This window comes from Paenibacillus sp. LS-5, from assembly GCF_056121505.1.
The window spans coordinates 230687-288357 of record NZ_JBWAVA010000004.1; the positions used below are offsets into that span (position 1 = coordinate 230687).

The following is a 57671-nucleotide window of genomic DNA, read 5'->3' on the forward strand; positions in this document are numbered from 1 at the left end:
TGAACAGTACCTGCTCCAGACGTAGCTCCGGCCAGTAATCTGCGATATGTCGGTTCGCCACATTGCCTGTAATCCCTGCCGTCCCCAGAAGCCGTTCCGCTTCTACATTGATCATGGTGATCCGGGCCTGATCGTCGACCGCAATAATTCCTTCACGTGTGGATTGGAGCATGGCACTACGCTCCTGCAGAAGCTTGGAGATATCGGATGGCTCCATACCGAACATCATCTGTTTGATTTTGCGGGCCAGCACCATAGCTCCTCCGGCTCCCAGCACAGCGCCTGACAACAGGATGGCTATAATGGTCCATTCATTCTGCCGGATCAGCCGGTGCACCCGTTCCATGGAAAGACCTACTACCACCACTCCCACCTGGGAACCTCTGTTGTCATAGACGGGGACGAAGGCTCGCAGCGACTTGCCCAGCAGTCCTTCCCCTTCTGAGATGCCTTCTTCACCGCGCAGCGCAATCTCCTGCCCTCCCCCGACGAAAGTCTTGCCAATCTTCGAAGGATCGGGATGCGAATAACGGATGCTGTTCATATCGATGACGACAACAAACATAATATCATTGCGTCGGGTGATTTTGGAGGTGTAGGCCTGAATCTCCTTGCTTCGGCCCTCACTGAGCCCCTCTGATACCAGCGGCATCAAAGCAATGGTCCGCGCTATAGTTATTGCCTTATCCTCCAGGGCATGTCTGGTCTGAGGAATAATCTGATTTCTGAAAATAATGTATAGCACTATCATGACCAGCATCACCACAGCGGAGACCATGACCGTAACCTTTGTCCTCAGACCGTAATCCTTTTTTTTGGCCAATGCCGTATTCCCCCTGTTCTAACCTTCAATTGACTATTAGAGGGATTCCTCCGCTTTGCGCTTCAGCAGACGATGAAGTGTAAGCCAGCTTCCTAGCGGGGCAGCGCCCAGGAGAAGCATCAACAAGGTGATCACGCGGGGCGAATCGTTAATGGATAGCATAGCTATAAATACAAAAACACCCAGAATCTTACCTGTCATCAAACAAAGCTCCCTCAGAACCACCAGTTCTACACGTTTACCCACACTCTCCTCCGACTCTCCCATCAGGTCAAAGCTGCTTGAGGTCATCGGCAACATATATAATGGAATAAAAAGTGAGGTGCCAATACCCATGATTAGCAGAGTTCCGTAGCTGACCCTCCAGAGGAGGGGGGTAATGACGGCAATCAGCAAAATACCTCCGAATAACATTCCCCCCGATCGGAGTCTTGGCTTGAACCACTTGCCGGCAGCATAGTAGCTGACCAGTGAAACTGCTGAAGTGATCAGTGCAAATTGTCCAAGCTTGCTTTCCTCTTTAGCCGCTATGTACACAAGAAGACCGATCAAAAAAGAAAACACGCCCTCCCGTAAACCCTGGAATACCAGCGCGGCAGCTTCCGGCCGCCAGGCACTGCCCTTTCGGTGCAGCTCTCTCCATGGCTCCTTCCACAAATATGCCCCTTCACTCTTGCGTTTCTTCAGAAAAAAGCTTAAAACCACGGCAGCTCCATAAATAGAGAGGGATAAGATAAACACGATGCGATACCCTCGTTCTCCATGCAGTGAAGAAATGATCCAGCCTGACACCCAAGGCCCCAGGATACCGGTGAATGAACCTAACAATCCCATCCAGCCATTGAAAAAATCCCGGTTGCCTGCATCCGTAATCTCAAAATAAACAATGTTATAGGCCAGCCAGAACAAACCCATGGCTACACCCAGAACTAATCCAAGCGGCCATATATAATAAATCGCCCGATTTCCCAGCCACAGTACAAGCAAATAAAAAAGGCCCGAAACGGCCAGACCCAGCCGCAGGGCATTCATCTTGTTGTGTTCCTTTACCCATTTCCCGGCCACCCAGAAGCTTAGACCTACGGCCAATTGCTGAGCAACCGTAAACCAGCCAATCATGGAGAAATCTTGCCTATTCTTCCATAAATATACGTTCAAAAATGTACCTGCCAGCACGCTCGCTAATGAACATAATCCGTTGACTGCGAGCAGCAGTATCTCTTGCTTATGAGATGAATCCTTCATTCCGTTCCTCCTTGCCAGCTGGGCGTGTCTGCTTAACATGCCCAGCTCATGGAGAAACCATAACCTGTATTACTTGTTGCCGGTGCTCAGATTACGCACAAGCTGAATTCGGTCTTCCTGCGCCAGACTATGCTGTACATGGAAGCACGATGGGCAGACGAAAAGATTCAATGAGAAAGGCGGTTGCAGAACAGGTCCTCCCAGCGCCTCCGGGGATGATGGCTCGAAGCCTTCCACTTTCTGCGTTCCGGAGAGCAGCATCAGCTCATGACACTGAGGACACTCCGGTGCCTCCAGCTGCGCCGCCAGAATAGCGGACACGCTCGACTCATAGAGCTTCAGATCATAATCATCGCCGAACTGTACGAGGGTATTGAATATCGGCACTACACTTTCTTTGTCGCTGTCATCCCAAAGATCTTCATCGCTTATTTCCTCTTGCTCCGGTTCCGCGGCTTCATCCGCCTCGTCTTCATCCTCCAGGTCATCTACACCAAGAGTTACCGTGCGGTAACCGCTAAGTTCATTGTTGCAATGAGGGCAGGTATCCTCCGGCCCGAACTCCTCGTCCCACACAATTTCCGTATGACACCAAGGACACACTGTTGTTTCCATCTGAAATATCTCCTTCTTACCTCACATTTGAATTCAGTTGATCATTAAATATATTATACCGGCCGCAATAAATGCGAGGGCAGAAAAGAATAGAACCCGCACCAAAATCTTCATGTTATTCTACACCCCGCTTTAAAAAATAGCAGCACCAATCACATAAGACAGGGACACGGAAATCATCATGGCAGTCAGACCCACGGCACGGTTATCTGCGGCTATTTCATCATCAATGGAAAAGACCGGGGTCAGGAACTCGAAAAGAAAATAGGCAAGCAGAAGCAGCAGGAATCCCACCACCGACCATTTCATCGTTTCGTAGATCGAGGCTCCCGCTGAAATGCTGAAGCGCAGAATATTGCATATGCCGAAGATTTTTCCGCCGGTCGCCATGGCTACTGCCACATTTCCTTTGCGGATTTCTTCCCAGCAGTTATATTTGGTCACCATTTCGAAGAAGGACAGGAATACCACCAGGCCCAGAATGGCCACAGTAAAATAGCCCAGCAGTGCTCCCAGCGGATGATCCAGCAAAAGATCAATATTTTCTTGCATGCTTCTCCCTCTTTCCGCTGGACTCCAGCCGCTATTCCAGTTCGGCTACGGTTACACCCGCGCCGCCTTCATTATAATTCCCGAGCCGGTAGCTCTTCACATGCTTATGCTTACGCAGATATTCCTGAATGCCTGTGCGAAGCACCCCGGTGCCCTTGCCGTGTATTATGGAGATTTGCCCCAGGTTGCCAAGAAACGCCTCATCAATGAAGCGGTCTGTCTCCATAATGGCCTCCTCCAGATTCGCACCGCGAAGATCAAGCTCACTGCGGATATTCTCATCACGGGTACGTTTGACCGTAGTGGCACGACGAAGTGCAGGAGGCGGTGAATCGGGTGCAGAGGCCAGGAATTCCAGATCCTCCAGATTGACCTTCATCTTCATAATGCCAAACTGCACAATGGCTTCCTTGGGACCGCTCAGTTCAACCACATAGCCTTTCTGGTTGACATTCTGCACCTTTACTTCATCACCAGGCTGGATCTTTCTTGGTGCCTTGACGTTGCTTCTGGCCACTGTCTTCTTGCGGGGCGCAGGCTCCGCTTCATCCAGGCGGCGTCGGGCTTCAATGAGCTTATGCTCCTTAACGGAAGCCCCTTCCTCCAAAGCGAGGCGGCGCAGATCACCAATGATCTGCTCGGCTTCCTTGCGGGCCTTATCGAGGATCGCACTGGCGTCTTTCTCCGCCTTCTCCAGCCGCTTGTCACGCTGGCTCTCGAGCTTCTCGAGCTCCTGCTGCTGCCGGCTGCGGAATTCCTCCGCTTCACGGCGGATCACTTCGGCGCGTTCACGCTCGTTCTCCGCTCCGAGTCGGTTCTCTTCCAGCGAAGCAATCATATGCTCGACACGCAGATCCTCTTCCTTCACCTCACCGCGCGCATGCTCCAGTATGGCGTTAGGCATACCGAGGCGTTCGGCAATGGCGAACGCATTGCTTCGTCCTGGCACACCGATCAGCAGCCGGTAGGTAGGACTGAGACTTTGTACATCAAATTCCATGCTGGCATTAATCAGACCTTTGCGTTCATAAGCATAGGCTTTCAGCTCGCTGTAATGCGTAGTGGCCACCATCCGGCATTCGGTCCGGTGAATATGCTCCAGAATCGCAATAGCCAGGGCTGAACCTTCGGCCGGGTCGGTACCCGCCCCTACTTCATCCAGGAGAATCAGACTTTTTGGAGTCATTCTGCGCAGAATGGAAATAATATTGGTCATATGGCTGGAGAAGGTACTGAGGCTCTGCTCAATACTCTGCTCATCGCCAATATCGGCATAAATCGCATCAAATACACACATCTGGCTGCCTTCCTCTGCCGGGATAAACAATCCCGACATCGACATCAGGCTGAGCAGACCAATCGTCTTCAGCGTGACCGTCTTACCGCCTGTATTAGGTCCGGTCACGATGATCGAGCTATATTGGTTGCCAAGCTCGACATCCAGCGGAACCACCTGCTCTGCGGGGATCAACGGATGCCGTCCCTTGCGGAGCTTGAGGTAGCCCCGGTCATTCATGCGGGGCTGTATCGCCTTCATGTCACGGGCCAGACGCGCCTTGGCAAATATAAAGTCCAGCTCGCCCAGAATATCTACATCGTAAGCCATTTCTTCGGCAATATCGCCAACGAGTGCGGTCAAGCGGTGCAGGATGATCTCAATCTCCCGCTCCTCGCGCAGACGGGTTTCACGCAGCTTGTTGTTCATTGCCACAATGGATTCCGGTTCGATAAAAAGCGTAGCACCCGAGCCCGACTGGTCATGCACGATTCCGCCGAAATGGGCACGGTATTCCGCTTTGACCGGAATGACGAAACGGTCACCTCGAATCGTAACAAGCTGGTCCTGCAGCATTTTGGCTACGGAGGAAGAGCGGATCATCGAATCCAGTTTCTCGCGGATCCGGGTCTCCCCTCCGCGCAGCTCACGGCGGATGGTAGCCAGTTCAGGGCTTGCCGTGTCAAGCACATCGGCATTCTCGTCAATACAGCTGCGGATGGCATCCTCTACATGCTTCTGTTCGGACAGCAGATCGCTTTGCGCGAACAAAAGGGAGATATTCTCATCTTCATGCATGGCTGCCAGAAACCGTTTCACTCTGCGCGCACCGCCAATAGTGTTCCCGACAGAGAGGAGCTCACTGGTTCCCAGCAACCCTCCAATAGAGGCACGTTTGAGGGCCATCTTGATGTCTGTGATGCCTCCGAAGGAAGGTATGCCTTTCAGCCGGTCGACATTCGCAGCTTCGTCCGTAGCCTGCAGCAGCTTTTTCACACCTTCAAAATCACCGGAAGGCTTGAGACTTTCTGCCAGCAACCGCCCCATCGGGGTTTGCGTATATTGCGCTAATTTATTTAAAATCTTGCGATATTCAAGCGTATGCAAAATTTTGTCGTCCAATTACAGTCACAGCTCCCTTCATAGATGGTTACATTATACCTAATTCAACCGGGTTTCGCTATTTGGGTAAGTTTTAAGGGAATAGAAAATCAGATGCAGGCAACAATAACAAATGCACATATCCTTATGCGAAGGCCAAAGGAGGTTAGTTCAGTGAGATTTTTAGGTCATGTGGTCCGATTTATCGTGGCAGCGATCGTGCTGTTGGTGGTTGGCTGGATCGTTCCGCAATTCACCATTGGCGGCTTCTGGAGTGCGCTTGTTCTTGCGCTTGTCATTGCACTCCTCGGTTGGGTCATTGAGGGCATTTTCGGCAAAAAAACAACGCCCTTCGGCCGCGGTATCGTCGGTTTTCTCGTCAGCGCACTGGTCATCTGGATCGCCCAATTCATCGTGAGCGGTGTCAGTGTCACCGTCCTGGGAGCGCTTATGGCGGCACTCGTCATAGGAATCATCGACTTGTTCCTGCCGGTCTCCACACCGTATGAAGCTGCAAAATAAAGAATCAATCTGCTGGTCTTCTTGCAGACAGGAAACCCCCTATTCCGAATTATAGCGGAATCAGGGGGTTTGTTGTATACACTTAGGCGTAAGCCAAGATATTATCATTCACAGAAGCGGTGACTACTGCATTTTTACCGTTGCGCTTGGCCGAATACAGGGCTTGGTCCGTTTTGCGGAACAGCATTTCTTTTCCATCCCCATGCTGGTAATCGCACAATCCAATACTGACTGTAATCGGCTTCCCGCCGGCATAGGTATGCTCCATGGCCGCAATGTTCATTCGCAGCTCTTCAGCTGCGGCATAAGCCTCTTGAAAGCTTTTATCCGTAAAAATAACCGCAAACTCTTCCCCGCCATACCGTGCTGCAAAATCATTTAAACCAATCATGCCGCCTACCTTCGCTGCTACCTCTTTGAGTACAAGGTCCCCAACCCAATGGCCATAGGTATCGTTGACCCGCTTGAAATTGTCAATGTCAAACAGCGCCAGCTGCAGCCTTAGGCCATTACTTTCACACTGTTCCAGCAGTGAATCCAGATACTCATGAAAGGTCTTATGGTTGTATAGTCCGGTCAGAGCGTCAATCTTCAGCAGCTTATCCGAGATCGCCCGTTCTACCATAAGTCCTTGTTCAGACTTGGTTAACTGCTCCAGATGCTCACTCACCTCACGGGCGCGGATAATGACAGCCTGGGTCATGGCAACAAACACGATGAACACACTTTCCACCATCAAAAACTCCGTCAGCGGCTTTCCCAGCATGCTCCGCTCCAGCCCGAAGTAAATTCCGCCATAGAACAGCAAGCTGAACGCGCCCAGTATACCAAGCAGCCTCTGGTCAAAATATATAAGGGCAATCATTATAGGCAGCATAAGCGCCATCTGCGCTCCATGTACAAAGGGTTCAAAGACAAAATACATAAGATAAGACACCATAAACCCGCATACGACCACAGCCTGCTTGTGATATAGCAAGGTGGACCGGAGCCACATCTCGGCTGAGATCATCGCTATCAGAATCATCAGATTGCATACGATGAACAAATGTCCTTTGGCAGGCATGAGGACTGTGCGGACTTCAACTCCAGAATTCGACAAAACAAATACAAGCTGGGAAGCCAGCATGCAAAAAACAATGATCCAGTAGCCAGACAATATTTTACGGTGCCACTTCTCCGTATTCAGCGATATTTGGGCTAAATTAATGGTAATCCCCTACTTCTCGAACTATAATAGAATAGCTTTAAGTATAATAAATTTTAAACGATTTCGCATCATTTATTTGCAAATTTCGACAAAGTCAGGCAAAACCAACCGTATCCTGAAGGAGGATGAAGATGAACCGAAGATTAGCCTTTTTGCTGTCCATCGCTTTCCTGCTAATCCTATCCGCCTGCGGAGGTACCAGCAGTAACAACAGCACCGCAGCTTCTCAGAAGGAAACAGCTGATGCCGGTATTACAGCAGACGAAGAACTCATCATTACAGCTACGAACTACAGTTTTGATCAAAAGACGTACCATTTGAAAAAAGGGGTTCCTGTAAAAATTGTTTTTGAAAATGAAAGCGGGAATCATGGCATTCTGATCCCGGAGCTGAATCTGCGCCTGGACGGCAAAGACTCCTCCCGGATTATTGTCCCGGACGAAGCCGGAACCTTCGAAATGACCTGTGCGATCATGTGCGGCTCGGGCCATAGCGGGATGTCTGCTCAGGTGATCGTAGAATAGAAGATATAAAAAAGCAGCAGCCGGCCTAAAGGGACTTCCCCTAGGCCGGCTGCTGCTGTTCCTATCCGGTTGCCTATAACTCTACTTCACACCTTTGCTCCGGTTGGAAATGTCCAACCAGACGGCTATTACCAGAATAGAGCCTTTCACTACATACTGCCAAAACGATTCCAGCCCCATAAGTGACATTCCGTTATCAAGCGAGGTCATCACTAGTGCCCCGATGAGTGCGCCGATCACTGTCCCCGCTCCACCCATCAGTGAGGTTCCCCCAATCACGCAAGCGGCAATGGCATCCATCTCCGCCATATTCCCTGCAGTGATCGTGGCAGAAGCAAGACGTGAAGTTAACACGACAGCAGCGATAGAGCCCAGCAGTCCGCTAAGCAGAAAGATCAGCATGGTCTTTCGTCTGATATTGATTCCGGAGAGACGAGCAGCCTCAATATTACCGCCAATAGCATAGATATGGCGTCCAAATGTTGTTTTGGTTGAAATAAAATAAAAAATCGCTGCCAGTACGATTACAAAAATAATAGGAAAAGGAATCCCTTTATAGTTGTTCATCACAGCTACGAAGACTACTACTAGCAATGCCAGCGCTGCAACCTTCGCAATATCCATACTCAGCGGAGCAATTTCGAAGCCGTATTTTTTACGGGAACGCCGTTTATTGAATGCGCTCCAGAGCAGAAATCCTACCGCCAGAACGCCAAGCGAAATGCCAAAGCCCCGAGCAAAATAAGCATTTCCAAGCATGGCGAGCACAGGGTCGGATACCGGAATCGTCATGGATTCCGTCACCCCCATCAGCACCCCGCGGAACACCATCATCCCGCCCAGGGTGACAATGAAGGCGGGAATCATTTTGTACGCCACCAGCCAGCCTTGAAGCAGTCCCAGCACCGCCCCGGCGGCAAGGGTGCCGAGAATGACGACGATAGCTGGCAGCTCCAGCCAATTGCTCAGTATGGCTGCTATTCCGCCAGTCAATCCGACAATGGAGCCGACCGACAGATCGATGTGCCCTGCCACAATGACCAGCACCATTCCAATGGCCAGAATGGATGTCACTGACATTTGCGTAAATAGATTCGACAGATTCCGCGAAGTCAAGAAGGTGGGATTAAGGACTCCAAACAGCACCCATATCAAGATTAATGCCCCTACCATCGTGTATGCGCGGATATCCATTTTGCCGAACAGGCCACGCAACTGCGATCTTCCCGCAACTTGTACTTTCTCCGGGTCCTGAATTTCATTTTGCAGCTGCATCTCTATTTACCTCCCGTAGCGGCCAGCATGATGTTCTCCTGCGTGGCCTCACGCCAATGATATTCCCGCACAAATTGCCCTTCACACATAACCAGAATCCGGTCACTCATTCCCAGCACCTCCGGAAGCTCTGAGGAAATCATAATAATCGCCACTCCCTGTTCAACCAGATGGTTCATCAAGTTATATATTTCATATTTCGCTCCAACATCGATTCCGCGGGTAGGTTCATCCATAATCAGTATTTTCGGGTCGGACATCAACCATTTCCCTACAACCACCTTTTGCTGGTTCCCTCCGGAAAGTGTACCCACGGGCGTCTCCAGCGAGGCCGTCTTCGTCTTCAGGTCCTGCACATAACGGCGTCCCCATTTAATTTCCTCATTCTCGTTAATGACACCCCACCTGGATACTTTGCCAAGCGTCGCCAGGGTTGTATTCCTTTTCACATCCATTCCCATCACCAATCCCTGACGTTTGCGGTCTTCGCTGACCAGGGCGATTCCTGCTTTAATGGCTTCAGCAATGGAACGGATCTTCACAGCCTTCCCTTCAATGTGCACACTTCCTTCAGACTTGCCCGCATAAGCTCCGAACAAACTGCTTACCAGCTCTGTCCGCCCCGCTCCCATAAGTCCGGAGATCCCGAGAATCTCACCCTTGCGGAGTGTAAAATGAATATCATGCAGCACCTTTTGATGACGCTTCTCCGGATGCCAGACGTTGTAATCCCTTACCTCCAGCACGACTTCTCCCGGCGAATGCTCCATGCGTGGATAGCGTTCCGTCAATTCTCTCCCAACCATTAGAGACACAACCTTGTCGTCATCGGTTTCTCTGCGGTCAAGCGTAGTAACGGTCCGGCCGTCCCGAAGAACCGTAATGGAATCTGCCAAGGCAAAGACCTCCGGCATTTTGTGTGAGATATATACACAGGAAACACCCTCGCTCCGAAGCTGGTTCAAGATGCCCATCAGGATGGACACTTCACTTTCGGTCAAGGCTGCTGTAGGCTCATCCAGAATCAGAATCCTGGTGTGCTTGGAGAGGGCTTTGGCGATTTCCACCAACTGCTGCTGGCCTATTCCGAGATTGCCGATTTTGGTATCCGGTGACAGGTTCAGGCCTACTTTTTTAAGCCAAAGCGAAGCCTGATGATACAGCTCATCCCATTGTATTGCGCCTCTCCTGCAGGGCTCTGCACCCAGAAAAATATTCTCGCCGACAGTCATCTCTTTGACGAGGGCCAGCTCCTGATGAATGATGGCGATACCCGCCTTTTCTGCGTCTGTGATTTTATGAAACTCCTTTTTCTCTCCGCTGATTATGATTTCACCGCTGTAAGAGCCTGCGGGATACAGGCCGCTTAGCACCTTCATCAGCGTAGATTTCCCAGCACCATTCTCTCCGCACAAAGCGTGGATTTCTCCTTGCTTGACCTTGAAGTTCACATGATCCAGCGCCTTGACTCCAGGGAACTCCTTGGTGATGTCCATCATTTCCAACACATACATTCCTTCTGTCCCCTTTCCGACCTCTAACCGGCAGAGGACGGAACATTCCGTTCCGCCTCTCTTGCCGCAAAGGCTGACTTATTGCTTCGGCCACTGATCCTTGGGAACGTTTTTGTACACATCCTCAAGCTTGTGAAAACCATCTTTAATCAGGACGTCCAGATTCTCCTTGTTGACCGCAATGGGATCAAGCAGCACAGAAGGAACATCAATTTTTCCATTATTCACTGTTTTATCAGTAGAAATGGATTCCCCTTTAGCAGCCGCTACCGCCATTTCAGCAGCTTTGGTCGCAATTGCATTGATAGGTTTGTAGACTGTCATCAATTGTGTGCCTTCGGCGATGCGCTGGACGGCAGCCAAATCGGCATCCTGCCCGGATACCGGGATTTTACCAGCCATTCCCTGTGCCGTCAGCGCCTGTATGGACCCGCCAGCAGTTCCGTCATTGGCAGCAACCACGCCCTGAACGTCATTGTTATTCGCTGTCAGAGCATTCTCCATATTCTTCAGTGCTTCTTCAGGCTTCCAGTCCTTGGAGAACTGATCATAGACAATTTTGATATCGCCCTTTTCTTCAAGCGGCTTCAAAATATTCATGGCCCCTTCTTTAAACATATGGGCATTGTTGTCGGTATCCGCTCCGCCAATATAGACGATGTTGCCTTTAGGCGCCTTATCAATCACGGCCTGGGCCTGGAACTCCCCGACCCGTACATTATCAAAGGAGATATAATAATCGACCTCTGCGTTGTTGATCAGACGGTCATAAGCAATTACTTTAATGCCTTCCTTATGGGCTTTTTCTACGATTGGAGCTGTAGCTTCAGCGTTGTGGGCAATCACTACGAGCACATCTACTCCCTGGGAGATCAGCTGTTCCGCCTGGCTCAATTGCGTTGCATCATCCCCATTAGCCGCGAGCACCTTCACTTCGCCTCCCAGTTCTTCCACTTTGGAAGTGAAGATGTCCCGGTCCTTTTGCCAGCGTTCCTCTTTCAGCGTATCCATCGACATTCCAATTACAATTTTGCCTCCGTCTTTGGTGTTCGCTGCAGGTTCCTCCGCTTTCTGTTGATCTCCGTTTGAGACTACTCCACAGCCCGCCAGGGAGGCAGTCAACAATAAAGCAGCCATCCCTAAAGAAATGAATTTACCGTATTTTCTCACGCTTTCTTCGCCCCTTTTCTCCGCTAAATAAGTTTGATTGCGCTTACAAAAAAATTCTAGCATGTTTATTCCAGCCCCGGTGTCTCCAATACCTGCACTCTTTTACCTTCTGCCCGCACTCCATTGTTCTCTCATGTAATGTAAATCTTTCCAGAAGCTTTCATAGGAAAAAACGGGGATGCAACGCAAAAAAGTCCTTGTTGGTTAACAAGGACTTTGTTTCTCACTCAGTAGTCTGAATTCGCTCGGTGTCATGCCGGCAGCTTTTTTGAAGACCCTGCTGAAGTAATTCGGGTCCTTATAGCCCACCTCGTAACAGATTTCCTTAAGGCTTAAGCGCTCTTCGGAAATCAGACGTTTTGCCTCATTGATCCTTAATCGCGTAATGTAGTCAATAAAGGTTTCACCTGCATGCTGCCTGAATAATTTACTGAAATAATGAGGACTCAGATTCACATACTCTGCTGTCTGCTCCATGGAAATATCCTCTTTATACTTCTGGCTGATGTAGAAAAGCGCCCGCTGCTGCACATGGGAACGGCTATGCTCCCGCTCTTCCCTCAGGCTGTCGAAGATAGCCTCCAGCCAGGATTCTGCTGACATCCTAAAGGAGCCGGGGTCCTCCAAAGCATTAAGCGTAGCAATCATCTTCGCGCCGGCTGCGAAATGGACTCCTCTGGCGAGGAACAGCAGCAGGCCAATTACTTCACCGCGCAAAGCAACGAAGGACCGGTTCCCTTCTTCCTCAAAATGGTCATACACTACACCAAAACGCTCCACTGCCTCCTGCTTATTGTGCTGCAGCAGGGCATCCAGCAGTTTTTTTTCATCATCCAATGAAATGGCAGTCTGTCCGGAGCTCTGTATCATATCATCAAAATGGCGTACACTCAGCGGGTCGTTGTTGTCGGCGCATACACGAGCTGCCTCCCGGTAGGAACGGCTAAGCCCGTCCCAGCCTTCACGAATGGAGCCGATGCCAACCGAGACCGACAGTTGAAACCGGTCCTCCACCAGACTGCGGAGACGCTCCCCCCAGTCCAGGGAGCTGACACGCTGGGAATACCCCGTACGTCCCGGAGACAACGGGATAAACAGTGCCATCTGATGACCGATCACAGGTCCGGCGATGCCACCCAGACCTGATTTCACAAATTGTTTAATGGCCTCGTAAATATCCCGCTTGGCCAACTGGAAGTCGCTCCATTCCTCTTTGGAGTGCCGGGGAAATGACAACAGCATAGCATACCCTTTGCTCCACTGCAGGTTCAGAAGCCCGGCCAGCTGTTCAAGCTCCACTTCCTGCACATATTCCAGCATCAGCATTAGGGAAAGCTCATTCTCGGCGAGCGGGAGCAGGTGGGCCAGCTTCTCCTGAAGCTCGAGCTGTTCATTCCGCCTGCACCTCTCCTCCTGTGTTTCGGCAATCAGCTGCCTCAGGACCTCCATCACCTCCTCACATCTGGCCGGCTTCAGCAAATAATCACGTACTCCCAGCGACAGTCCTTCCTTTGCGTAGGAGAAATAATCATGGGCAGTTATCATGACTATTTTAGCCGAGGGGTGCTTAGCCGAAATTTGCCGGACCGCCTCCAATCCGTGAATACCCGGCATTTTGATGTCCATGAAGATAAAATCCGGCCTGTTCTCCTCCGCAAGCTGTATGGCCTTCCGTCCATTCTCCGCATGCAGAAATTCGAACATATCCGGCAAACAATTCCGGATCATCATCTCCAGCCCTTCCCGTTCCAGTGGTTCATCATCAGCAATAAGCAGGTTGTACATCCGTGTATTCCCCTCTCTGATTCCCGGGTCTTAGACCAACGGGCGGTAAGGCAATCTGAACAATACGGCCGTCCCTTGCCCTTCACTGCTGTCGATTTCAATCCGCTGTTCTCCTTCAAAAAATAAATGCAGCCTTTTGAATACATTATGTGTGCCAAGTCCGGTGGACTGGCCTTTTCCGCTAAAACGGGGGGCTTCCTCCCGAATCGATTCCATTAGCCTGTCTACGGTCTCACGGTTCATCCCTACGCCATTATCACTAATTCTGATATTCACACGTCCTTCGTCATGCCTGATCGACAGCTCCAGCACCGCCCCTTCCTCCATATGCTCCAGACCGTGCACGAAGGCATTTTCAAAAATCGGCTGCAGCGTCAGACATGGAATCATTCCCTCCAGCGCCTGTTCTTCAATATCCATCACAAAGGTAATCCGTTCACGAAAACGCGCCTTTTGAATATTGATATATTCTGTAACATGCTCCACCTCCTCGCGCAGCGGAACAGCCTGATCCAGCTTCTGCAGGTTATAACGGAGCAGACGCGAAACGGAGACGGTCAGATCACTTGTTTTGGCTGCCCCTTCCAGATAAGCCAGCTTGGCAATAGAATTCAGCGTATTGAACAGAAAGTGAGGGTTGATCTGACTTTGCAGCATTTTCAGCTCCAGCTCCTTGACCAGCCGATCCTTCTCCAGGCTCTTGATATTCTCCGCCATCAGTTCCTGGATATTATCGATCATTCCGTTAAAGGCCCGGCATAAAATACTAATCTCGTCGTTGTTAATACTCTCCGGGGCCTTGGTGTCCATCCGGCCTTTCGATATTTGCTTGGCGGTCGCCACCAGCCGGCGAATCGGCCCCGTTATACTACTCGAAAGCCAGATCGCCATAAAGATACTCAGCACCGCCGCAGTAATAACCAGTTGAATCCCCAGCTCGTTGAGCTTGTCCGTTGTGGACATAATCTCCTCATATATCGGCTTATACTGATCCAGCTCCATATCGACCAAAGCCTGCGCTTCCTCACGAATGAACTTTTCCGTCTGCTCCGTTTCGATATACGCCCCAGCCAACGTATTGGAATCCTGAACATCAATCTCCGCGATCATCTGCTTCGCCTGTTCCAGAAATGTATCCATGATATTGCGGTAATTCATAAGAGGAAGGTCGCTGCCGCCTATCGTCTCCACACTCTCCAGCCTCTCCCGCAGTTCCACCGCGGCATTCAGATGTTTTTCTACTTCCGGAAAGCTGCCGGCATCCACCTGCATGATCAAACGGTTCATCGACCGCATGGTCTCCCCAACCTCGTACGAAACTTCCTTGTATAGCAAAATCCGGTTCATCATCAGATGATAGCTCTCCTGCACATTTTTCCCGCTCTCAAACAGAAAAAAGGAGACGGAGCTCATCAGCAGCACAAGCAGCGGGATACAAATCAACAGCTTTTTGCGGATACTCACAGGCTCTCCCCTTCCTGAACATTGGATTGGTCCAGTATCCGTACCTCTGTGTAGTATTCCTGCTGCAGCGGGATTCCCTGAAAATGCTCATGAAGCAGTCTTACAGCCATATCCCCCATCAGGAAGGGCTGCTGTGCCACGGTGGCCTTAATCTCACCCCTTGTTATGGCAGCGAGTGTCTCTTCCTGGTTGTCAAAGCCTATGATCGTCAGTGAACCGTTCTTTATACTCTTGGAAGCCTTAAGAACCCCTAACGCGTCCGTAGAGCTGGTCCCCACCATCACATCAATTTCAGGATGCAGCCGCAGCATGTCAGCTGCCTGCTGAATAGCCTCCATATGAGAAATGTTAGAGCTGCGGACATCCACAATTTTCAGCCCACTGTAGTTCTTCACGATATGGCTTAAGCCATTCAGACGCTGCAGCTGATTTTTGGCCTGTTCACTGCCGATGATCACCCCGATTCTCCCTTTCCCTCCGGTTGCCTGCACAACCATGCGGCCAAGGGTTTCGCCCGCCGCTACATTATCGGTCCCTACATAAGCCAGCCGTTTGCTCTCCGGAGCATCGGTATCAATGGTAATCACAGGAATTCCAAGCTCCACGGCTTTATCGATCACCGGAGTGAACTTCTCATCATTCAGTCCCTGTACAATAATGGCGTCCACGCGGGCCGCAATTGCTTTTTCCAGCAGACTGATCTGTTCCTCCATGTTGTTGCGGACCGGACCGGTAAATTCAATATCGATCCCGTATTTCTCAGCGGATTCTTTTGCACCTTTCTCAACCATCTCCCAATACGGGTGATATCGTTCCTGTTCGATCAGCACAATATGGTAACCAGGCTTACGCTCACCCGGATGCCCGCTTAATTCCTTAACAATGCTGCCCATGCGGGCGGAATGATTGGCAAAACCAATAAATAAATAAGCCTGTAGAAGAAATAATACAATGACACCGCCCAGCCATTTTTTATCCATTCAACTCACCTCATCCACATCCTAACCCGGAATGTAAACGGTTGCAATATTTGCATATGATTTTTTCCACACAGAAAAGGGCTGTTACCCATGCAGTACCTCTGCTTGGGCCAGCCCCTTCTCTTCATGCGTCCGCTATTCAACTGTCCTGTTCGATCAGTTGAATCCATTCATTATATTCACTCTGGAGCTTGGCATATTCCGCCTGAAGTCTGCGATGCTCCTCCGAGAGCTTGTCCATCTCGCTCTGCTGGAGCTCATGCTGTGCCTGCACCAGACGCAACTGGCCCTGCACCAGCTCAAAGTTCTCGCCGATCTCGGCAAGCTGCTCCTGCACTAGCTCGTGTTCACGGCTCATGGAATCCGTTACCGCCTCGGCCTTGCCCGCTTCCTGCTCCCAAATCTCAATCTCTTCACGAAGCTGTGCTTCCGTCTCGCTCCATTGCTGCTGACTCTGCTGGAGCTCCTCGTACTTACATTTCCAGGAAGCCTCCACCTCGCGGGTCTCCCGCAGCATTTCCTGCTGCTCTGCCGCCGTAGCGGCGGCTTCCCTTCCAGCTTCGTACAGCTCTTCCAGACGGCGGGCGGTTTCTTCGCCTTCCGCCTCCAGAAGCTCGTATCTTTCTTTCAGCTGCTCACCGTCCTGCAGTACTTCATCATACTGCGCGATAAGCTCCTCATAACGTACGCGCAGTGCGACAAGCTCCTTGCGGGAGGCTTCCGCTTCTTCGCGGTATTGCTCCCTCTCTGTCTCCGCTTCGGCCCGCCGCGCGGATTCACGGTCAAGCTGCTGCACCATGCCGTCGGCTTGCCCCCGCAGTGTCTCAATCTCACTCTGCAGTGCCACAGACTTCTCTTCCGATTCCAGCAGCTTCATCTCCAGCTCCCCGATATCCTCCATGTGCTTGTCGGCAAGCTCTTTCCAGTCCGCTGCTTCTGCTGCAGACAGATTCAACTGGCCTTGCAGCTGATGCAGGCCAGACTTGGCTTCACCAAGAGACTGGCGAAGGGTTGAAGCTTCTTCCTGCTTATCTTCATAACGCTGGCGCAGTTCACCCAGTTCTGCACTGAGCAGGTCTCCGAGTTCATTTGCAGCACGCAGCTCTTCCTGCACCCGGCTAAGACCCTCCGCAGTTTCCCGCAGCGAAGCTTGGAGTCCTGCCGATTCGTTCTGCGCAGCCTCATGACGCTGGCGCAGGTTCTCCAGCTCGTCCCGCTGCAGTGTTCCCTGCTGCACGGCCGTATGAAGCTCCTCTGTCAGCTGTTCTTCCCGCTTCAGCACAGCCTCGTATTGAGCCAGCAGAGTCATTCGGGCATCACGTTCACCCTTCAGCCCAGCTTCAGCTGCACGCAACCTAGACTGCAGTTGCCCGGTGCCGCCGCGCAGCTCGCCCAGCTGCTTCTCCAGCTCCTGCACTTGCTGCTTATGACGATGCTCCTGCGTGCCTTGCGACTGCCGCAGTTCCTTATTCTTGGCAAGCTCCTTCTGAAGCGCCTCGCGTTCCTCTGTGAGTTCCTTTTCCAGTGCAGACTTGGTATCTGCCAGCTCCCTGCCCAGTGACGAACGGATCTCTACAATCTCGCCTCCGAGCGATTCCCGGGTCTGTGCGAGCTCCATTTCAAGCTGGGACAGAGTTTCTTTCTTCTCCTGGTCCAGCATCTCTCTCAGAGTCTCCAGCTCCAGCAGATGCGCAGCTTTGAGTTCTTCAAGCTGCTGCAGACGGGCCGCCTCAGCGGCAGCAAGCTCCTGCCGGTGGCTCTCACGGGCAGCAGCCTGCTCCTGCTCATAGCTCCCGCGCAGAGACAGCAGCTCCGCTTCACGCGCCTTAAGCTCTTCAGCCAGCTGCTCTCTGGCGGCTGTTGCTGCCTTCTCCGCTTCCAGCAGCGCCTCCGCATGAAGCTTGCGCTCCTGCTCCTGAATCTCAAGATGCCGCCTGCGCTCCTCTTCGGCAGCGGCAATCAGACGGGCGGCTTCCTCCCGGGCGGCGGCTTCCATCTGTTCGTACTCTTCCTGCCGCTCCTTCTGCGCTTCCGTAAGACGTGCAACTTCTACACGCAGCTCCGTACGCTCTCCGGTCAGCATGTTCAGCTCATTCTTAAAGTCCTGTACCTGAATGGCCTGCTCTGCCATATGTACGGCAGCAAGCACCGCGATCCGCGGGGTATCTAATCGATTATGAGATTTGGAGATTGCACGCATATGCTCGTCTACATAGCGGGCAACCTGTTTCATATATTCAGTGCTGCTTCCGACAAGTTTGTAAGAAGTTCCATATATCTCCACGGCGACACGAGTCCGGTCCATAGCCACAGTTGTGCCCTCCTTTGTATGTGTGCGGATTCTAAGCTGGTATCCCTGCTCCTATTGTAGCGTGATTTATTCTCTTTTGCCAAAAAGCCGTTTATTTCATAGATTATGCCGGTGGCCGCCGCAGCTTCAAGCGTTAGAAAAAAGCCGCAGCGAACTCCGTTTCTAAAGGGATTCGCTGCGGCTTTGCACAATTCCTGCTACTTTCTTAATTCGGCGCCAAAAGTTTGCTGAAGTGCGGATACGACTCTTTCATGCGCTTCTACAACCTCTTCGTCGGTCAGTGTGTGATCCGTATGACGGTACAGCAGCGAAATGGCAACGCTCTTCTTGCCGCTCTCCATCTTGCCTCCCGTGTATACATCAAATACCTGAACATTCTGCAGCAGAGTTCCGCCGTTCTCACGGATGGAAGCCAGCAGGTGCCCTGCAGGCACTGCAGAATCCACCACAACTGCGATATCCCGCTCCATACCCGGGAAGCGCTGCAGCTCAGTATATTGCAGATTGGTGCGGGCGTTGCTGTAGAGTGGCTTAAGCAGGAGCTCGGCCACATAGGTATCTTCCAGATCCAGTCCGCGCTGCAGCTCAGGATGGAGCTGGCCAAATGTTCCCAGCTTCACTCGTCCTTCTGTACCCTGCAAGTATATCGATGCCGAACGGCCCGGGTGGTAATTCTCCGGAGCGTCGCCTTCGTAAACCACACTATCCGTTAGGCCCAAGTGGCTAAATACTGTTTCAAGTGCACCTTTCAGGTCGAAGAAGTCCACAGGCTGTTCAGCAACATTCCATTGCTTGGACGTACGGCTTCCACTCAGCAGAAGTCCGAGCACCGGGAGCTCACGGGGCTGGCGGGTAAGCTGCTCTTCATCCGTGAAGAACACATTCCCGATCTCGAACAGCGCCAGATCACTTTGGCGGCGGTTAGTGTTGTAGCGGGCGATCTCCAGCAGCTGTGGAATCAGACTGGTGCGCAGTACGCTGCGGTCCTCGCTCATCGGCATCGCCAGTTTGACAGACAGCTGGCCTTCAGAAAACGCCGGGAAAAGCTTGCTCTGCTCCGGCTGAATGAAAGAGTACCCCATAACCTCCTGATAGCCGCCATGTGCCAGCAGACGGCGCAGTTCACGGCGCTGGGACTGCTCGCTCGTCAGTGCTCCTGGTGTAGTCACACCTTCAATCAAAGTTGTAGGGATATTGTCATACCCGTATAACCGGGCGATTTCTTCAATCAGATCGACATCATAGCTGATATCACCGCGTCTTGTCGGAACCTGCACCTCGACGAGACCTTGCGCGGCATCTCCATACTTGAAATGCAGACGGCTGAATATAGTCTTCACTTCCAGCAAAGACAGCTCTGTACCGAGATAGCGATTTAGCTTCTCAATGGATAAGGTGATTACCTTCTCCTCCACCGAGCCGCTGCCTGCCTGAACAATCCCTTCATGCACAGTACCCCCGGCATAACGGGCCAACAAGGCTGCTGCCCGGTTCAATGCAGGAATAACAGAATTCGGGTCCACTTCCTTCTCGAAGCGGAGAGAAGCTTCAGAGCGCAGTCCCAGCTGACGGGAGGTTTTGCGGACGGTTCCGCCATCGAATTTGGCTGATTCCAGCACAATATTCACGGTTTCACCTGTTACTTCACTATCCAGTCCGCCCATCACACCAGCCAGGCCTACAGCCTTCACTCCATCCGCTATGACAAGCATTTGCGGCTCCAGCTTACGCTCCTGGCCGTCAAGCGTGGTCAGAATCTCACCTTCCTTGGCAAACCGCACACCCAATACGCCGCCTTCCACTTTATCGGCGTCAAACGCATGTAGAGGCTGTCCGTACTCCAGCATTACGTAATTGGTAATGTCCACGATGTTATTAATCGGACGTACCCCTGCAGCCATCAGACGGTTCTGAATCCAGAGCGGAGATGGGGCAGGCTTCACTCCGGCAATGTAACGTACCGAATAATGCGCACAGTATTCTTCGTCCTCAATCCGGACGGAGATGGAGTCCGATGCCAGTCCGCCCGCCTCAACGATATCCGCTGCCGGATCAGGCAGCTTAAGCTCCCGTCCCAGAATGGCGCTTACTTCATAAGCGGCTCCAATCATACTAAGACAGTCGGAACGGTTCGGGGTCAGATCGAAATCCAGAACCTCATCATTCAGGTCAAGCACCTTCAGGATGTCTTGACCGATTTCCGTATCCTCAGGAAGCACCAGAATACCCTCTTGCAGCTCCTTGGGGAGCAATTTATCGTTGAGCCCGAGCTCCTTGGCGGAACAGATCATCCCTTGCGACAATACACCGCGAAGCTTAGCCTTTTTGATATCCAGACCCGGAAGCTTTGCACCTACTAATGCAACCGGGACTTTCTGGCCCGCGGCCACATTCTTGGCTCCGCAGACGATCTGCAGATCCTCGCCTTGTCCGGCGTCTACGATGCACACATTCAGCTTATCAGCATCCGGATGCTTTTCTTTCGATTTAACATAACCAACCACGATACCGGACAGGCCTTTGTTGCGGCGCTCCACACCGTCGATCTCGATGCCGGCGGTCGTGATTTTCTCGGCCAGCTCATCTGCGGTAACGCCCTCAAGCGATATATAATCCGTGAGCCAGGAGGTTGATACTTTCATGTTCGCACACTTCCTTTTGTGTCAAATGTATTTATCTACGTGCCGGGTTTGCTTGCTGCGCCGAGAGAAGTCTGATAAGGACTTGGCTCTGCATTCCTTCTTCGAAAATTCCTATTAATGCAGTCACTACGATAAACATTTGGACTTCCGATCGCTGTTATCCTCAGATTTCCTGATTTTAACCGCTTATCGCGGAAGAAATCCGAGGATAAAGGCGAACGCTGGCGCTTCTCCAGTTCCAAATTTTCTCTTCGTTCCTTGTTTTAATAGTCTTTTTATGAATCCGAAATCGGAACCCAAATCCAAAACGCCTCCCATTCCCGCCCAGCCCGCTAACCCGCCAAAATTCTAAATCCCCTTGAACTGCTTCACAAAAGCCATATCATTCGTATAGAAATGGCGGATATCATCGATGCCGTACTTCAGCATGGCAATCCGCTCCACGCCCATACCGAAAGCGAAGCCACTGTACTCGGCAGGATCATAACCGCCCATTTCCAGCACGTTCGGGTGAACCATGCCGGCACCGAGGATTTCCAGCCAGCCGCTCTGCTTGCACAGACGACAACCGTCACCACCGCATTTGAAGCAGCTTACATCCACCTCAACACTCGGCTCGGTGAACGGGAAGAAGCTTGGACGCAGCCGGATGCCTGTATTCGGTCCGAACATCTCCTTCACGAACTGCTGCAGCGTGCCCTTCAGATCGCTCATGCGGATATGCCGTCCAATCACGAGGCCTTCGATCTGATGGAACTGGAAGGAGTGGGTCGCATCGTCGTCGTCACGGCGGAATACTTTGCCTGGACAGATGATTTTAACAGGAGTTTCGCCCTTCATAGCCTGCATGGTGCGGACCTGAACCGGTGATGTCTGTGTGCGCATAAGGATATCCTCTGTCAAATAGAAGGAATCCTGCATATCACGTGCCGGATGGTTCTTCGGCAGGTTGAGCGCTTCAAAGTTATAGTAATCGGTCTCCACCTCTGGCCCTTCCGCCACCCGGTAGCCCATGCCGATGAAAATATCCTCGATCTCCTGAACCACCCGGCTCAGTGGATGAATCCCGCCTTGCGGCAGTGCGCGGCCCGGTAGAGTTACGTCTACTTTTTCCGCGTTCAGCCGGTTTTGGGTCTCCTGCTGCTGGAAGGCTTCCTGCTTGGCTCCGATAATATCCTCAATGGCACTCCGCACCAGATTGGCCACTTGGCCAATCACCGGGCGCTCCTCCGCGCTAAGTCCGCCCATGCCGCGTAATACCTCTGTAAGTTCGCCTTTTTTACCCAAGTACTTTACACGCAAATCGTTCAGAACCTGCGGATCGGTAACTTCCTCCAGCTTCGCTAACGCTTCGACCTTTAATGCTTCTAGCTTCTCTTTCATACCGTGTACTGCCCCCTTGTCATGGTGTTATCAAGTGAAAACGTCTATACCGTTCTGTTAAGGACGGTATACGTTTCAGCGAGAAATATAAGGAAAATGGATAGCGTATAGCCTACAAATTCTTATATTCCCAACAAAAAAAGGCCTTTCCTCCCGGTAAGGGACGAAAAGACCGTGGTACCACCCTTGTTAGACTGTCTGCAGCTCATCCCAAGAGCAATATTCCTGCTATTGGCATGACCAAGACCTGTCTCACTCTAGCAGATATAACGGTCTGCGGCCGGTTTCCCCTACGCTCTCCTTCAAGCAAGGCTTGAAAGAAATTCAAGGAACTGCTCCGGAGTGAACTTCGGCAGCTCTGCTCTCTTAGACACGCTCTCAATCAACGGCGTCTCCTCCCTGTAAGCCAGGCACTGCGTACTCTTCTCCATCACTGCATTTATCATGGATGTTGCTGAATGAACCTCATCTTCTGCTTAAGAAGATATGTCTATTTATTATATGCAAAATCAGCTGTTTTGACAAGCGGGACAAATTTTTCCGCCTGGATTGGTGCGTGGTGCCTATAGCCCTGGACCCTTATCTGCGGAATATTAATCAGAGAGGGTATCGCTAGCAGAAAAGTTGGGTAATAGGACTCAAGGGCTGGAATATCCATAAGGAAGCAGGCTATACATAATCTTTTTATTTTTGAAGCGACAACTCTAAAATTTCAATACCAATCTCCCCGGATCAAGGTTTGAACCTGAGCCGATGCTTCCGGAGTCTGGAGATTATTAAGATTTATCCATTTTTTAACAGGCAATTGCTGAACATGAGTGCTTCCTTTATACTGATGAGAAGAAACTTCGATCATACCGGGAGATTCATTCCTGCCACCCCATTCTTCCCCTGCTTTGTATGACTCGCTTGGATTCCTATCTCTTCTTTATCCTGCACACATAAGCAATACGTCCACATATGGATATATTTAGCGTGTTATTGACAACATTGTTGAATACTTAATAGCATTTGCAGGAGGTGGATGAAGTGGCAGGTTTACCAGGCATCAAAAATACACGCAGGCTTATCCTGTTATTCGCCGCTATCTCCGTTCTTCTGGTGAGTATCAGTATTGCTTCCCTTCTATATTTGAATCATACGATGAACAAACTATCCGCTTCCTTATATAACGATGTCTATCAGAATTCCGAGCTCATTCTGAATGCCGACCGCGACCTGTACCAGTCTGCCTTGGCCCTTCATACTGCTATCAATGGAAATATTACCGCCGAGGAGCGCAGCAGGCTGTCCCAGGATTTTGAAGAGAATAATAACCAGGCGAAGCAGCGGCTTAGCATGGCAAGCTATAACATTAACTCTGTAGAGAATCCATTCAGCGGGATGAAGCAGAGTGCTCAGCTGCTTACCGAGCTCAAAAATGTACTCCAAGACGTCGATGGCCCTTTTCAAACCTGGAAAGATTCAGGGAGGGAACTGATCTCACAGCGGGTACAGAGTAACTGGAACCCGGAATCCTTTTCCGCCCTCCAAACCAACACTCTTCTGAACCAAGTGCGGGAACCTCTGGACAAATCCGAAGAATTAATTGACGGCTATGCGCGGCAGGTAACTGAGGAATTCCGGGATAAAAAAAGTGCACTGTTCGCGTTATATTCCTTATTCCTGTTTATGCTGGTGCTCGTTATTATTTTCCTGTGCCGCAAGCTGATTTCCCTTCAAAATGAAATGCTTGAGGAGAAGTCACTATATCAATTAATTGGTGAGACAATGTCTGACTTTATTATTTTGACCGATCCTAACGGTCTGATCCTCTACGCTTCCCCTTCCCATTCCGGTCTGCTCGGATATATCCCTGTCAAGGGTGCTCCGCTATCCAATTATATCCGGGAGGCGGAGATTACCTGGGCTAAGCTCAAAAGTGTGGTACAGGCTACCCCGCGGATTTCCGAGCTACGCATGCGTTCAGCGGAGGGACACTGGGTATGGCTGGAAACAAAGGTTACCCCGATTAAGGGCAGCGGTGCTTTTCCAGCGCAGTTCATGCTGGTATCCCGTGAAATCACCCAACGAAAGCAATATGAGGAGCGCTTGCATAAGTTGGCCTTTTACGATCACTTGACTGCAATCCCCAACAGAGCCCATTTCAAAATGTATATGGAGAATCTGATCCATCAGCCGGAGGAACGCAAACAGGAGATTGCGCTGGCCCTGCTGGATTGCGACCGGTTCAAGCAGCTGAATGATACCCTTGGCCATCTGGCCGGGGATGAATTCCTGCAATTGCTCTCACGTGAGCTGCAGCAGACCGTCAAGGGTTCCGGCCAGGCCTTCCGGATTGGAGGAGATGAGTTCGCCGTGGTGCTGCACCGGTTCCAAAACCCTGAGATGCTTGATGAAATCCTGAACCGGCTGCTGCAGCTCTTCAATAAAACCTGGTCAATCAACCAGGGCTCCAGCTTCCATACTTCAGCCAGTATAGGAGTAGCCCTTTACCCGCAGCATGGCAGCAGCATTAATGAACTGCTCCGGGCTGCCGACCTGGCCATGTACCGCTCCAAGAATCACGGCGGCAATGAAGCCAATCTGTATAGTGAGCTGGTGGATGAAGAATATTCAGACCAGCCCAAATAAGGGATATCTGAGAACCTATGAATCGTACACACACAAAAGAGCTGTTCTGACGGCCCCTAAAGGGTTGCCGCACAGAACAGCTCTTTTGACTATATATTAACTGGTAAGCTGCAGCGAATCATCCTTACCCCCGCTGTTCTCCCGCACCCGTTCCCGGATGGTTACCTTAACCAGCTCCTGGCTGCCGGAGCAGTCAATGAAACGGTCTCCAGCCCCGTCCTTCTCTTCCCAGTCATTCAGCCGCAGAATGTAGCCTATAGACTCCGTCTCCGGAAGCACTTCGATCCGTGCCACCGCATGACCATTCTCCATCTGCCGGAAATCACTCTGTCCATCCTGAATACCTGTACCCCATGTCCACAGGTTCCAGCCCCGATAATCACCATCCGACCGCTCATAATGGATTTCAATGATTTTGGATCTTGGTTCAGGCTGCCCGTATTTATCGTAGAGCACCATCATGGATAATCCCTCAAGCTCTACCTCCGAGCCTTGGACAGTCCGGAAAGCATTGGCTCCGGCAGAGGTATGGTCAACAACGATATTCCAGCAGCCGTCCGATTCAGGGAGCCTTTGGCTGATCGGGCCGGGATTGGCATTAAAAATCACAACGATATTGTTCCAGACGTCACCGCCGGCATTATTCTTGAGCAGATAGGAGACTACTCCGCCATCACACCGGAGGAATTCCAGAGAACGCTCGATCTCCTGGCGTCCATGCAGCCGGAAAGCCGGGTGACTGCTCCGCAGCGCAATAAGACCTTTATAGTATTCGAAGACGGGAAGGAACTTTGCTTTGTTCTTCCAACGGATAGCATTGATCGCATCGGGACTACGGTAGCTGTTGTGGTCACCGTATTTGCTTCGCAGGAATTCATCCCCCGCTTGCAGAAAAGGGATGCCCTGAGAAGTCAGGATGATTCCGCTCGCCAGCAGTGACCGCCTTACTGTCTCATTGCCGAGAATATCCTGCCGGTCAACCGCGAAGTAGGGATCGGCAGCGGCAATGGCTGCTTCCACCGAACCACCGTACTTCAGCTGTCCATTCTCCAGTTCCGGCAGCTTGGCCGCCTGGCGCAGACCCTGTGTGGCAAGCACCTTATCCCACAGATTTAGATTATCGTGTGCAGTAACATAATTCACCGTTTCCACCGGGGAATCGGTAAATTCATGAATGGCTCCCTTGATCCCGGAAGCAACCGCGCCTTCCTTGCCAAATTCGCCAGTTACGAAGCCTTTGCCCCAGCCATCGCTGTCCCCTTTGATCGCAGACCGGAAGTTGTCATTAAAGACCGCATATCCCTTGCCCTTCTGCACGCCCTTTAGTGTTTTGGTGGCCAGAGGAGAATCCCCTCCAGTCCAGGGCTCGCCGTAGAGCAGCAGACTCGGGTTGATCTCCAATCGCAGTTCTTCCGTTATCTCACGCATGGTTACACTGTCCATCAGTCCCATGAGATCAAAACGGAACCCGTCAATGTGATATTCAGAAGCCCAGTAGGCCAATGAATCTTTAATATATTTACGGACCATCGGACGTTCAGTCGCCAGTTCATTGCCGACACCGGAGCCATTAGAGAGACGGCCGTTATAGTCATGCCGGTAGAAATAATCGGGAACCAGCGGCTGAAAAGGTCCTTTTTCCACAGAATAGGTATGATTGTACACGACATCCATAATCACGGATATCCCTTTACTATGCAGCGCCTGCACCATTTCCTTCATCTCACGGATACGGGTTCCCGGATCAGAGGGATTGGTGCTGTAAGAACCTTCCGGCACGTTGTAGTGCTGAGGATCATACCCCCAGTTATATTCAGTGTAAAAGGGCTCCGTTTTCCTTACGCTCTCTGTGCCGAGTTCATTGATGGTCTGAAAATCAAATACCGGGAGCAGGTGTACATGGGTAATGCCCAGCTCCTCCAAATGGTCAATGCCCAGCGCGTGTCCCGCAAGATCCTTAAGTCCGAATTCAGTAAAAGCTTTGAATTTGCCTTTATGCAGCATACCGGAGTCCTCAGACGATGAGAAATCCCGTACATGCAGTTCATAGATCACGGCATCGGCAGGATGAGGAAGCGCAGGAGACCTGTCTAAGTCCCAGGCTTCCGGATCGGTACTGCGCAAGTCCACAATGGCTGAACGTGTACCGTTGGCCGACACTGCTACAGCATACGGGTCCGCTGCCTCCTTAATCGTACCATCGCTAAAAACGGCACGATACATATAATACTTGCCTTTCAAATCCCCCGAGATACGAACCTGCCAGACTCCGCCCTCCAGCAGCTGCATGTTCACGATACGGCCGCTGTCCCGGTAATCGTCATTCAAAGCTTCCGTCCCATTCCCATCCGTATCATACAATACCAGCGACACCGTGAAGGCTGTGGGCACCCATACTTTGAAGAGGCTGTAACCCGCAGTATAAGTCACTCCAAGATCCTTACCTGTATAGACTTCTATATCTTTCTCTGCATTTATATAATTGCTGTTCATTCATGTTCACCATCCCAGTGTCCTCCGCGCTGTTGCCGGAAACCAGATCTACTGCTGTTAGTAGCCAACTATTTCCACATCATTCAAAAATAATACTTACCCATAGCTAACCCATAACTTGGCTTAACCTATTATATGTAACACGATGTTCACAAGTTTGGGTCCAGCAGCCTATTCTGCTGTCTATACATCCTATATCGGTAGTAATGACTTCCCGATTTAGCTTATCAAGTGAAAGCAGCTATTCTATCGGAAGTATAACCTGCTATGGTTAGGATAGCTACTGTAAATTGATACTATGTGATGACTTCAGCCAGTCATATCCTTCTAACGCAGCAACACTGAACAATGTTACAATTGGCGGTTAGGTATAAACCGGCACGCTTTAATAATATAAAAAAAACCAGCCCCCAGATTAGGAGGCCGGAATAGAGTAGTTGGAAAAGCAGACTTGGTAAAACCGGAGAAAAGCTTAAAATAATAGTTATTTCACGCTGCTCTGCACAAGTGCGGCAACTTCCTCAGCAGTGCCGAGCTGCAGCGCCTTGGCAGCCATTTCCTTCATGTCTGCGGCAGACAGCTTGGAAATCTGGCTTCGTGCCGGCAGGATGGAGGTCGCACTCATACTGAATTCATCTAGGCCGAGGCCCAGCAGCAACGGAATTGCTGTGCTGTCGCCAGCCATTTCGCCGCACATACCGGTCCATTTACCTTCAGCATGCGCAGCATCGATGACAATTTTGACCAGGCGCAGAATGGCCGGATTATATGGCTGATACAGATAGGATACCTGTTCATTCATACGGTCGGCAGCCATTGTATATTGAATAAGGTCATTGGTACCGATACTGAAGAAATCAACTTCCTTGGCGAACTGGTCTGCGAGAACAGCCGTGGAAGGAATCTCAACCATAATTCCGAGCTGAATATTATCAGACACTTCCTTGCCTTCTTCGCGCAGCTTAGCTTTTTCTTCAAGCAGCAGATCACGGGCTGCACGGAATTCACCGAGTGTAGCGATCATTGGGAACATGATCCGCAGATCACCATGGGCGCTTGCTCTAAGCAGTGCGCGGAGCTGGGTACGGAAAATATCCTGTCGGTCCAGACACAAGCGGATCGCCCGGAAGCCGAGGAACGGGTTCATTTCCTTAGGAAGATCCAGGTATGGCAGCTCCTTGTCGCCACCGATATCCAGCGTGCGTACAACAACAGGCTTGCCGTTCATGTTCTCCAGCACGGTGCGATAAGCATTGTACTGAATTTCTTCAGAAGGCAGCTTGTCGCGGCCCATGTACAGGAATTCCGTCCGGTACAGTCCCACGCCTTCGCCGCCGTTCTCGATCACACCGTTCACATCGTTGGGTGTGCCGATATTGGCTGCCAGTTCCACATGTTTGCCGTCAGCGGATACCGTCGGCTCGTCGCGAAGCTTTTTCCACTCCGCAATTTGCAGATCATAGGCTGCCTGCTTGGCTTTATACTCAGCTACCTCAGCATCGCTAGGGTTGATCAGAACATCACCGCTCAGACCATCCACAATCACCAGATCTCCTGCCTTGATTAAGGACAGCACATTCTTGGTGCCGACTACCGCTGGAATTTCCAGAGACCGGGCCATGATAGCCGAGTGCGAGGTGCGTCCGCCGATATTCGTCGTGAATCCCTTGACGAAGTTACGGTTCAGCTGTGCCGTATCGGAAGGCGTCAAATCCTGGGCGATCACAATGACTTCTTCATTGATCTCGGCAGGACTCACATAATGGATACCCAGTAGGTGGTTCAGAACGCGTTTGGTTACATCGCGCATATCGGCTGCACGTTCCTGAAGATACGCGCTTTTCATATTTTCGAACATTTCTATAAATTGAGTAGCTACTTCATTCAAGGCGTAGTCCGCATTAACCAATTCCTCACGGATTTTGTCCATTACGGGGCTGATCAGCTCAGGATCTTCCAGAATCAATAGATGGGATTCAAAGATCTCCGCTTTCTTCTCGCCCAGTTCAGCAAGAGTGCGTTCTTTGATGGTCTGCAGCTCAGCTTTGGATTTCTCCAGCGCGTCTGTCAGTTTGGCAACTTCTGCCTCCACATCGCCTACAGCCGATTTCGTAATGGTATAGTCCGGATGTTCCAGGATAAAGGCACGGGCTACTGCAATCCCTGCTGAAGCCGCGATTCCTGAAATTTTACTCATTCAGCTCTCCCAGCCCTTCTTTAACCATAACTTCCTGAAGTGCGCTCAGCGCTTCAGATTCTTCACTGCCTTCAGTAATCAGAGTCAGTGTGTCGCCTGCTTCAAGACCCAAGGACAATACGCCGAGGATGGATTTAAGTGTTACTTTTTTACCTTTAGCTTCTGCAAAAGCTTCAGTGCCTTTGAATTTTGTAGCTGTGTTTACCAGCGCTGTTGCCGGGCGTGCGTGAATTCCGTCTTCATCGATAATTCTGAATGTTTTTTGCATGATATTATCCAACTCGCTTTCTGTTCATATAGGATTTGTTTTGTATGGTGAAGGCTGCGCTCCCTCTAATTATAAAGGAAGCGCTACACCATTGCACATCTTACACGATGCTAATGATATCTTTGTCACCGATAGCCACTTTACCTGGCTTCTTCAATGTAACGGCAGAACCTTCAGGCAAATTGGAGAAAATGACCGGTGAAATCACGGAAGGCGCATGAGCCTTAACGTACTCCAGATCAACCTCCATAATCGGCTGCCCTGCAGCAACCAGATCGCCTTCTTCGACCAGAACCGTGAAACCCTGACCTTTAAGCTTAACCGTATTTACACCGATATGAACCAGGACTTCCTTGCCGCCATCGGACATAATGCCAATCGCGTGCTTGCTTGGGAAGACGTTGAACACCTTGCCATATACCGGTGAAGCAATCTTACCGTCATCTGACAGGAATGCAAATCCGTCACCAGTCATCTTTTGGGAGAATACCGCATCCGGCACCTGTGTAATATCAAGCAGCTCCCCGTTGACCGGAGATACGATATCCTCAGGAATAATCGCTGCGCCTTCTTCGCCGGCCTTTTTCTCCAGCTCAGGCTGCGGAGCAGCTGCGGCTGGTGCGGCGGCAGGAGTTCTGCCGTTCATTACATCCTGAATCTGTGATTTGATCGTATCGGAACGGGTTCCGAAGATCGCCTGCACGTTGTTACCGACTTCGAGTACGCCGGACGCGCCAAGCTTCTTCAAGCGGTTCTTATCCACGCCGGCCTTATCTTTAACTTCTACACGAAGACGTGTAATACAAGCGTCCAGGTGAGTGATATTTTCTTTGCCGCCCAGTGCAGACAAAATGTTGCGAGGCAGATCATCACCGCTTCTGGATACATTCTCTGTGTTTGATTCTTCCACATCATCCGATGGATCTTCACGACCCGGTGTTTTGAGGTTGAACTTCCGGATCACGAAGCGGAATCCAAAGTAGTAAATGACCGCAAGTACCAGACCTACCGGAATAACCAGCCACCAGGCTGTACGGTTCGGAATGACACCGAACAATACATAGTCGATGAAACCGCCGGAGAAGGTCATCCCGATTTTGACATTCAGGATATGCATGGTCATGAAGGACAAACCGGCAAATATAGCATGTACTGCGAACAGCAGCGGAGCCACGAACAGGAATGAGAATTCCAGCGGCTCTGTAATCCCTGTCAGGAAGGAAGTGAGTGCTGCCGAAACCATCAAACTGCCGACAACCCGTTTATGTTCAGGTCTGGCTTCATGGTAGATCGCCAGTGCCGCTGCAGGGAGACCGAACATCATGAACGGATATTTACCGGTTGTAAAGGTACCTGCTGTGAAATCCACACCGTCACGCAACTGCTGCATGAATATCCGTTGGTCACCGCGAACGAGATGCCCGGCCTTATCGATATAGCTTCCGAACTCATACCAGAACGGTGAGTAGAAGATGTGATGCAGACCGAATGGTATCAGGGAACGCTCGATGACCCCGAAGATGAAGGCCGACAGCGTCAGGTTCGTGTTGATCATACTCTGCGATACATAGTTCAGACCGTGCTGAATCGGCGGCCAGATGATCGTCAGTGCAAGACCAAGGATCAGGGAGGTTACAGCAGTCATAATAGGCACAAACCGTTTACCCGCAAAGAATCCCAAATAGGAAGGAAGCTCTATACGGAAGAACCGTTTGTACATAGAGGCTGCAAGTATCCCGACCAGAATACCGCCGAAGACACCGGTCTGGAGGGTTGGAATCCCAAGAACACTCGCATAAGCAAAGTCTTGCTTACTCAGGACCCATTCATTGATACCAAGCACGGTTCCCATCGTCACGTTCATAACGAGGAACCCGATAATAGCCGCTAATCCGGCAACCCCTTCGCCGCCGGCCAGCCCGATGGCTACCCCGACTGCAAAGAGTAGGGACAGGTTACTAAACACAATTTGTCCCGAGTTCATCAATACATTGGCAATGGCTTGAACTACATCATTCTCAAGTGCCGGAACGTATTGAAGGAAATCAGGGTTAACCAGCATGTTGCCAATCCCAAGGAGCAGGCCTGCCGCGGGCAGGATAGCCACTGGAAGCATAAGCGCCTTACCGACCCGCTGCAACACACCAAACATTTTTTTGAACATCGAGGTCACTTCCTTAATTATTAATATCGTTCAAACAGAAGCCAAAAAAGGCATGAGCAACACAGCATACAGGTTGTCCCACTAACCACAAGGTTAGATTACCCCGACTTGGGGCTGGACAACCAAAATACTGTAAATCACTCATGCCTGATCGTATCAGTTACACGCTTTGTATTCTGTTTTGTTTAACCAGGGAACATTGTAGCATCGTTCTTTTAAACATGCAAGCACAAAATAACCTTACAAAATAAGAGTTTTTGTTTTATTTCCTACTCTGATTGCTCCATATCTGCTTCGTCCTCTTTTTTCTGAGCCAGACGCTGCAGATGAATCGTCAGATAGCTTACCTCTGCTGCGTAGACAGGAAGATGCACCCGCTGTTCAATCACCTTGGTCAACTTCCAGGCCAGCATATACATTTCCGGATATTCCCGTTTCATCAGTCCATCGAGCGATGAAGTCTCCCGCACAGTCTCTCCCCTGCGCAGCCGTTCCAGCACGAAACGCAAATGGGTCACGAGACGGGAATAATCCAGCGAGTCTCTCGGGATATGATAATCCAGATTGTCTTCCACCAGGTTCACCATATCCCCAATCAGCAGGGAGTGCTGCTTGACCTCGGAGATGTGCCTGTTGCTAATCGCGCTTACAATATGCAAAGCAACAAAACCAATTTCATCCGGCGGAAGCCTTACCCCCATTGCCTCGTTAATGCGTTCTAACGCATACTCCGCCAAACTATACTCTTCCGGGTAAATTTCTTTGGTTTCGTATAGGAACGGATTATGTATGGCTATATTCTGCTCGTTTCTGCGGATGGCGAACGAGATATGGTCAGTAAGCGCAATATGGATATGCTCATTCAGCGGTTGACGGCTGCTCTGCATAATATGCAGCACAATTTCTTGCATAACTTCTATAAGCTTCTCGTCCACCTGGGGAACAAGCTGCTTATATTGTTCCTGCTCCTCCTGGTTGCGGAGAATAAACATCTTCTCCACGGAGGACAGATTAATCCGGTCACTTGCTTTACGGTTAAACCCGATGCCCTTGCCGATCACAACCACTTCGGCGAATTGGGGATGCTGGGCGATAATCACATTATTGTTGAGTACTTTCGCTACTGATATGCTGCTCACTATTTACACCTCTTCGAATAACAGATTTCGAACTTAAGCGAGCACTATTATAAAATAAGACTAAAAACCATTATACTTAATTTTCATACAAAACATCAAGGTATAATACACGCTTATTCATCCAAAATCAGTTAAAGCAGTGTAATTATCATTTCACGCGAAATGTTGTTGCTGAATATCTGTAGACCAGGAATAGGGCAATCAGCATGTAGACAGCAGCAGCAAGCAGCACGATTACCGCAAAATGAGCTGGTGTACTCCGAAACTGCATCGATATCACAGCTACTGCTAGTACAATGCTGTTCATGATGCTGAAGAACGGATTCTTCACATTCAGCTCCGTGCTGTACGGCTGGAAGATATAGTACATAAACAAGTGATGTACTGAAAAAAACAGCGACAGGCCTAGAATGGCACCGCTAAAAATCAGCATGTCCGTCATTCCCCAGCTTTCCCCCGATAAGAAAAAGAGCAAATTGACTGCCACACTGATCGCTGCGGCCGGAATCAAATTAAGAGCGCTGAGGCGCAGCAGGCGCACGCGGAAATTGTTCAGCACTGCAGACCGTTCCCGGTAGAAGCCATACCGCAGCAGACTAAGGTCACAGTTAAAGAACATCGCCTTACATACCCGCTCTCCAATAGAGGTGAAATTCATGACAAAGACCAGCATGGGCAGACTGTTCATCACATAACGGGCCACCTTCGAGAACGAAGCCGGTTCGGCCAGCAGAATCATCAAACCGGCTGCAAACAGCGCGCCAATAATCAGCAGCCGGCGCTGGATAGGTTGAACCAGGAAACGCTTGTGCCGGGAGAAAAAGATCGCGTTCAGGTAGGCATAGCCGGTTTTCTCCTCAAATTGGCCGGACCGCAGCTGTACTGGCGTGAAATCCTTCTCATGGGTCTCTACCTGCTTCCGGTTTGCCTCTTTCATCATTCGTCCCATATCCAGAAGGGGATCATCAATCTTGGTGACCGCGTCCACCGCATTACGGTAGCCGGGATATCTGGCAATATAGAGGGCAGACAAAGCTCCAGTGATCACAAGCGTCAGACTCAAGGGGAAATTAAACAACACTCCATCCATATCCAGTAATGCCTTCCCCGTGTAGAGAGGCACAAAAGCCAGCAGATACCCCACTACAATGACGGACCAGACTAGACCGTTTTGTTTGACCAGTACAATCTCCCGCGAATCAAATATCCACAGATGTAACGCTTCACCGGCAATGCGCCAGAGTGAGAGAAGTAAAGACAGAAGCAGGCCGTGCCAGACCGGCGCGCCGAATGCATGTGCAAATACCATCATCGCAGGAACAAAATAAATAAAAAAAGTCAACGCCCTAAGCGTAAGGACAGCATGCATATACTTGTCGGCGGGAAGTCTCATCAGCTTCACACAAATATATTTATCCCGCTTGGGTTCCAAAATAATGGCGTTTGATACAACGCTCACCCCAAAACTGAGTAATACAAGCACATGCAGATACAGATCATATTGTTCAGAAAGCGAAAGCTCTTTGGCGGTGAGAAGGACAGGAAGGTATACGATGAGCCCCAGGTAGGCAAACTTGGATAGGAAGCCCCAGATGATTTTCAGAATAAGGACTAATATAGTAAACTTCTTTTTGAGGGATGTCCGCGAATACACACTGTCATTCACCAGTTTTCCCACCACAGGCAATTTGCCAAAATAGTACAGTAAACGGTTCGCCCCTGAGGCCCCCCGTATCTCCATAATGGTATTCAGTGTGCTAATCATGGCCATCGCCATCCTTCAGCAGCGCTATAATCCGTTCCTCGAACTCCGGACTGTGCAAGGTGTCTGCAGGGATCTCCTGGAGTACGCCATTGCTTAGTACTACAAGCTCATCGCACAAATCTGCCGCAAGCTGCAAAATATGTGTGGAGAAAATAATGATGTGATCCTGTTTCATCTCACGGAGCAGCTTCTTGATCTCCAGTGCCACCACTACGTCAAATGAAGTAAGCGGCTCATCCAGCAGAATCAGCGGCGGGCGGGTGATGATGAAACACAGCATCTGGATTTTGTTCTTCATGCCATGCGAATAGCCTTTGATCAGCCGGTGGCGGTCTTCCTCATCGAAACGGATGATATCAAAATAATCTCCGATGGTTTTCCCCGGCTGGATTTTATCCCGGTTGATGTCCATATAGAATTTCACAAATTCATAACCTGTCAGAAATTCCGGAAGAATGGGCAGCGAAAACACGTACCCGATTTCCTCTTCGCGCAGCGGTAGGCTGACTTCCTCTCTCCGCAGAAAAGCTCCTCCGCTGTCCATGCGTGTTTCCCCGCTCAGGCAGTTGAACAATGATGTTTTGCCAGCACCGTTGCGCCCCAGCAGACCGTAAATCTTACCTTTTTCAAAGGTATAATCGATGCCTTTAAGTACAGATTTGTCATTAAAACTTTTGCGGATATTATCCAGAATCAGCTCCACACTTGGTCCTCCTATTTCATTCATCTGACAAACAACTGGAAAAATGGCCAATCTCCCTTGTTTAGGAGACGACCACTTTTTCTATGATACAGTTCCGCTAATTAGTCTCCTGGATACCCGTTGTCCCTTCAGAGACCCTTGGTTGAGGTGGACTTACCGGTGAAGCAATAACGGGCTTGGAAGCTGCCGTCCCTTTGGTTGTAAGACCCTTGATCAGTGCTTCCACATCAATCCCTGATACGCTCTTCAGCATTTCAGGAGCTGTGGCCATCAGCTGGGTCACATAGTTGCTGACTCGGGCAGCTCCTTCTCCGTTGCCGGTATCCACCACGGTCAGCTTATCGATGGAGGCCAGCGGCTCAGCGATGCGTCCAGCCAGCTCAGGCAGCATTTTTACGATAATATCGAGCACTGCAGCCTCACCAAATTTCTGGAATGCTTCGGCCAGCTTCTCCTTAGCCTCTGCTTCTGCAAGACCTCGCAGCCGGATAACCTCGGATTCCGCTTTACCTTTAGCCAGCTCGGCATCCGCTACCGCCTGACCTTCCAGCCGCTTCTGCTCAGAAGTAGCTTTGGCCTGGGTTTCAATACTGTATTGCAGGGCATCCGCCTCACGCATTCTCTTGGCCTTGTCGGCTTCAGCCGCCTGTTCTACCGCATAGCGGTCAGCTTCGGCTTTCTTCTTCACTTCGGCATCATACTGCTTCTCACGGACCTGGATTTCCTTGGCTTGCAAGTCAATTTCCCGTTCCTTACGCACCAGTTCGACCTTCATCTGCTCTTCAACCACCGTCTGTTTGGCGCGCGCTTCCTGAATGTGGTACGCCTGGTCGGCTTCCGCCTTTGCGGTATCCTGATCTCGCTTAAACGCAGCAACCTTCAACTGATTTTCCTTCGACGCTTCGGCAATATTCGTATCGCGCAGCAGTTCCGCCTTCTGCCCCTGCTCCTCCGCGTTCGCCTTTTGAATTCGCGCATCCCGCAGAGCTTCTGCTTCAGCAATTTCTGCATCTCGCTTCACGGCCGCAATCCGCGGCTTTCCGAGCGCTTCTAGATATCCATGCTTATCGCGCACATCCTTAATCGTGAAGGAAACAATCTGCAGCCCCATTTTCTTCAGATCCCGTGCCGCTACCCCTTGAACCTCCTGGGCAAAACGGTCCCTGTTGCGGTAGACCTCCTCTACCGTCATAGACCCTAGGATCGCCCGCAGATGGCCTTCCAGCACCTCCTGTGCTTCACTCTTCAGGGCTTCAATCGGCTTGCCCATAAATTGCTCTGCTGCCGTTGCCACGTCCTCGGTGGAGCTGCCCACCTTAATAATTGCAACCCCGTCGGCAATTACAGGTACACCTTGCTCGGTGTAGACCTCCGGTGTCGTCACATCCAGCTTATGGGACAGCAGCGACATGAATTCAGCCTTCTGAAACACAGGCAGAATAAATGCCCCTCCCCCGCGGACAATCTTGATTTTGCGGCCGGAGCCGTCATCGGAAATGTGATTGTTGCCCAGGAAGGAACCGGTGACAATCATTCCTTCATCAGGGCCAACCGTTTTATAACGTGCCCAGAATGCAATTCCGAGCACAAAGAGTACAGCAACAACCACCGCAGGAATAAATAAGTATTCAGGCAATCCGTACATTACGCGTCCTCTCCTTTTCGTTTTTCGAATTCAGATACAACCGCAACCCCTTCTTTTACTTCAACCACTACAACCTTAATCCCGGCTGGAATCGGAAGATGGTCAAAGCTTGCCGCCGTGTGCAGACTGTTGCCCGCCCCGAACTTCACCATAATCTCGCCGTAGCCTTGTGCCGGAACCGGAACTGTAACTTCGCCGATTCTGCCCGGCAGCTCGGTCATGGAGAAACCGCTGGACATCTCGCTTTGGTCCATGGGTTTTACCACTCCCAAATACATGACAATGCCCATGAATGCTGCAATCAGCAGGGATAGGGCCAGAACGGGTCCATTCTCCAGGCTGCTGTAACGGGTCAGCAGAATGCCTGCTCCCCCGAATACAGTGATGCCTCCAGCCGCAACCGCAGGGCTGATGAAATGGAAGGACACTACATCGAATATTCCGTGCAAGGCACTGCCGATCAAATCTCCCAAAAGCACGCTGACCACGGCAAAGATGACGCCAAGCGCCAAACAGCCCAAATACAGCGTCTCCATATCATTCTCCTCCTGTCTTTTTCCCGGACTGTCATACTAGGTTAAACGCTTCAACCCTGTCCTTGGTTTCACATTCTTGGGTAAATATCACAATATTGTATGATAAAAAAGAACAAAACAAAAAAGCCGTCCCCTGAAAGGAACGGCTCTCCGATGAAGTATAGACCGGCAGCAAGCTGCCGTTTATAGTGCCATTGTATAAATTTCCACAACGTCTTCACGCTGCAGCTTACGGAAGTTACCGAACGGTCCAAAGCGTACCGCTTTGTCGGCCATGTTACCAATTTCGCTGTTATCGATATTATAGTCGCCCAGTGTCTTCGGTGCGCCAATGGAATCCCAGAAGCGGCGCAGCGCTTCTATGCCCTCAAGACCCACCTCTTCATCGGTTCTGCCGGCAGCATCAATGCCAAATACATTAACAGCCAGCTGACGGAAACGGGCAGGGTTCGTGCTTAGGTTGTATTTCATCCAGTGCGGGAAGAGAATCGCCAGTCCGCCGCCATGTGGAATATCGTATACAGCCGATACGGCATGCTCAATATTGTGGGTTGCCCAGTCTCCTGCAAAACCCATGCTGACCATTCCGTTCAGTGCCATTGTGCCACAGTACATAATCGTCTCGCGCAGTTCATAGTTGTTCAGATCATCAATCAGCTTCGGAGCAGTAGCAATCACTGTGCGCAGCAGTGTCTCACAGAACCCGTCCTGAACCAGTGTATTACCCTGGGTGTGGAAATAATGCTCCAGCACGTGGGACATGATATCCACCATTCCGTATACGGTCTGATCACGCGGCAACGTAAAGGTATTCTCCGGATCCAGAATTGAGAAAGCCGGGTAGGCGTAAATACTGCCCCAGCCCATCTTTTCTTGGGTGACTTCATTGGTAATTACGGAGCCATTGTTCATTTCCGAGCCCGTAGCAGCCATAGTGAGCACGGTTCCCAGTGGAAGTGCCCCCTGCGGAGCGGCTTTACGTTCTACAAAGTCCCACATATCCCCGTCGTATTTAGCACCCACTGCAACCGCCTTGGCGCAGTCCAGCACGCTTCCGCCGCCTACAGCGAGGATCAGGTCTATACCCTTTTCACGGCACAGGGCTACACCCTTGTGTACGGTGGACAGACGCGGATTTGGTTCAACTCCGGATAATTCTGTAACTACTGCACCAATGGCCTTAAGTTCATTGATTACATTATCGTACAGGCCACTGCGCTTAATGCTTCCGCCGCCATACATAAGCAGTACATTCTTGCCGTATTTAGGCACTTCCGTCTGAAGCGCACTTAGGGTACCTTGTCCAAAAATCAACTTGGTAGGATTATAAAATTCAAACTTGTGCATAAAGGTAAACCTCCGTTTATTTCAGGAATGTGGTGCAATATCCTATTATAGACCTCTGAACAGCAGCATTCAAATCAGGTCCTGCGAACAGCCGCTCTGCAAAAAGAAATGCCCCCGCCAACCGGCTGGGGACATCTCACAAGGCAATGCAAGGGTTAACAGAAACTGTGCATGCTCACCGGAAACCAAGGCTGTGGGCAAAGCGATGGAATGCCGCCTGGCCTTCAGCCGTACGCTTGTAGACCCCGGCATGCTCAAGAATATGGGTGAACTTAATGCCAACCTCATTTTGTACCGTCTTGACTGCTTCTTCACGGTCCATGTCAGTGCCAAAGCGGGCAGCCAGTTCCTGAATCCAGGAAGCATGCTGCGCCAGCGTATGATCTGCCTGAGTCTGCACAGCATCCAGCAGAGCCGTGTCTCCTGCCAGAATACCGGAAATGGCATCCAGCTCGTCCTTCAGGCGGCCTGGAAGAATGGCCAGACCCATAACTTCGATCAGTCCGATATTTTCTTTCTTGATATGATGCATTTCCCGGTGCGGGTGGAATATCCCTTCAGGATATTCTTCGCTGGTCCGGTTGTTGCGCAATACCAGGTCCATCTCGAAGCCCCCGTCCTCCGCCCGGCGCACGATAGGAGTGACGGTGTTGTGCCGCGTCTGCTCCCCGTCCACCTCGCTTGAGGCCAGAACTTCGGCTGCTGGATCACTATAGGTTTGCCAGGCTTCATAGATCGAATTCCCGCATTCCAGCAGCACTGCCGGATCCGTACCCTGCAAACGCAGTACCGACATTGGCCATTTCACGATGCTCAGGCTTACACCTGGATAGGCATCGTGGGTGAAGGTTGCCTCCTTTGGCGCCTTCTGGATCGGAAAGGTATGACGTCCGCCCTGGAAATGATCATGGGTCAGAATCGAACCGCCGACAATCGGCAGATCCGCATTAGAACCGATGAAATAATGCGGGAAGGTCTCCACGAAGCTGAGCAGGCGCTTCAGCGTATCCTTGGTCAGCTTCATCGGCACATGATCATGATGGAACACGATACAATGCTCGTTGTAGTAGACATAAGGAGAATACTGGAGGAACCATTTCTCATTGTTCAGCTTCAGCGGAATCACGCGCAGATTCTGCCGGGGCGGATGATTGATTCTTCCGGCATAACCGACATTTTCACGGCACAGCAGACATTTCGGATAGACCGGAGGAGGAAGCAGCCGAGCCATGGCAATTTCCTTCGGATTCTTCTCCGGCTTGGACAGATTAATAGTCATTTCAATGTCGCCGTAAGGAGATTCCTGCAGCCAGAACACATTTTTGGAGATCCGGTCCATACGGATATAATTAGAATCTATGCTTAGCTTGTAGAAACGGTCAGTCGCCGCCTGAATACCCTTTTCCGCTGTGAGGCTGTAGAATTCGGCATTCACCTCGGAAGGACGGGCCATTAGAAGACCCATAATCTTGGCATCCAGCAGGTCGCGATACGTATCCGTATTTTCGGGAATCAGCCCAATTTCAAAGCCATAGTCAATCAGAACATCCAGCGGAGCCTGCGGACTCTCCAGCGGCGCTTCTGAGAATTCTGCAGCATACGGCTCACTGAAGCCGAACTGATCCAATAGTTCATTCCGGCTGTAATCTACGTCTGCAGGCTGAATCAGCTGCTGATGGATAGCAAACCCTACCAGTTGTTCGATTGCATACAGCGCCTTCACCGCACCGGGAGCGGTATTATCATTGTTAGTCATTTCAATTCTCCTTCATGTGCTGTAGCTTATTCCCCGTACCCTTGCGGATTGGCCGAATGCCAGTTCCAGGCGCTTTGGATGATCCCCTCAACATCGGCGTGCTGCGGGTTCCAGCCCAGCACAGAGCGGGCTTTGTCGGAGGAAGCTACCAGTACAGCCGGATCGCCGGCGCGGCGTTCCTGAATCACCACCGGAATATCAAGGCCGGTTACCTTTTTCGCAGTTTCAATTACCTGTTTGACAGAGAAACCCAGCCCGTTGCCGAGGTTGAATATATTGCTGGCACTGCCGCTGCGCAGGTAGTTGACGGCCCGTACATGGGCATCCGCCAGATCGCTGACATGGATATAGTCGCGCACACAGGTTCCATCTTCTGTCGGGTAATCGTCACCGAAGACCGCAATGCTCTCACGCTGCTTCAGCGCCGTCTGCAGCACCAGCGGAATTAGGTGGCTCTCCGGACGGTGGTCTTCGCCGATCTTACCGCTGGCATGTGCCCCGGCAGCGTTGAAGTAGCGCAGCGCCACATATTTGATGCCCAGCACCCTGTCGAACCAGGACATCATCCGTTCCATGGTCAGCTTGGTTTCGCCGTACACATTCGCCGGCTCAGTGCGGTCGGTTTCTTCAATCGGCACCTTTTCCGGTTCGCCATAGGTTGCGGCAGTCGAAGAGAAGACGATTTTGTCCACACCGGCATGCTGCATCGCTTCCAGAAGGCATTGTGTGCCATATACGTTATTGTCATAATATTTAACCGGGTCCTTCATGCTCTCGCCAACCAGCGAGCTTGCAGCAAAATGGATGACAGCGTCGATCTTATTTTCCGAAAAAAGCTTGGCGAGTGTTACCTTGTCACGCAAGTCGCCCTCATACAGCTTACCGCCCAGAAGTGCCTCGCGGTGCCCTGTCAGCAGATTATCAATGACCACAACCTCTTCGCCACGATCCAGCAGCTCCGCTACTGTATGAGAACCGATATACCCTGCTCCACCTGTTACCAGAATCGCCATCTTACTTCACTCCTTTCAGTTCTTCTACACCATTACCGATTCCGCACACATAGAACTCACCGGTCAATCCGGTTCTGTTCTTATAGGCTTCCCCTACTTCACGGATAAACCGTTCCACGTCATCTTCATGCACCAGCGATACGGTACAGCCGCCGAAGCCTGCGCCGGTCATGCGTGAACCGAGCGTACCCGGAATCTTCTGTGCTTCTTCCACCATAACATCCAGCTCCTCACAGCTGACTTCATAGAGGTCACGGAGCGAGACATGGGAATCATTCATATATAAACCGAACTGCTTCAGGTCGTTCTTCTTCAGTACTTCTACAGAATCAAGCACACGCTGATTTTCTTCCACTACATGGCGGGCGCGGCGTCTTACTGTTTCGTCAGTGATTTTGTCCTTATGAATTTCGAATTGTTCAGGTTTCATCTCTGCCAGGTAGGACAGGGCGGGAACCTCCTGCTTCAAAATTGCCAGGGCCTCATCACATTGGCTGCGGCGCTCATTGTATTTGGAGTCCACCAGACCTCTCTTCTTATTGGTGTTGCCGATCACAAGCTTGTAGGAGCCGGTCACAAAAGGAATCAGGCTGTATTCCAGGGTGTCGCACATGAGCAGGATCGCCTGGTCACGCTTGCCGTTAGCTACAGCGAACTGGTCCATAATCCCGGAGTTTACACCGACGTACTGATTCTCCGCGCGTTGGGAGAGCAAAGCGATTTCTACAGTATCCGTGTCTCCGCCAAGCAGCGTCAGGAAGGCATACCCGGTGACCACTTCGATGGAAGCGGAGGAGGACAGGCCCGAGCCGTTCGGAATCTCGCCATGGAACAGAAGATCGTAGCCTGCGGATACCGGAAGATCCTTTTTAGCCAGCTCTACCATCACACCAACCGGATAGTCTACCCATTCACCGGTTTTCGCTTTGCCGATTTCACTGAAGTCAATGGAGGCTTCATAAGGGAAATTTGTCGATGCGAACTGAACCTTGCCATCACTGCGCGGACGCACGATAAGTGTAGTTCCGAAGTCCAGCGCTGCCGGAAACACGTAACCTCCGTTGTAATCCAAATGCTCACCGATGAGGTTTACCCGACCAGGAGCATAGAATACACGCGCCTCCTCAGTGCTCTCTCCGTATTTCTCGATAAATTTGACTTTCAGATCCTGTATGCTCATTAATGCCACTCCATCCTTTCGCTGCTTCTCGTATTCACTTTAGTCAATCGTATTGCTTCGTTTATGCTTACATTATAATAAAATCAGACTTGCCCTGATAATGCAATCATGTGTGTAATGTATGGACAAATGTGACTTCCCTGAAAAGAAGCGATATAATCAAAAGGATAAATATCCTTCTCATTTACCCGCCCTTATGGCTATGATAGCGCTAACGGGGGAAAGGCGGTTCCAGTATGGAACATACTTATTCCGTAGGATCAAATCCTGTAGTTTATGACAGTCAGCATTTGCATGTGCTTTTTGCCGGTGAGAGCCAGACGCTCCCGCTGCATCAGGCCGGTCCCAAAATCTATGATTACTTCCTCCTGCACTTCATTGAATCCGGCTTCGGAACTTTCCGGACGGAAGAGCGGAAGTACGAGCTTGGACCGGGGGACTGCTTCCTGATTCATCCCGGACAATTGGTCAGCTATCTCTCTGACGAAGAACAGCCCTGGCGTTACCGCTGGGCTGCATTCACGGGCACGGCTGCTGACGCGCTCGTGCTGCAGGCCGGCTTCACACCGCTGAAGCCGGTCCTGTCCACCATCGAAGGCAGTACCTTCCCCGGCGCGCTGGCCGGGATGATGCGTGCCTTCTATGCGGGCCAAGAGAGCGCCCATCTGACCTCGCTGGGCTATCTGTACCTGATCGTCGGCGAAGCAGCCGGGCTGCATCTCTCCTCCTCCCGGCTTCCCGGCGCGGAATCCCAGGTGAAGCGCACCGTGAAGCAGATGATCCACTATATGGCCGCCCAGTACGCCCATCCCGTCTCCATTGAGCAGATGTGCGCCAGCCTTGGCTACAACCGCGCCTATCTCTCGCGCATCTTCAAGCAGGAAACGGGCCTCTCGCCCGTTACCTATCTGCTGAAGCTGCGCATCGAGAAATCACGGCAGCTCCTGCGCGAGCGGCCGGAGCTGTCTGTCGAACAGGTGGCTGCCTCGGTCGGACTGACAGACGCCCTGTATTTCTCCCGCCAGTTCAAACGCCTCTGTGCCCAATCCCCCACCGCTTACCGGATTGCAACGGCAAGGCATGTAGAGAAGTAGTGGTATAGATGACCCTTTGGGGAGACAGGGACGCAGATGCCAATGCTAAGTGGAGTTTATACCGCTAATCGATGAAAATCCTTACCGTTACGGAGGATAGTGGGAATTTGCACCCTTATTTTGCGGCACATAAGAAGTATTGCTCCATACGAAGTCATCAGACCGTTGTGTTCGCTTCGCTTACAAGCGGCAAAAGCCCGTTTCCAGTCAGGAAGCGGGCTTTGTGCTATGTCAGTGTAAGTGGATGATAAGAGCCGCTATTTCTCAGGACTCGGTGTCCGTCTTCAAGATCGTCTCAATCCTGTCGAGCTCCTCTTGCGTGAACTCACCGTGCGATAATGCAGCAATGTTCTCTTCAATCTGGCTGACCCGGCTCGCACCAATCAGTGCGGATGTTACTTTGCCGCCGCGCAGGGTCCAGAGCAGCGCAAATTGCGCTAATGTAAGGCCACGCGAGACTGCAAGCTGGTTAAGCGCGTGAATTTTGCGCAGCACTTCAGGCGTAATCCGGCTTTCGTTCAAAAAAACGGAAGGGCCGGCCGCCCGGGAATCATCCGGAATACCGTTCAGATATTTATTGGTCAAAAGGCCCTGTGCGAGCGGGGTGAAGGCAATACTGCCGACGCCATGCTCTTCCAGCACATCCTGCAGCCCCCCTTCGATCCAGCGGTCAAGCATGGAATAGCGGGGCTGATGGATCAGCAGCGGCGTGCCGAGACTTTTCAGAATACGGATGGCCTCTACGGTCTGCTCAGCTGTGTAATTGGACAAGCCGACATACAACGCTTTGCCGGAACGGACCGCAGTATCCAGTGCCCCCATCGTTTCTTCCATCGGTGTCTCCGGGTCAGGCCGGTGCGAATAAAAAATATCCACATAATCCAGCCCCAGCCGCTTCAGACTCTGATCAAGGCTCGCCAGCATATATTTGCGAGACCCCCAGTCCCCGTAGGGTCCCGGCCACATGTAATATCCTGCCTTGGTTGAGATAATCAATTCATCACGGTAGGGAGCCAGATCGCGGGCAAGCACTTTACCGAACATTTCCTCTGCTGAACCCGCAGGCGGGCCATAGTTATTGGCCAGATCAAAGTGGGTAATGCCAAGATCGAACGAACGGGTGATCATATCCCGGCCATTTTCATAGGCATTGATCCCGCCGAAGTTGTGCCAGAGCCCCAGTGAGATTGCCGGAAGTTTGAGGCCGGTTTTGCCCGTACGGTGATACTGCATCGTTTCATACCGTTCCTCGCTAGCCACATATACCATTATCCATCCCTGCCTCTCATTTCGCTGACATTCTCAAGTTCACGTTCTATATCCTATTTTAAACCTCACGAGATAAATGTAATCCCCACCATTTCATGCCACATGTACAGCGGTTGCCGTATGATGTTCACTATAAGCTCATAGCAGCTCTTGTATTCTGCCCATCACCGCGCCGATTCGATCCGTCAAAATCAGATCAGCCTTATGATCATAGGGGGTTGGTTCTCCGTTCAGCAGCACTGTATGCCGGCCCTGGAAGTAAGTAATCAGACTTGCAGCCGGCTGCACAGTAAGCGAAGTACCCCCAATGATAATCAAATCTGCAGCCGCAATAGCTGCGACGGATTCCACAAGAACATCATGATCCAGCTCTTCTTCATAGAGCACCACATCCGGCTTGATGATCCCTCCGCAGGCCGGACAACGCGGAACGGTATCCTTGATAGCAAGCACTTGATCCAGACTATAGGCACGCGAGCAATCCATACAATGGTTGCGGTGAATGGAACCATGCAGCTCCAGCACGCGCCAGCTTCCGGCAAGCTGATGCAAGCCGTCGATATTTTGCGTGATGACCGCCTTAAGCTTGCCGCTGTGCTCCAGCTCTGCGAGCAGCAAATGCGCCCCGTTCGGCTTCGCTTCCGGATGAATCATTTTGCTGCGGTAGAAGTCAAAAAAAATGTCCGGAGAGGACATAAAAAAGCTGCGGCTCAGCATCACCTCAGGCGGGTACGGTGAATTGTGCTGCTCTTTATACAGGCCTGCCGCAGAGCGGAAGTCCGGAATCCCGCTTTCCGTAGATGTTCCGGCACCTCCAAAAAAAACGATGTTGCCGCTGTCCTTGATCCAGGAAACCAGTGTCTGTAGTGGCTCCATAAGTCACACGCATCCCTTCTATAGAAAGCTCAGATTGTGAGACGAAGCTGATGATAACCGGAGATAACGGTGTCCGCATCCAGTAAATAAGCAGTGCTCCCTTCTGGGGATATGCCAATGGACAACCGCAGGCCTGCTCCTCTGCCTAACTGCATGTCGGCATTGCTGTCGCCGATAATTACCGTCTCCGCAGGACGGAGGCCCAGCTCACGGCAGGCGGTCTCCGCCATTTCAGGCGCGGGTTTGCCATGGGTTACACGGTCTCTCGTAACCACAGTGTCAAAATAATCTGTGATTCCCATCCATTCCAACTGCTCCCTTGTAGTAGAGGAACCGTCGGAGGTTACTACTCCGAGCTTTAATGAAGCTGACGCACATTGCTGCAGGAAGGGCAATAATTCGGGCAAAGGCTGAGCGGATCTGCGGCGGCGCAGTTCATTCATGGCATCCTTGCCGATAGCGTTCACCCGGGACACAGCTTCGTTCCAGGGAATTCCTGCTGTATATAGCTGCCAGGCCAGAATCCCATTAGTCTCCTCTGCGGTAGCCATGGATAGCGGTCCGGCAGGGTCGTAGCCGATCACTTTCCCCCCGGCGTCATGGACTGTGCCCAGCACCTTAGCGATGTCTGAGCCAAGGCGGTTTTCTTTTCCAATAAGTATTAGTTGGTTCTCCAGCCCTTCCAGCATCAGATCAGCCCAGGTTCCCCAGGTAGCAAGAAGGTCAAGCAGGGTACCATCCTTATCGAACAATATACCCTTGCAAGGTACGACTAACTCATTTACATGCAGTACGGCCATTCTTCAGTTCCTTTCTACGGACAGAATAGAAGTTAACGCAGATTGCCCAGCCAATCCAGCAATGCCCGTGCTGTCAGAGTCTGCTGCTCATCCTCCGAAATGGTTGCTTCCCCGTCACCCTTCTGTTCTCCATAGCTTCCGAATTGGGCGTGATTTCCGCCTTTGACCGAATAATATACGGTATTGCTTGGCAGATAGGAACGTCCTTTATTGTAGTTTTCCTGATCCACCACTCCATCCTCCGTACCCAGTACCGACAAAACAGATAGGGTGGTATCCTTCAAACTGCCTTTCTCATCCGGATAGGAGGCCAGGAAATATACACCCTTCAGCTGGTCTGTATGCTCTACCGCAAAACGTGAAGCCATAACTCCTCCGAGCGAATGACCGCCAAGCACAAATGACTGTTTCGGATGAACACGGATGATCTCTTCAGCCGCACCGCTTTTGATTACAGCGAGATTCAGCGGCATTTTGGCGATGTAGAACGGATGGCCTGCAGCAGCGATTTTTTGGGCCAGAGGAGCATAGGCCTCCGCTTCAACCAGGGCACCCGGATAGAAAATCACGGCCGTGCCGAGCGTAACGGAAGGCTCAAACGAAATCCAGTTATCATTCCGTTCCACACGGACGCCGCCTGCGGACACCAGTGCATGCTCAGCCCTTATTTCCGCCGTGTAAGGTGTCAGATATCTCCATACTCCAAGACCCGCTGCGACCAGAAGCACAAAAATCCCAAAAAGTACGCGGCGCTTGGTTAATATTTTCCTCAATGATGTTCACTCCCGATTACTGCATACAGAAAATTATAGAGGAATCCATGAAATCAAACAACCTTCAAGACATCGCCACAAATATCCGCTATAATAGCGCTTACTATACATAGAGTTGTGATGTATTTCACAATTGTTTGGCCTGAAATCTTGTATTTTAAAATTAAAGTAATTGGCTGAATGCAACCCTATTGGAGGTTAGGTCATGTCAGGGGAAAGTTCACTTACAGCACGCGGAGAAACCTTTTTTCTCAACTTGCGCTTCATGCTGATTGTCACCGTATTTGCCGGCAATGCGATTGAGCCTCTGATTGGCACACTGAGCGGAATGCACAGCCTATATCTGTGGATTTTCAGCTTTCATATGCCGCTGTTCGTACTCGTAACGGGCTATTTCTCTAGAAAAAGTCTCACTGGAGCCCCTGGCCGCAAGGTTCTGCTGCAGATAGGACTACAATATCTTATATTTCAGACTCTATATTCAGCGCTGGACGTCTCCCTCTTCCACGTATCCAATATCCACCATTCCTTCTTCGCTCCTTATCTGCTGCTGTGGTTCCTGGCCAGTCACGCCTGCTGGCGTCTGTTGATGCTTGGGATGGGCAAATGGAGTAAAGCCGCACAAATTATATTCGCTGTTTCTGCCGGGATCGCGGTGGGTTATCTGCAGCTTGACGGTGTCTGGTTCAGTATCAGCCGTACCTTTGTATATCTGCCGTTTTTCGTCATCGGCTATCATTTCTCCTTCGAGGCGTTGGCCCGTATCTATACCAAAACTGTCAAAATCGCCGCCGCTGCCGCTTCTGTTCTGCTGCTTCTGGCTTTGGGAACACTCGGCTCCAGAATCCCGCTGGGCTGGCTGTACGACAGCATGACCTATATGCAGCTTGATGCTCCTGAATGGTATGCGGGGGTATACCGGCTGGGAATGTATGGGCTGCAGCTTAGCGCCTCTCTCGCTTTTCTCGGATGGGTGCCTTACCGGCTGAGCCGGCTGACGGACTGGGGCCGCCGCACCCTCTATGTCTTCCTGCTGCACGGATTTGTGATCCGTCTCGCTGCCGTGTCCGGGATATATAGTCATCTTGGCAATGCCGCCGGAGCTGCCATTGTCTTGCTCAGCGCGGTCTCCTTCACGGTGCTGCTGGCGCAGCCCGCTGTCAAGCGCCTGCTTCATCCTCTGGTTGAACCTTCTGTGGACTGGGTGATTACCCTGCAGCGCGCCGCTCTACGCCGTTCACTGTAACAACATTCCAAATCAGCCTGTCCCTTCCGGGATGGGCTTTTTCCGCGTTCTGTAAGGGGGGCGCCTCTCGACAAACTTCACATTGTCCGGTAGAAAAATGAGGTCTTTTGTGATAGACTCTCTAATAACGTTCGTAGTATATCCGCTTATATTTTATAGAAACGGCTTCGCCCTTCTTCTGTTATATGCAAGAAGCTGGACCCCGTTCCTTCTATAAACCGCAGATTCGCAGCGTTTGGGATTGCAATGCGTTAATGCGACACCATATCCGGTTCACATCTAAATTAGGAGGGAATATCATCATGGCAGACAAGAAAATGCGTTCAGACATGATCAAAAAAGGCTTTGACCGCGCTCCGCACCGTAGTCTTCTGCGGGCAGCCGGCGTAAAAGAGGAGGATTTCGGCAAGCCGTTTATCGCGGTCTGCAACTCCTACATCGATATCGTTCCCGGCCACGTGCATTTGCAGGAATTCGGCAAAATCGTCAAGGAAGCGATCCGTGAAGCCGGTGGTGTTCCTTTTGAATTCAATACAATCGGTGTCGATGATGGTATCGCCATGGGACATATCGGGATGCGTTATTCCCTGCCAAGCCGCGAGATTATCGCCGACTCCCTGGAAACTGTAGTGTCCGCACACTGGTTCGACGGCATGGTCTGCATTCCCAACTGTGATAAAATCACCCCGGGCATGATGATGGGCGCCCTGCGCGTGAATATCCCGACGATCTTTGTCAGTGGCGGTCCAATGAAGGCAGGGGTAGACAGCAAAGGTAAAAAGCTCTCCCTCACTTCCGTATTCGAAGGTGTCGGTGCTCACCAGGTCGGCAAGATCAACGATGCTGAACTCCTCGAACTTGAACAATATGGCTGTCCAACCTGCGGCTCCTGTTCCGGGATGTTCACCGCGAACTCCATGAACTGTCTGGCTGAAGCGATGGGCCTCGCCCTTCCGGGCAACGGTACGATCCTCGCCGTAGCTGAAGAGCGCAGAGCCTTCGTACGCAAATCAGCGACTCAGCTGATGGAGCTGATCAAGCTGGATCTGAAACCGCGTGATATCGTAACCAAGGAGTCACTCGACAATGCCTTTGCACTGGATATGGCAATGGGCGGCTCTACTAATACCGTGCTTCACACACTGGCACTGGCTCAGGAAGCTGAAATTGACTATCCGCTGGAGCGTATCAACGAGGTAGCCAACCGCGTTCCTTACCTGGCCAAGCTGGCTCCGGCATCCGATATCTTCATCGAAGATGTGGACCGGGCAGGCGGCGTCAGTGCCGTGCTGAACGAGCTTTTGAAGAAACCGGGTGCGATCTTCGGGGATTGTATGACCGTTACCGGCAAAACACTGGCCGAAAATGTTACCGGGCATGAAATCCAGGATACAAGTGTTATTCATAAGCTGGATAATCCTTATTCCGAAGTAGGCGGCCTGTCTGTCCTCTACGGCAACCTCGCTCCTGAAGGCTCCATTATTAAAGTCGGTGCTGTGGATGCTTCTGTAGGCGGCTACCATAAAGGACCTGCCATCTGCTTCGATTCGCAGGAAGAAGCGCTTGAAGGTATTGCCAACGGCAAAGTCAAGGAAGGTCACGTGGTTGTTATCCGTTATGAAGGTCCGAAGGGCGGACCGGGCATGCCGGAAATGCTTGCTCCAACCTCCCAGATCGTCGGCATGGGTCTTGGCGCCAAGGTGGGCCTAATCACCGATGGCCGCTTCTCTGGTGCATCGCGCGGCATCAGTATCGGCCACATCTCGCCGGAGGCGGCAGAAGGCGGACCGATCGCTTTTGTAGAAGATGGAGATATCATCGAGCTGGACCTCAACAACCGCAAGATCGAGCTGCTGGTCGATGAAGAAGTGCTGGCCACCCGCCGCACCGGCTGGAAAGGCTTTGAACCAAAGGTGAAAACAGGTTACCTGGCCCGCTACTCCAAGCTGGTTACCAATGCCAGCAAGGGCGGCGTGCTGAAGATCTAACAGGCGCTGGGCAATATGCACAGCACCGCTAATCTTCCAGTGTAGAAGCACGAAGAATAGGAAGTTCATGTGCTCCCACGATCTCCTGGCTGAGACACAGGTCAGAAGAACAACGGCAATTCCCTTATAGCTCCGCGACAACGGTGAGTATACCGTTGTTGCGGAGCTTTTTTATTTTGATGGACTAAACAATGGCGTACATTACCTCTCATTTTGCCAATTTGCCTTCGCCGAGTTCAAAGTTACTTTCTCCATGAAATCTCATACATAATCAAAAAAACTCCCGTGACTATATCAGTCACAGGAGTCTGTATGATTCCATTTCACTATTGTTAGTGCACAACCGTAGCCGCCGGAAGCTCGGCTTCCAGGCTCAAGTCTTCTTCCCTTACCCGCTCACGCGGCTTCACTTGTTTCTGCGGACGCTGCTGATTCATCTGGTCCAGCAGTTGGGAGATAGGCATCAGCATCATTTTGGGAACCAGTACCTCGCTCCGTTCCTTGAGTCTGGCGCCGCCTGCAGGATGGATGACACTCAGGAGAATACTCAGGTAGAATTTGGTTGACCGGGCAAACCAGCCGTTTGGCAGATCCAGCACCATGAACCCGAATTTCTCCGGCCCGCGATTAATCATACTGACACCATACAGCGCTTTTGCTTCGGCCAGGTCTACATCCGCAGCAATTCGCTGCGCAAGCACCGGCAGATCCTTCTCCATACGGCGGATCATACGGATCGCCAGCTGAGCCGAGGAACGGGAATGTACACCCAGCTCGAACAACTGCTTGTTGTCGATATGCAGCTCTATCACCTTGTCGCCTTTACTTAGGAGTTCCCCGCCTTCCATCTGCACAGGTCCACCCTGATATTTGCGTATACGGTAATGCAGGAATGGATCTGCCGGAGAGATGGTCTTCAGCCGGAACATTAGCTGGAAAAGCTGTTCCCAGGCCAGCCACAGGCCGACAATCAGTCTTTTGCCAAAAGAAAGCTGCTGAATGGGAGAGCTCTGCCCCCTCTTGATCATCTCGTCAATCCGTATACTGCGCAGTCCGCGCCGCTCCGCCTCCTGAAGCATCCGTTCCAGAGCAATCAGCATATGTTCAGGTGCTTTGGGGTCCGCACCCAGTGTGGTGCCGCAGTCATGCAGCAGCATGACCTCCCCCGGATTCAGCTTGCTGATCAGCTTCTCCGTCAACCGGTCCGCGCCAAGCTTCTCTTTCCAATCACCGAACATGGCAGACCACAGTACGATCTGCACCTGGCGGCGCTTGGAGAAATCAAACAAATTGACGATTCCCCAGGGCGGACGGTAGTATGTACTCCGTTCACCCGTAATATTGTAAATAATTTCGTCGGTGAGCTGGATTTGGCGTTTCACGGTATGTGGACGCATCAGCCAGTTAGTCTTGTGCACATAATTGTGAATCCCGATCAGATGCCCTTCCTCGTGCATGCGCTTGATGATCTCCGGGTTCTGCTCCGCATGTGAACCCACTACAAAAAAGGTGGCTTTAGCCCCGTAACGCTTCAGTAAATCAAGCAAAATCGGAGTATACTGCGCATCCGGACCATCATCAAAGGTAAGGGCGAATTCGCTGCGACCGGTCCCTTTTCGAAAGACACGATATCCAAATATCCGGCTGATCATACCAGGGATAAATGCATAGAAGGATGAAATGTAGAATAACCAGAGCAGCAAAGTCTGCATATAAATTCCCCGCTTTTCCAGAGTTGACTTTGGCTCGCCTATACGTCTGCAAGCAGATTCTGTGATACGGCCAAGTAGGTGATGTATGTCTCGCGGTTTTTAAGTAGGCAGAGTCCCACAAAAAAACGTTACCCCCTATTTTAACACAGGTATCAAAGAAATAGACGCTTTTTTGTTAAAATCGTGTACAATGAATTCAAGCCAAATTTGTAAATATATCTAAAAAGGAGTCGTTTATACCTATGCTGCCCCTGTACAAAAAATATTGGCGCACCTTCTTCGATGTCGGTTTAGTCGTGCTGACCGTGTATCTTGTAATGCTTGCTTTCAGTATGCTTTACCGTTTGGCCGCCCCTGTGTTCTTATCCTTTTTTGTATTCCTGCTGATCGAGCCGCTGGCCCGTTTCCTAAACCGCCGGGGAATGGCCAAACCGTTCGCCTCCGCCATCTCGGTGATCCTCTTCCTGATTGTCCTGCTTGGCGTTTTATTCGGTGCTGGACTTCTCATTACGATGCAAGCGCTCCAGTTCCAGGATGATCTGCCCCGGTATACATACATAGTCCAGCAGCAGTTTGCTGAGACAACTACCTATTTACAGCATAAAGTGGATGCGTTACCGCCGGATCTTACGGACAAAATTAACGGTTATTTCAAAGAAGCGACCAATGTGCTTTCAGGCTGGCTGGTCATCTTTCTAAAGTATATGATCGGCGTCCTTGGCTCGTTCTCATCATTTATGGCCAATTTCGGCATTGCAATTATTTTGGCGTTTTTCCTGAGCATGGAGATTAAAGACTGGCGCAAAGTTGCGCATGATAAAATGCCGAAGACGTTCAAGACCGCTTTCGCCTTTTTGCAGGGAAATGTCTTCAAAGCGATCGGCTCTTATCTCAAGGCTCAACTGATTCTGATCAGCATTACCTTCGCTATTGTGCTTATCGGACTCTTCATTCTGCGAAGCGGAAATGAAATCACCATGGCACTGGTCTGTGCCGTGTTCGATGTGCTGCCGCTGCTCGGCGTGTCGACGATTCTGATTCCCTGGATTGTATATCTGTTCATTATCGGGAATACCACGCTTGCCATCGGCCTGCTTGTGCTGCTCGCGGTAGTGCTGATTGTGCGGCAGCTGCTGGAGCCCAAGATTACAGGCAATTCCATCGGTGTATCCTCGGCATTCCTCATGCTATCATTTGTAATTCTGTCCAGCTCTCTCTTCGGGTTCGCCGGCCTGATTCTCTCGCCGATTCTGCTTATTCTGCTCAAGGAGCTGCTCCAGCAGGGTTATCTCCAGCGCTGGATCTTCCTGCCGCAAGAAGAGTTTATCGTCTCACCGTTTGCTGCGACCGGTGAGCCTTCGACACCGGGAGGAGCTGCGGTCTCAGGTGAAGCGGGAGGGGCTCAGGCTCCCTCAGATTCTGACAACAGCTCAAATACCTGACCGAACAGTGTGGTGGCGGCATGCGGACTCCCCGGTGCCACATCCTCTATCATAGCGGATACAGCATATCTGGGATGGCCGACCGGCCCATACCCAATGAACCATTGGTTATTGCGGGATAATCCCTTCACCGATGTCTGTGCCGTCCCTGACTTGCCTGCTACGGGCCATTTCGTGCCCAGCAGGCTTTTTCCCGTTCCCTCTGTTACAACCTTGCGCATCAGGGAGAGGAGCACATGGGCTGTAGACGGAGAGATCCTGCCCTGCGGAGCAGGAGACAAATGCGTGGGCAGCTCCTGGAGGGTCTGTCCATTAGCAAAGACCACCCGCTGCAGAATGCGTGGTGCCCGGACTTCGCCTCCATGCAGCAGCGTGACTAGCAGGTTGGCTGCCTGCAGCGGTGTAACCCGGACATCACGCTGGCCGATTGCTGTCTGCACTCTGGCCCCGCCATCATCCGTCAGCAGGGTGCTGAATATGGTTCCCGGCTGCTCCCCGGACAACGGACGGAGCAGGGGAAGGCCAAGCGTATTCTCCGCTTGCCAGCTGATATCCCTGCCCAGCCCCAGTGCAAGGGCTGCGGACTCCATTTGCACCCCGTTCAGCCGCTCAGCCAGGGAAGCAAATACTGTATTACAAGACACGGCGAATCCCTCTGCCATGGTAAGCGAGCCGTGTCCATTGCCCTTTCGGCAGGCCAGTCCGTACTTTCCGTAATGTCCAGAGCAATGGAACCTCTCTTCAGGAGAGGTCACTCCGGCTTCCAGTGCTGCAGCAGCGGTGACTATCTTGAAGATCGAGCCAGGCACTGCTGCCTGGAGCGCCCGGTTGTTCCACTCTCCGCCCTCGGGCGAGATGCGTCCCGGATTATAGAAGGGGAATGATACCATGGCCTCAATATCCCCGTTATTCGTATCCAGTACAACTACTGCACCCGCCTTAATTCCAGATTTCATAACCAACTGCTCAATACCTTCCTGGAGCTGCTTATCAATCGTTGTATATAAGGATAACGGATAATACGGATTTCCAGGTGCCCTCACCCGAAGAGGGTTACCCGGAAGACGGTTCCCGCGGGCATCCACCTGGGCATATACTTCGGTATGACCCACCCCCTGCAGCAGCGGTTCCAGTGTCTTCTCCAGCCCGTCGGTTCCCGTCATTGGAATTCTTAAACCTGTTGTGGATTGCTCCATCTGGGCTTCCGTAGCCTCTGACATGTACCCCAGCCACTGGCGCCCTGACTCTTCCCCTTCATATCGGCGGACAAAGGGAAGTGCCCGCACACCGTCGATGGCAAGAGAATCCACCGCTTGAGCTTGCCCTGGGGTAAGCTCAAGTGGATTTTTCCCGCTGCCGGAAGGCCAGAGCAGCGGTTCTTTCAGTCCCTTACGCTTTGCCTGAAGCTGCTCATAGGTCACACCAAGCACAGTGGCAAGACGCTGGAGCTGCTTCTTACCGGCTACACTGTTCTCAGCAGCTTTAGCTTCCTCCTGCGGAAAAAAAGCCGCGGTCCACACCGTTTCACCCGCCAGCGGCTGGCCGTTGCGGTCATACAAACGGCCACGGCCGCTGTCCAGCACCATCTCCCGCTCACTCTGAATTGCCGCCATTTGAGCCATAGAGTATTCTGCCCCCGGAACCTTACGGTCCTTCAACAGCAGTTGGACCCATGCAAGCCTCAGAATCAGCATCCCTACCAGTGCACACAGGATGATTGAACTCCAAATCATACGTTTAGGACCAAGCTTGTACAAAACCATTCCTCCTGATGTTTGTTGACTCACTAAAAGTATCTTAGATTCTATTATGCCCACCTGACGGATTTATTACCTGAAGCGGCAGATCGCTCCAGCTAAGACTCCAGTATCATCTGCTTATAATGATCAAGCGGAACGTATGAATGATGCCCAAAGACGCCTCTTTCCGTTTGGAAAGAGGCGTCTTTGGGTTGAAGTATTCAGAGATTATACGTTGAACTTTGAGAGTCTTTCTTTTAGCATATTCGAGGAGTGTTCCAGTCTGCCGGAGAGGTCCACCAGATAATCGCTAACACTTTGCTGCTCCCCGCTTAGGGAAGCTACTTCCTGGGAGGCTGCAGAGGATTGCTCTGCAAAAGAGCTGACATTGCTTATCGTATCCGACAGCACGTGCTGGGATTGATTCAACCCGTCAATGGATGCTCCCACGGATTCCAGCCGTGTAATGAAGTGATTCATCTGACCCTGAACGGTCACAAAGATATCACTCGTGTTCCGGACTGAAATGGTCTGCTCCCCGAAAAGAGGTGCGACCTCCGACAGTGCTGCTACTGTCTCATTCATATCCGACATGATTTTGTCAGTAATATCAGCCACCATGGCAATGGAGCGCTTGGACTGTTCAGACAGCTGGCGGATTTCGTCAGCCACCACCGTGAATCCTTTACCTGCTTCACCAGCACGCGCGGCTTCTATTGAAGCGTTCAGCGACAGAATGTTGGTCTGCTGTGTAATGCTCTGCATGACATCCAGAACTTGGATCACCGAGGAAGCGGTATCCTTCAGTTCATTGACCTTCATGACAAGCTTATCCGTCATATCGCCTGTCATCTGTGTTTTGGTAAGCAGCTCCTGCAGCTTCCCGACACCTTCCTGACTGGAATGTCCCACATCATGTGCAGTGCTCTCCATCTCGTGTGCCGCAGCTATTACCACATCCATCCGCCCGGATATCTGCGCCGTCATCTCATTGCCGCGGTCTGCTTCCAGCGCAAGGCTTCCAGCTCCTCCGGCAATCTCTTCCATCGCCGTAGCAATATCTTTGGCCGATGCAGCTGTCTTTCGCGAAGCACTGCCCAGCGCATCCGCCGTTTCCATAACCTCACGTGCCGTCTCGTTGGTATGCACTACCAGCTCAGTAATCCGCTCCATCATCACATTAAAGGAACCGGATAGCTGACCGATTTCATCGCGGGAAGCCACTACCGTTCGTACCCGCAGGTCCCCTTCCGCTCCCTTGAACATCAGATCCCTCAGTCTGGAGAGTGGACGGGATACCATTCTGACCATCCACAAGCCGATCAGAATCGCAATGAGCGCAGCGGCTGCAACTGCAATATAAGTCGTGCTCAGAATGCGGCCTGCATCCTTAACCAGATTCTCTGAAGGCACAACACCAAGTACTCTCCAGCCCGAGCTCTGCAGGGTGCCATAGACCGCCAGAATCGATTTGCCTTTTTCGTCTTTGGTTGGCAAAGA

At 51.3% G+C, this 57671-nt stretch carries 42 protein-coding genes (2 of these 42 running past the window's edge); 7 read left to right on the forward strand and 35 right to left on the reverse strand.

The features are described 5' to 3' along the window. From dcuS to AC0MA3_RS08665, 5 genes are all read right to left on the reverse strand, one after another. Positions 1-823, reverse strand: partial view of a DcuS/MalK family sensor histidine kinase gene (gene dcuS / locus AC0MA3_RS08645; RefSeq protein WP_474655870.1) — the 5' portion only. The gene continues 782 nt to the left of window position 1, outside the view; 823 of the gene's 1605 nt are visible here — the first part of the coding sequence; the start codon lies at positions 821-823; its stop codon lies off the left edge, out of view. Between the two features lie 36 nt (positions 824-859). Next, positions 860-2068: an MFS transporter gene (locus AC0MA3_RS08650; RefSeq protein ID WP_474655871.1), complete on the reverse strand. Its 1209-nt coding sequence runs from the start codon at positions 2066-2068 to the stop codon at positions 860-862. A gap of 69 nt (positions 2069-2137) precedes the next feature. Next, the gene (locus tag AC0MA3_RS08655; protein WP_474655872.1) at positions 2138-2683 is read right to left on the reverse strand and encodes a hypothetical protein; all 546 of its coding nucleotides are present in this window, start codon (positions 2681-2683) and stop codon (positions 2138-2140) included. 132 nt (positions 2684-2815) lie between these two features. Next, a complete protein-coding gene (locus AC0MA3_RS08660) occupies positions 2816-3235 on the reverse strand; it encodes a DUF350 domain-containing protein (protein ID WP_379160410.1) in 420 nt (139 codons plus the stop codon). 31 nt (positions 3236-3266) lie between these two features. After that, positions 3267-5633, reverse strand: coding sequence for an endonuclease MutS2 (locus tag AC0MA3_RS08665; RefSeq protein ID WP_379160407.1), 2367 nt, complete (start codon positions 5631-5633; stop codon positions 3267-3269). A 153-nt stretch (positions 5634-5786) separates the two neighbouring features. Here AC0MA3_RS08665 and AC0MA3_RS08670 point away from each other — a divergent pair, with 153 nt between their 5' ends. Next, on the forward strand, positions 5787-6134 hold the full coding sequence (locus AC0MA3_RS08670; RefSeq protein ID WP_379160404.1) for a phage holin family protein: 348 nt from the start codon (positions 5787-5789) through the stop codon (positions 6132-6134). 82 nt (positions 6135-6216) lie between these two features. Here AC0MA3_RS08670 and AC0MA3_RS08675 read toward each other — a convergent pair whose 3' ends face one another. After that, positions 6217-7293: a GGDEF domain-containing protein gene (locus AC0MA3_RS08675; RefSeq protein ID WP_474655873.1), complete on the reverse strand. Its 1077-nt coding sequence runs from the start codon at positions 7291-7293 to the stop codon at positions 6217-6219. 182 nt (positions 7294-7475) lie between these two features. Here AC0MA3_RS08675 and AC0MA3_RS08680 point away from each other — a divergent pair, with 182 nt between their 5' ends. Continuing rightward, positions 7476-7868 carry a cupredoxin domain-containing protein gene (locus AC0MA3_RS08680; protein ID WP_379160398.1) on the forward strand — a complete coding sequence of 131 codons (393 nt, stop codon included), beginning with the start codon at positions 7476-7478 and terminating at the stop codon, positions 7866-7868. A gap of 81 nt (positions 7869-7949) precedes the next feature. Here the strand turns inward: AC0MA3_RS08680 and AC0MA3_RS08685 are convergent, their stop codons facing one another. The 9 genes from AC0MA3_RS08685 to pheS all read right to left on the reverse strand — a co-directional run bounded on the left by AC0MA3_RS08685 (position 7950) and on the right by pheS (position 22392). After that, the gene (locus tag AC0MA3_RS08685) at positions 7950-9143 is read right to left on the reverse strand and encodes a sugar ABC transporter permease (protein WP_379160395.1); all 1194 of its coding nucleotides are present in this window, start codon (positions 9141-9143) and stop codon (positions 7950-7952) included. Positions 9144-9145: 2 nt separating this feature from the next. Beyond that, a complete protein-coding gene (locus AC0MA3_RS08690; RefSeq protein ID WP_474655874.1) occupies positions 9146-10657 on the reverse strand; it encodes a xylose ABC transporter ATP-binding protein in 1512 nt (503 codons plus the stop codon). A gap of 78 nt (positions 10658-10735) precedes the next feature. Further along, entirely contained in the window at positions 10736-11794 is a 1059-nt protein-coding gene (gene xylF, locus AC0MA3_RS08695; protein ID WP_474655991.1) for a D-xylose ABC transporter substrate-binding protein, read from the reverse strand. 237 nt (positions 11795-12031) lie between these two features. Next, complete coding sequence (locus AC0MA3_RS08700; protein ID WP_474655875.1) at positions 12032-13612, reverse strand: response regulator; 1581 nt, start codon at positions 13610-13612, stop codon at positions 12032-12034. 30 nt (positions 13613-13642) lie between these two features. Then, complete coding sequence (locus AC0MA3_RS08705; RefSeq protein WP_474655876.1) at positions 13643-15076, reverse strand: sensor histidine kinase; 1434 nt, start codon at positions 15074-15076, stop codon at positions 13643-13645. Then, complete coding sequence (locus AC0MA3_RS08710; RefSeq protein WP_474655877.1) at positions 15073-16056, reverse strand: sugar-binding protein; 984 nt, start codon at positions 16054-16056, stop codon at positions 15073-15075. Before AC0MA3_RS08710 ends, AC0MA3_RS08705 begins: the two co-directional genes overlap by 4 nt. Positions 16057-16195: 139 nt before the next feature. Continuing rightward, positions 16196-18361, reverse strand: a complete 2166-nt coding sequence (zapA, locus tag AC0MA3_RS08715; RefSeq protein WP_474655992.1) for a cell division protein ZapA — start codon at positions 18359-18361, stop codon at positions 16196-16198. Positions 18362-18564: 203 nt separating this feature from the next. After that, positions 18565-21009: a phenylalanine--tRNA ligase subunit beta gene (gene pheT, locus AC0MA3_RS08720; protein ID WP_474655878.1), complete on the reverse strand. Its 2445-nt coding sequence runs from the start codon at positions 21007-21009 to the stop codon at positions 18565-18567. A 348-nt stretch (positions 21010-21357) separates the two neighbouring features. Continuing rightward, complete coding sequence (gene pheS, locus AC0MA3_RS08725; protein WP_379160377.1) at positions 21358-22392, reverse strand: phenylalanine--tRNA ligase subunit alpha; 1035 nt, start codon at positions 22390-22392, stop codon at positions 21358-21360. Between the two features lie 1029 nt (positions 22393-23421). Here pheS and AC0MA3_RS08730 point away from each other — a divergent pair. Further along, positions 23422-25026 carry a diguanylate cyclase domain-containing protein gene (locus AC0MA3_RS08730; protein ID WP_474655879.1) on the forward strand — a complete coding sequence of 535 codons (1605 nt, stop codon included), beginning with the start codon at positions 23422-23424 and terminating at the stop codon, positions 25024-25026. 96 nt (positions 25027-25122) lie between these two features. On the opposite strand, the gene pulA is transcribed toward AC0MA3_RS08730, so the two are convergent. The 13 genes from pulA to AC0MA3_RS08795 all read right to left on the reverse strand — a co-directional run bounded on the left by pulA (position 25123) and on the right by AC0MA3_RS08795 (position 43232). Next, complete coding sequence (gene pulA, locus AC0MA3_RS08735) at positions 25123-27519, reverse strand: type I pullulanase (protein ID WP_474655880.1); 2397 nt, start codon at positions 27517-27519, stop codon at positions 25123-25125. 484 nt (positions 27520-28003) lie between these two features. Further along, on the reverse strand, positions 28004-29716 hold the full coding sequence (gene ptsP, locus AC0MA3_RS08740) for a phosphoenolpyruvate--protein phosphotransferase (protein ID WP_379160365.1): 1713 nt from the start codon (positions 29714-29716) through the stop codon (positions 28004-28006). After that, a complete protein-coding gene (locus AC0MA3_RS08745; RefSeq protein WP_474655881.1) occupies positions 29709-29984 on the reverse strand; it encodes an HPr family phosphocarrier protein in 276 nt (91 codons plus the stop codon). Before AC0MA3_RS08745 ends, ptsP begins: the two co-directional genes overlap by 8 nt. A gap of 100 nt (positions 29985-30084) precedes the next feature. Further along, positions 30085-32148: a glucose-specific PTS transporter subunit IIBC gene (gene ptsG, locus AC0MA3_RS08750; protein WP_474655882.1), complete on the reverse strand. Its 2064-nt coding sequence runs from the start codon at positions 32146-32148 to the stop codon at positions 30085-30087. Positions 32149-32417: 269 nt separating this feature from the next. Continuing rightward, positions 32418-33287 (reverse strand): glucose PTS transporter transcription antiterminator GlcT, encoded by an 870-nt coding sequence (gene glcT, locus AC0MA3_RS08755; RefSeq protein WP_379160356.1) that lies wholly within the window; start codon positions 33285-33287, stop codon positions 32418-32420. A gap of 148 nt (positions 33288-33435) precedes the next feature. Continuing rightward, complete coding sequence (locus AC0MA3_RS08760) at positions 33436-35052, reverse strand: hypothetical protein (RefSeq protein WP_474655883.1); 1617 nt, start codon at positions 35050-35052, stop codon at positions 33436-33438. Beyond that, positions 35045-35755, reverse strand: a complete 711-nt coding sequence (locus AC0MA3_RS08765; protein ID WP_379160350.1) for an ABC transporter ATP-binding protein — start codon at positions 35753-35755, stop codon at positions 35045-35047. Before AC0MA3_RS08765 ends, AC0MA3_RS08760 begins: the two co-directional genes overlap by 8 nt. A gap of 97 nt (positions 35756-35852) precedes the next feature. Continuing rightward, the gene (locus tag AC0MA3_RS08770) at positions 35853-37400 is read right to left on the reverse strand and encodes a flotillin family protein (RefSeq protein WP_379160347.1); all 1548 of its coding nucleotides are present in this window, start codon (positions 37398-37400) and stop codon (positions 35853-35855) included. Next, positions 37400-37936 (reverse strand): NfeD family membrane protein, encoded by a 537-nt coding sequence (locus tag AC0MA3_RS08775; RefSeq protein WP_379160344.1) that lies wholly within the window; start codon positions 37934-37936, stop codon positions 37400-37402. Before AC0MA3_RS08775 ends, AC0MA3_RS08770 begins: the two co-directional genes overlap by 1 nt. 183 nt (positions 37937-38119) lie before the next feature. Beyond that, positions 38120-39283: an iron-containing alcohol dehydrogenase gene (locus AC0MA3_RS08780; RefSeq protein ID WP_474655884.1), complete on the reverse strand. Its 1164-nt coding sequence runs from the start codon at positions 39281-39283 to the stop codon at positions 38120-38122. 175 nt (positions 39284-39458) lie between these two features. After that, entirely contained in the window at positions 39459-41039 is a 1581-nt protein-coding gene (locus AC0MA3_RS08785) for a UDP-glucose--hexose-1-phosphate uridylyltransferase (protein ID WP_474655885.1), read from the reverse strand. Positions 41040-41065: 26 nt separating this feature from the next. After that, a complete protein-coding gene (galE, locus tag AC0MA3_RS08790) occupies positions 41066-42052 on the reverse strand; it encodes a UDP-glucose 4-epimerase GalE (protein ID WP_474655886.1) in 987 nt (328 codons plus the stop codon). A gap of 1 nt (position 42053) precedes the next feature. Then, positions 42054-43232 (reverse strand): galactokinase, encoded by a 1179-nt coding sequence (locus AC0MA3_RS08795; RefSeq protein ID WP_474655887.1) that lies wholly within the window; start codon positions 43230-43232, stop codon positions 42054-42056. A 236-nt stretch (positions 43233-43468) separates the two neighbouring features. Here AC0MA3_RS08795 and AC0MA3_RS08800 point away from each other — a divergent pair, with 236 nt between their 5' ends. Then, positions 43469-44326, forward strand: a complete 858-nt coding sequence (locus tag AC0MA3_RS08800; RefSeq protein WP_379160329.1) for an AraC family transcriptional regulator — start codon at positions 43469-43471, stop codon at positions 44324-44326. 264 nt (positions 44327-44590) lie between these two features. On the opposite strand, the gene mgrA is transcribed toward AC0MA3_RS08800, so the two are convergent. The 4 genes from mgrA to AC0MA3_RS08820 form a co-directional block, all read right to left on the reverse strand. Continuing rightward, the gene (mgrA, locus tag AC0MA3_RS08805; RefSeq protein ID WP_379160326.1) at positions 44591-45595 is read right to left on the reverse strand and encodes an L-glyceraldehyde 3-phosphate reductase; all 1005 of its coding nucleotides are present in this window, start codon (positions 45593-45595) and stop codon (positions 44591-44593) included. 138 nt (positions 45596-45733) lie between these two features. Then, complete coding sequence (locus AC0MA3_RS08810; protein WP_474655888.1) at positions 45734-46471, reverse strand: NAD-dependent protein deacylase; 738 nt, start codon at positions 46469-46471, stop codon at positions 45734-45736. A 29-nt stretch (positions 46472-46500) separates the two neighbouring features. Continuing rightward, positions 46501-47271, reverse strand: coding sequence for an HAD family hydrolase (locus AC0MA3_RS08815; RefSeq protein ID WP_474655889.1), 771 nt, complete (start codon positions 47269-47271; stop codon positions 46501-46503). Positions 47272-47303: 32 nt separating this feature from the next. After that, a complete protein-coding gene (locus AC0MA3_RS08820; protein ID WP_474655890.1) occupies positions 47304-48044 on the reverse strand; it encodes an alpha/beta hydrolase in 741 nt (246 codons plus the stop codon). Between the two features lie 205 nt (positions 48045-48249). On the opposite strand from AC0MA3_RS08820, the gene AC0MA3_RS08825 reads away from it, so the two are divergent. Together AC0MA3_RS08825 and ilvD are read left to right on the forward strand one after the other, a co-directional pair. Then, the gene (locus AC0MA3_RS08825; protein ID WP_474655891.1) at positions 48250-49290 is read left to right on the forward strand and encodes an acyltransferase family protein; all 1041 of its coding nucleotides are present in this window, start codon (positions 48250-48252) and stop codon (positions 49288-49290) included. Between the two features lie 302 nt (positions 49291-49592). Further along, entirely contained in the window at positions 49593-51278 is a 1686-nt protein-coding gene (ilvD, locus tag AC0MA3_RS08830) for a dihydroxy-acid dehydratase (RefSeq protein ID WP_474655892.1), read from the forward strand. Positions 51279-51610: 332 nt separating this feature from the next. Here the strand turns inward: ilvD and AC0MA3_RS08835 are convergent, their stop codons facing one another. Beyond that, positions 51611-52990, reverse strand: a complete 1380-nt coding sequence (locus tag AC0MA3_RS08835; RefSeq protein ID WP_379160308.1) for a polysaccharide deacetylase family protein — start codon at positions 52988-52990, stop codon at positions 51611-51613. Between the two features lie 242 nt (positions 52991-53232). Here AC0MA3_RS08835 and AC0MA3_RS08840 point away from each other — a divergent pair, with 242 nt between their 5' ends. Then, entirely contained in the window at positions 53233-54432 is a 1200-nt protein-coding gene (locus tag AC0MA3_RS08840) for an AI-2E family transporter (RefSeq protein WP_474655893.1), read from the forward strand. Here the strand turns inward: AC0MA3_RS08840 and AC0MA3_RS08845 are convergent. Together AC0MA3_RS08845 and AC0MA3_RS08850 are read right to left on the reverse strand one after the other, a co-directional pair. Next, entirely contained in the window at positions 54393-56189 is a 1797-nt protein-coding gene (locus tag AC0MA3_RS08845) for a peptidoglycan D,D-transpeptidase FtsI family protein (RefSeq protein WP_474655894.1), read from the reverse strand. The genes AC0MA3_RS08840 and AC0MA3_RS08845 overlap by 40 nt on opposite strands. Positions 56190-56399: 210 nt before the next feature. Next, a protein-coding gene (locus AC0MA3_RS08850; protein WP_474655895.1) for a methyl-accepting chemotaxis protein crosses the window boundary here: on the reverse strand, positions 56400-57671 show its 3' portion. 795 nt of this gene lie beyond the right edge of the window; 1272 of the gene's 2067 nt are visible here — the last part of the coding sequence; its start codon lies off the right edge, out of view — the gene reads right to left on this strand; it ends in the stop codon at positions 56400-56402.

Bases quoted from the DNA above. Each gene is read 5' to 3' on its own strand.
- AC0MA3_RS08650 (WP_474655871.1), bottom strand. From the start codon at position 2,068: ATGAAGGATTCATCTCATAAGCAAGAGATACTGCTGCTCGCAGTCAAC.
- AC0MA3_RS08655 (WP_474655872.1), bottom strand. From the start codon at position 2,683: ATGGAAACAACAGTGTGTCCTTGGTGTCATACGGAAATTGTGTGGGAC.
- AC0MA3_RS08660 (WP_379160410.1), bottom strand. From the start codon at position 3,235: ATGCAAGAAAATATTGATCTTTTGCTGGATCATCCGCTGGGAGCACTG.
- AC0MA3_RS08680 (WP_379160398.1), top strand. From the start codon at position 7,476: ATGAACCGAAGATTAGCCTTTTTGCTGTCCATCGCTTTCCTGCTAATC.
- AC0MA3_RS08685 (WP_379160395.1), bottom strand. From the start codon at position 9,143: ATGCAGCTGCAAAATGAAATTCAGGACCCGGAGAAAGTACAAGTTGCG.
- AC0MA3_RS08690 (WP_474655874.1), bottom strand. From the start codon at position 10,657: ATGTATGTGTTGGAAATGATGGACATCACCAAGGAGTTCCCTGGAGTC.
- xylF (WP_474655991.1), bottom strand. From the start codon at position 11,794: ATGGCTGCTTTATTGTTGACTGCCTCCCTGGCGGGCTGTGGAGTAGTC.
- AC0MA3_RS08700 (WP_474655875.1), bottom strand. From the start codon at position 13,612: ATGTACAACCTGCTTATTGCTGATGATGAACCACTGGAACGGGAAGGG.
- AC0MA3_RS08710 (WP_474655877.1), bottom strand. From the start codon at position 16,056: ATGGATAAAAAATGGCTGGGCGGTGTCATTGTATTATTTCTTCTACAG.
- zapA (WP_474655992.1), bottom strand. From the start codon at position 18,361: ATGGACCGGACTCGTGTCGCCGTGGAGATATATGGAACTTCTTACAAA.
- pheT (WP_474655878.1), bottom strand. From the start codon at position 21,009: ATGAAAGTATCAACCTCCTGGCTCACGGATTATATATCGCTTGAGGGC.
- pheS (WP_379160377.1), bottom strand. From the start codon at position 22,392: ATGAAAGAGAAGCTAGAAGCATTAAAGGTCGAAGCGTTAGCGAAGCTG.
- pulA (WP_474655880.1), bottom strand. From the start codon at position 27,519: ATGAACAGCAATTATATAAATGCAGAGAAAGATATAGAAGTCTATACA.
- ptsP (WP_379160365.1), bottom strand. From the start codon at position 29,716: ATGAGTAAAATTTCAGGAATCGCGGCTTCAGCAGGGATTGCAGTAGCC.
- AC0MA3_RS08745 (WP_474655881.1), bottom strand. From the start codon at position 29,984: ATGCAAAAAACATTCAGAATTATCGATGAAGACGGAATTCACGCACGC.
- ptsG (WP_474655882.1), bottom strand. From the start codon at position 32,148: ATGTTCAAAAAAATGTTTGGTGTGTTGCAGCGGGTCGGTAAGGCGCTT.
- AC0MA3_RS08760 (WP_474655883.1), bottom strand. From the start codon at position 35,052: ATGATTAGCACACTGAATACCATTATGGAGATACGGGGGGCCTCAGGG.
- AC0MA3_RS08770 (WP_379160347.1), bottom strand. From the start codon at position 37,400: ATGTACGGATTGCCTGAATACTTATTTATTCCTGCGGTGGTTGTTGCT.
- AC0MA3_RS08775 (WP_379160344.1), bottom strand. From the start codon at position 37,936: ATGGAGACGCTGTATTTGGGCTGTTTGGCGCTTGGCGTCATCTTTGCC.
- AC0MA3_RS08780 (WP_474655884.1), bottom strand. From the start codon at position 39,283: ATGCACAAGTTTGAATTTTATAATCCTACCAAGTTGATTTTTGGACAA.
- AC0MA3_RS08785 (WP_474655885.1), bottom strand. From the start codon at position 41,039: ATGACTAACAATGATAATACCGCTCCCGGTGCGGTGAAGGCGCTGTAT.
- galE (WP_474655886.1), bottom strand. From the start codon at position 42,052: ATGGCGATTCTGGTAACAGGTGGAGCAGGGTATATCGGTTCTCATACA.
- AC0MA3_RS08795 (WP_474655887.1), bottom strand. From the start codon at position 43,232: ATGAGCATACAGGATCTGAAAGTCAAATTTATCGAGAAATACGGAGAG.
- AC0MA3_RS08800 (WP_379160329.1), top strand. From the start codon at position 43,469: ATGGAACATACTTATTCCGTAGGATCAAATCCTGTAGTTTATGACAGT.
- mgrA (WP_379160326.1), bottom strand. From the start codon at position 45,595: ATGGTATATGTGGCTAGCGAGGAACGGTATGAAACGATGCAGTATCAC.
- AC0MA3_RS08810 (WP_474655888.1), bottom strand. From the start codon at position 46,471: ATGGAGCCACTACAGACACTGGTTTCCTGGATCAAGGACAGCGGCAAC.
- AC0MA3_RS08815 (WP_474655889.1), bottom strand. From the start codon at position 47,271: ATGGCCGTACTGCATGTAAATGAGTTAGTCGTACCTTGCAAGGGTATA.
- AC0MA3_RS08825 (WP_474655891.1), top strand. From the start codon at position 48,250: ATGTCAGGGGAAAGTTCACTTACAGCACGCGGAGAAACCTTTTTTCTC.
- ilvD (WP_474655892.1), top strand. From the start codon at position 49,593: ATGGCAGACAAGAAAATGCGTTCAGACATGATCAAAAAAGGCTTTGAC.
- AC0MA3_RS08835 (WP_379160308.1), bottom strand. From the start codon at position 52,990: ATGCAGACTTTGCTGCTCTGGTTATTCTACATTTCATCCTTCTATGCA.
- AC0MA3_RS08840 (WP_474655893.1), top strand. From the start codon at position 53,233: ATGCTGCCCCTGTACAAAAAATATTGGCGCACCTTCTTCGATGTCGGT.